Source organism: Microbacterium sp. CFSPD4_SD4, from assembly GCF_057364585.1.
The window spans coordinates 111,594-165,888 of sequence record NZ_JBNFOC010000002.1 but is presented as its reverse complement, the minus strand read 5'-3'; the positions used below and the strand labels follow the sequence as shown (position 1 = coordinate 165,888).

General features: G+C 70.7%; 60 protein-coding genes (2 of these 60 only partly in view). 45 read left to right on the top strand and 15 right to left on the bottom strand.

The genetic code is table 11. The annotated features are described in order from the left end of the window. Window positions 1-385, bottom strand: the beginning of a protein-coding gene (locus tag AC2W7E_RS04800; RefSeq protein WP_025102759.1) for a hypothetical protein. 542 nt of this gene lie to the left of the window's left edge; the window shows 385 of its 927 coding nt (coding positions 1-385); it begins with the start codon at window positions 383-385; the stop codon falls past the left edge of the window. Window positions 386-675: 290 nt separating this feature from the next. On the opposite strand from AC2W7E_RS04800, the gene AC2W7E_RS04795 reads away from it, so the two are divergent. The 3 genes from AC2W7E_RS04795 to AC2W7E_RS04785 are packed head-to-tail and all read left to right on the top strand — an operon-like array spanning window position 676 to window position 3,165. Then, window positions 676-1,326, top strand: coding sequence for a hypothetical protein (locus tag AC2W7E_RS04795; protein ID WP_025102758.1), 651 nt, complete (start codon window positions 676-678; stop codon window positions 1,324-1,326). Continuing rightward, window positions 1,323-1,682 (top strand): hypothetical protein, encoded by a 360-nt coding sequence (locus AC2W7E_RS04790; RefSeq protein ID WP_025102757.1) that lies wholly within the window; start codon window positions 1,323-1,325, stop codon window positions 1,680-1,682. Before AC2W7E_RS04795 ends, AC2W7E_RS04790 begins: the two co-directional genes overlap by 4 nt. 49 nt (window positions 1,683-1,731) lie before the next feature. Next, the gene (locus tag AC2W7E_RS04785; protein ID WP_485988649.1) at window positions 1,732-3,165 is read left to right on the top strand and encodes an MFS transporter; all 1,434 of its coding nucleotides are present in this window, start codon (window positions 1,732-1,734) and stop codon (window positions 3,163-3,165) included. Window positions 3,166-3,169: 4 nt separating this feature from the next. Here AC2W7E_RS04785 and purB read toward each other — a convergent pair whose 3' ends face one another. Beyond that, complete coding sequence (gene purB, locus AC2W7E_RS04780) at window positions 3,170-4,552, bottom strand: adenylosuccinate lyase (RefSeq protein WP_051582177.1); 1,383 nt, start codon at window positions 4,550-4,552, stop codon at window positions 3,170-3,172. Then, a complete protein-coding gene (locus AC2W7E_RS04775; RefSeq protein WP_025102754.1) occupies window positions 4,549-5,088 on the bottom strand; it encodes a low molecular weight protein-tyrosine-phosphatase in 540 nt (179 codons plus the stop codon). The genes purB and AC2W7E_RS04775 overlap by 4 nt, the downstream gene beginning before the upstream one ends. 163 nt (window positions 5,089-5,251) lie before the next feature. On the opposite strand from AC2W7E_RS04775, the gene AC2W7E_RS04770 reads away from it, so the two are divergent. Together AC2W7E_RS04770 and AC2W7E_RS04765 are read left to right on the top strand one after the other, a co-directional pair. Further along, complete coding sequence (locus tag AC2W7E_RS04770; RefSeq protein ID WP_025102753.1) at window positions 5,252-5,506, top strand: hypothetical protein; 255 nt, start codon at window positions 5,252-5,254, stop codon at window positions 5,504-5,506. Beyond that, complete coding sequence (locus tag AC2W7E_RS04765; RefSeq protein ID WP_025102752.1) at window positions 5,503-6,798, top strand: hypothetical protein; 1,296 nt, start codon at window positions 5,503-5,505, stop codon at window positions 6,796-6,798. The genes AC2W7E_RS04770 and AC2W7E_RS04765 overlap by 4 nt, the downstream gene beginning before the upstream one ends. A gap of 25 nt (window positions 6,799-6,823) precedes the next feature. Here AC2W7E_RS04765 and AC2W7E_RS04760 read toward each other — a convergent pair whose 3' ends face one another. Genes AC2W7E_RS04760 through AC2W7E_RS04750 form a run of 3 tightly spaced genes read right to left on the bottom strand, consistent with a single transcriptional unit; the run spans window position 6,824 to window position 7,856 of the window. After that, window positions 6,824-7,228, bottom strand: coding sequence for a phage holin family protein (locus AC2W7E_RS04760; protein WP_025102751.1), 405 nt, complete (start codon window positions 7,226-7,228; stop codon window positions 6,824-6,826). 34 nt (window positions 7,229-7,262) lie between these two features. Then, window positions 7,263-7,646, bottom strand: coding sequence for a type II toxin-antitoxin system death-on-curing family toxin (locus AC2W7E_RS04755; RefSeq protein ID WP_025102750.1), 384 nt, complete (start codon window positions 7,644-7,646; stop codon window positions 7,263-7,265). 3 nt (window positions 7,647-7,649) lie between these two features. Continuing rightward, window positions 7,650-7,856 (bottom strand): ribbon-helix-helix protein, CopG family, encoded by a 207-nt coding sequence (locus AC2W7E_RS04750; RefSeq protein ID WP_029989149.1) that lies wholly within the window; start codon window positions 7,854-7,856, stop codon window positions 7,650-7,652. A 67-nt stretch (window positions 7,857-7,923) separates the two neighbouring features. On the opposite strand from AC2W7E_RS04750, the gene AC2W7E_RS04745 reads away from it, so the two are divergent. From AC2W7E_RS04745 to AC2W7E_RS04720, 6 genes are all read left to right on the top strand, one after another. Further along, on the top strand, window positions 7,924-8,991 hold the full coding sequence (locus AC2W7E_RS04745) for a histidinol-phosphate transaminase (protein WP_062765724.1): 1,068 nt from the start codon (window positions 7,924-7,926) through the stop codon (window positions 8,989-8,991). Between the two features lie 105 nt (window positions 8,992-9,096). Further along, window positions 9,097-10,224, top strand: a complete 1,128-nt coding sequence (locus tag AC2W7E_RS04740) for a thiamine pyrophosphate-dependent dehydrogenase E1 component subunit alpha (protein ID WP_025102747.1) — start codon at window positions 9,097-9,099, stop codon at window positions 10,222-10,224. 11 nt (window positions 10,225-10,235) lie between these two features. Further along, window positions 10,236-11,201: an alpha-ketoacid dehydrogenase subunit beta gene (locus tag AC2W7E_RS04735; RefSeq protein WP_029989147.1), complete on the top strand. Its 966-nt coding sequence runs from the start codon at window positions 10,236-10,238 to the stop codon at window positions 11,199-11,201. Window positions 11,202-11,229: 28 nt separating this feature from the next. Next, complete coding sequence (locus AC2W7E_RS04730; protein ID WP_025102745.1) at window positions 11,230-12,594, top strand: dihydrolipoamide acetyltransferase family protein; 1,365 nt, start codon at window positions 11,230-11,232, stop codon at window positions 12,592-12,594. A gap of 52 nt (window positions 12,595-12,646) precedes the next feature. Continuing rightward, on the top strand, window positions 12,647-13,270 hold the full coding sequence (locus AC2W7E_RS04725) for a flavin reductase family protein (RefSeq protein ID WP_378868484.1): 624 nt from the start codon (window positions 12,647-12,649) through the stop codon (window positions 13,268-13,270). A gap of 17 nt (window positions 13,271-13,287) precedes the next feature. After that, window positions 13,288-13,959, top strand: a complete 672-nt coding sequence (locus tag AC2W7E_RS04720; RefSeq protein WP_197426471.1) for an ArsR/SmtB family transcription factor — start codon at window positions 13,288-13,290, stop codon at window positions 13,957-13,959. A gap of 219 nt (window positions 13,960-14,178) precedes the next feature. Here AC2W7E_RS04720 and AC2W7E_RS04715 read toward each other — a convergent pair whose 3' ends face one another. Next, window positions 14,179-15,393, bottom strand: a complete 1,215-nt coding sequence (locus AC2W7E_RS04715) for an ROK family protein (RefSeq protein ID WP_025102742.1) — start codon at window positions 15,391-15,393, stop codon at window positions 14,179-14,181. Between the two features lie 96 nt (window positions 15,394-15,489). On the opposite strand from AC2W7E_RS04715, the gene AC2W7E_RS04710 reads away from it, so the two are divergent. From AC2W7E_RS04710 to AC2W7E_RS04630, 17 genes are all read left to right on the top strand, one after another. Next, complete coding sequence (locus AC2W7E_RS04710; RefSeq protein WP_303709288.1) at window positions 15,490-16,815, top strand: ABC transporter substrate-binding protein; 1,326 nt, start codon at window positions 15,490-15,492, stop codon at window positions 16,813-16,815. Then, the gene (locus tag AC2W7E_RS04705; RefSeq protein ID WP_172400071.1) at window positions 16,812-17,756 is read left to right on the top strand and encodes a carbohydrate ABC transporter permease; all 945 of its coding nucleotides are present in this window, start codon (window positions 16,812-16,814) and stop codon (window positions 17,754-17,756) included. The genes AC2W7E_RS04710 and AC2W7E_RS04705 overlap by 4 nt, the downstream gene beginning before the upstream one ends. Further along, window positions 17,756-18,634, top strand: a complete 879-nt coding sequence (locus AC2W7E_RS04700; RefSeq protein ID WP_062765712.1) for a carbohydrate ABC transporter permease — start codon at window positions 17,756-17,758, stop codon at window positions 18,632-18,634. The genes AC2W7E_RS04705 and AC2W7E_RS04700 overlap by 1 nt, the downstream gene beginning before the upstream one ends. Window positions 18,635-18,671: 37 nt before the next feature. Continuing rightward, a complete protein-coding gene (locus AC2W7E_RS04695) occupies window positions 18,672-20,363 on the top strand; it encodes a glycoside hydrolase family 13 protein (RefSeq protein WP_126894410.1) in 1,692 nt (563 codons plus the stop codon). Window positions 20,364-20,426: 63 nt separating this feature from the next. Then, a complete protein-coding gene (locus AC2W7E_RS04690) occupies window positions 20,427-21,425 on the top strand; it encodes a metal ABC transporter substrate-binding protein (protein ID WP_126894409.1) in 999 nt (332 codons plus the stop codon). Next, window positions 21,422-22,267: a metal ABC transporter ATP-binding protein gene (locus AC2W7E_RS04685; protein WP_378868476.1), complete on the top strand. Its 846-nt coding sequence runs from the start codon at window positions 21,422-21,424 to the stop codon at window positions 22,265-22,267. The genes AC2W7E_RS04690 and AC2W7E_RS04685 overlap by 4 nt, the downstream gene beginning before the upstream one ends. Beyond that, window positions 22,264-23,136, top strand: a complete 873-nt coding sequence (locus tag AC2W7E_RS04680; RefSeq protein ID WP_370670668.1) for a metal ABC transporter permease — start codon at window positions 22,264-22,266, stop codon at window positions 23,134-23,136. Before AC2W7E_RS04685 ends, AC2W7E_RS04680 begins: the two co-directional genes overlap by 4 nt. 119 nt (window positions 23,137-23,255) lie before the next feature. Next, window positions 23,256-23,672: a Fur family transcriptional regulator gene (locus AC2W7E_RS04675; protein WP_025102734.1), complete on the top strand. Its 417-nt coding sequence runs from the start codon at window positions 23,256-23,258 to the stop codon at window positions 23,670-23,672. Continuing rightward, window positions 23,669-24,709 carry a permease gene (locus AC2W7E_RS04670; protein WP_085605183.1) on the top strand — a complete coding sequence of 347 codons (1,041 nt, stop codon included), beginning with the start codon at window positions 23,669-23,671 and terminating at the stop codon, window positions 24,707-24,709. The genes AC2W7E_RS04675 and AC2W7E_RS04670 overlap by 4 nt, the downstream gene beginning before the upstream one ends. Further along, window positions 24,702-25,514 (top strand): TIGR03943 family putative permease subunit, encoded by an 813-nt coding sequence (locus AC2W7E_RS04665; RefSeq protein ID WP_062765693.1) that lies wholly within the window; start codon window positions 24,702-24,704, stop codon window positions 25,512-25,514. Before AC2W7E_RS04670 ends, AC2W7E_RS04665 begins: the two co-directional genes overlap by 8 nt. Next, window positions 25,504-27,330 carry a TolB-like translocation protein gene (locus AC2W7E_RS04660; RefSeq protein ID WP_378868468.1) on the top strand — a complete coding sequence of 609 codons (1,827 nt, stop codon included), beginning with the start codon at window positions 25,504-25,506 and terminating at the stop codon, window positions 27,328-27,330. The genes AC2W7E_RS04665 and AC2W7E_RS04660 overlap by 11 nt, the downstream gene beginning before the upstream one ends. Before the next feature lies 1 nt (window position 27,331). Then, on the top strand, window positions 27,332-28,054 hold the full coding sequence (locus AC2W7E_RS04655) for a DNA-3-methyladenine glycosylase (protein ID WP_303709291.1): 723 nt from the start codon (window positions 27,332-27,334) through the stop codon (window positions 28,052-28,054). 191 nt (window positions 28,055-28,245) lie between these two features. Then, entirely contained in the window at window positions 28,246-28,482 is a 237-nt protein-coding gene (gene rpmB, locus AC2W7E_RS04650) for a 50S ribosomal protein L28 (RefSeq protein ID WP_025102729.1), read from the top strand. Further along, complete coding sequence (gene rpmG, locus AC2W7E_RS04645; RefSeq protein ID WP_017203558.1) at window positions 28,482-28,652, top strand: 50S ribosomal protein L33; 171 nt, start codon at window positions 28,482-28,484, stop codon at window positions 28,650-28,652. Before rpmB ends, rpmG begins: the two co-directional genes overlap by 1 nt. Window positions 28,653-28,655: 3 nt before the next feature. Further along, window positions 28,656-28,961, top strand: coding sequence for a 30S ribosomal protein S14 (rpsN, locus tag AC2W7E_RS04640; protein ID WP_017829734.1), 306 nt, complete (start codon window positions 28,656-28,658; stop codon window positions 28,959-28,961). A 322-nt stretch (window positions 28,962-29,283) separates the two neighbouring features. After that, on the top strand, window positions 29,284-29,571 hold the full coding sequence (locus AC2W7E_RS04635) for an HU family DNA-binding protein (protein WP_017203554.1): 288 nt from the start codon (window positions 29,284-29,286) through the stop codon (window positions 29,569-29,571). An 82-nt stretch (window positions 29,572-29,653) separates the two neighbouring features. Further along, complete coding sequence (locus AC2W7E_RS04630; RefSeq protein ID WP_378868464.1) at window positions 29,654-31,666, top strand: bifunctional copper resistance protein CopD/cytochrome c oxidase assembly protein; 2,013 nt, start codon at window positions 29,654-29,656, stop codon at window positions 31,664-31,666. Window positions 31,667-31,676: 10 nt separating this feature from the next. Here the strand turns inward: AC2W7E_RS04630 and AC2W7E_RS04625 are convergent, their stop codons facing one another. Further along, window positions 31,677-32,747: a hypothetical protein gene (locus AC2W7E_RS04625; RefSeq protein ID WP_025102727.1), complete on the bottom strand. Its 1,071-nt coding sequence runs from the start codon at window positions 32,745-32,747 to the stop codon at window positions 31,677-31,679. Between the two features lie 117 nt (window positions 32,748-32,864). On the opposite strand from AC2W7E_RS04625, the gene AC2W7E_RS04620 reads away from it, so the two are divergent. After that, window positions 32,865-34,298, top strand: coding sequence for an ATP-dependent DNA helicase (locus AC2W7E_RS04620; RefSeq protein WP_485988648.1), 1,434 nt, complete (start codon window positions 32,865-32,867; stop codon window positions 34,296-34,298). Window positions 34,299-34,312: 14 nt separating this feature from the next. Here AC2W7E_RS04620 and AC2W7E_RS04615 read toward each other — a convergent pair whose 3' ends face one another. Next, window positions 34,313-34,960 (bottom strand): biliverdin-producing heme oxygenase, encoded by a 648-nt coding sequence (locus AC2W7E_RS04615; protein ID WP_315105426.1) that lies wholly within the window; start codon window positions 34,958-34,960, stop codon window positions 34,313-34,315. Window positions 34,961-35,016: 56 nt separating this feature from the next. Next, window positions 35,017-35,331 (bottom strand): DUF2470 domain-containing protein, encoded by a 315-nt coding sequence (locus AC2W7E_RS04610; RefSeq protein WP_249521208.1) that lies wholly within the window; start codon window positions 35,329-35,331, stop codon window positions 35,017-35,019. An 85-nt stretch (window positions 35,332-35,416) separates the two neighbouring features. Between AC2W7E_RS04610 and AC2W7E_RS04605 the strand changes: the two genes are divergently transcribed. The 3 genes from AC2W7E_RS04605 (at window position 35,417) to AC2W7E_RS04595 (ending at window position 39,125) form a co-directional block, all read left to right on the top strand. Continuing rightward, complete coding sequence (locus tag AC2W7E_RS04605; protein ID WP_485988647.1) at window positions 35,417-36,697, top strand: serine hydrolase domain-containing protein; 1,281 nt, start codon at window positions 35,417-35,419, stop codon at window positions 36,695-36,697. A gap of 28 nt (window positions 36,698-36,725) precedes the next feature. Continuing rightward, entirely contained in the window at window positions 36,726-37,742 is a 1,017-nt protein-coding gene (gene corA / locus AC2W7E_RS04600) for a magnesium/cobalt transporter CorA (protein ID WP_485988646.1), read from the top strand. A 72-nt stretch (window positions 37,743-37,814) separates the two neighbouring features. After that, the gene (locus tag AC2W7E_RS04595; RefSeq protein WP_485988645.1) at window positions 37,815-39,125 is read left to right on the top strand and encodes a xylulokinase; all 1,311 of its coding nucleotides are present in this window, start codon (window positions 37,815-37,817) and stop codon (window positions 39,123-39,125) included. A gap of 6 nt (window positions 39,126-39,131) precedes the next feature. On the opposite strand, the gene AC2W7E_RS04590 is transcribed toward AC2W7E_RS04595, so the two are convergent. Both AC2W7E_RS04590 and AC2W7E_RS04585 read right to left on the bottom strand, forming a co-directional pair. Continuing rightward, the gene (locus AC2W7E_RS04590; protein WP_485988644.1) at window positions 39,132-39,740 is read right to left on the bottom strand and encodes a beta/alpha barrel domain-containing protein; all 609 of its coding nucleotides are present in this window, start codon (window positions 39,738-39,740) and stop codon (window positions 39,132-39,134) included. Continuing rightward, window positions 39,737-40,678 (bottom strand): sugar-binding transcriptional regulator, encoded by a 942-nt coding sequence (locus tag AC2W7E_RS04585; protein WP_485988643.1) that lies wholly within the window; start codon window positions 40,676-40,678, stop codon window positions 39,737-39,739. Before AC2W7E_RS04585 ends, AC2W7E_RS04590 begins: the two co-directional genes overlap by 4 nt. A gap of 144 nt (window positions 40,679-40,822) precedes the next feature. On the opposite strand from AC2W7E_RS04585, the gene AC2W7E_RS04580 reads away from it, so the two are divergent. From AC2W7E_RS04580 to AC2W7E_RS04540, 9 genes are all read left to right on the top strand, one after another. Beyond that, on the top strand, window positions 40,823-41,476 hold the full coding sequence (locus AC2W7E_RS04580) for an SIS domain-containing protein (RefSeq protein ID WP_485988642.1): 654 nt from the start codon (window positions 40,823-40,825) through the stop codon (window positions 41,474-41,476). After that, window positions 41,473-42,930 (top strand): FGGY family carbohydrate kinase, encoded by a 1,458-nt coding sequence (locus tag AC2W7E_RS04575; protein ID WP_062765661.1) that lies wholly within the window; start codon window positions 41,473-41,475, stop codon window positions 42,928-42,930. The genes AC2W7E_RS04580 and AC2W7E_RS04575 overlap by 4 nt, the downstream gene beginning before the upstream one ends. A 40-nt stretch (window positions 42,931-42,970) precedes the next feature. Beyond that, window positions 42,971-44,026 (top strand): NAD(P)-dependent alcohol dehydrogenase, encoded by a 1,056-nt coding sequence (locus AC2W7E_RS04570; protein ID WP_025102716.1) that lies wholly within the window; start codon window positions 42,971-42,973, stop codon window positions 44,024-44,026. Continuing rightward, complete coding sequence (locus AC2W7E_RS04565; protein ID WP_485988641.1) at window positions 44,023-45,522, top strand: sugar ABC transporter ATP-binding protein; 1,500 nt, start codon at window positions 44,023-44,025, stop codon at window positions 45,520-45,522. Before AC2W7E_RS04570 ends, AC2W7E_RS04565 begins: the two co-directional genes overlap by 4 nt. Then, a complete protein-coding gene (locus tag AC2W7E_RS04560; RefSeq protein ID WP_485988640.1) occupies window positions 45,519-46,574 on the top strand; it encodes an ABC transporter permease in 1,056 nt (351 codons plus the stop codon). The genes AC2W7E_RS04565 and AC2W7E_RS04560 overlap by 4 nt, the downstream gene beginning before the upstream one ends. A gap of 49 nt (window positions 46,575-46,623) precedes the next feature. Then, entirely contained in the window at window positions 46,624-47,523 is a 900-nt protein-coding gene (locus AC2W7E_RS04555; protein WP_485988639.1) for a sugar ABC transporter substrate-binding protein, read from the top strand. Further along, entirely contained in the window at window positions 47,508-47,633 is a 126-nt protein-coding gene (locus tag AC2W7E_RS04550; RefSeq protein ID WP_485988638.1) for a hypothetical protein, read from the top strand. Before AC2W7E_RS04555 ends, AC2W7E_RS04550 begins: the two co-directional genes overlap by 16 nt. A 66-nt stretch (window positions 47,634-47,699) precedes the next feature. Further along, window positions 47,700-48,314 carry a nucleoside/nucleotide kinase family protein gene (locus AC2W7E_RS04545; RefSeq protein ID WP_485988637.1) on the top strand — a complete coding sequence of 205 codons (615 nt, stop codon included), beginning with the start codon at window positions 47,700-47,702 and terminating at the stop codon, window positions 48,312-48,314. Further along, a complete protein-coding gene (locus AC2W7E_RS04540; protein ID WP_485988636.1) occupies window positions 48,311-49,081 on the top strand; it encodes an SDR family NAD(P)-dependent oxidoreductase in 771 nt (256 codons plus the stop codon). Before AC2W7E_RS04545 ends, AC2W7E_RS04540 begins: the two co-directional genes overlap by 4 nt. Before the next feature lie 60 nt (window positions 49,082-49,141). Here the strand turns inward: AC2W7E_RS04540 and AC2W7E_RS04535 are convergent, their stop codons facing one another. After that, window positions 49,142-49,351, bottom strand: coding sequence for a multidrug transporter (locus tag AC2W7E_RS04535; RefSeq protein WP_126893929.1), 210 nt, complete (start codon window positions 49,349-49,351; stop codon window positions 49,142-49,144). Beyond that, complete coding sequence (locus AC2W7E_RS04530; protein ID WP_485988635.1) at window positions 49,338-50,693, bottom strand: APC family permease; 1,356 nt, start codon at window positions 50,691-50,693, stop codon at window positions 49,338-49,340. The genes AC2W7E_RS04535 and AC2W7E_RS04530 overlap by 14 nt, the downstream gene beginning before the upstream one ends. A 171-nt stretch (window positions 50,694-50,864) precedes the next feature. Between AC2W7E_RS04530 and AC2W7E_RS04525 the strand changes: the two genes are divergently transcribed. After that, a complete protein-coding gene (locus AC2W7E_RS04525) occupies window positions 50,865-51,518 on the top strand; it encodes an MIP/aquaporin family protein (protein WP_485988634.1) in 654 nt (217 codons plus the stop codon). A 56-nt stretch (window positions 51,519-51,574) separates the two neighbouring features. On the opposite strand, the gene AC2W7E_RS04520 is transcribed toward AC2W7E_RS04525, so the two are convergent. Next, the gene (locus tag AC2W7E_RS04520) at window positions 51,575-52,600 is read right to left on the bottom strand and encodes an FUSC family protein (protein ID WP_485988633.1); all 1,026 of its coding nucleotides are present in this window, start codon (window positions 52,598-52,600) and stop codon (window positions 51,575-51,577) included. 50 nt (window positions 52,601-52,650) lie between these two features. Between AC2W7E_RS04520 and AC2W7E_RS04515 the strand changes: the two genes are divergently transcribed. The 3 genes in view from AC2W7E_RS04515 to AC2W7E_RS04505 are tightly spaced (at most 40 nt apart) and all read left to right on the top strand, a layout consistent with a single transcriptional unit that may run on beyond the window. After that, complete coding sequence (locus AC2W7E_RS04515) at window positions 52,651-53,460, top strand: sugar nucleotide-binding protein (RefSeq protein ID WP_485988632.1); 810 nt, start codon at window positions 52,651-52,653, stop codon at window positions 53,458-53,460. A 40-nt stretch (window positions 53,461-53,500) separates the two neighbouring features. Beyond that, window positions 53,501-54,115, top strand: a complete 615-nt coding sequence (locus AC2W7E_RS04510) for a DUF1684 domain-containing protein (protein ID WP_485988631.1) — start codon at window positions 53,501-53,503, stop codon at window positions 54,113-54,115. Then, a protein-coding gene (locus tag AC2W7E_RS04505) for a dihydrofolate reductase family protein (RefSeq protein ID WP_485988630.1) crosses the window boundary here: on the top strand, window positions 54,112-54,295 show its 5' portion. The gene runs 377 nt beyond the window's last position; 184 of the gene's 561 nt are visible here — the first part of the coding sequence; its start codon is at window positions 54,112-54,114; the stop codon falls past the right edge of the window. Before AC2W7E_RS04510 ends, AC2W7E_RS04505 begins: the two co-directional genes overlap by 4 nt.

Genomic DNA, 54,295 nt, shown 5'->3' with positions numbered 1-54,295 from the left:
GCTCCCGCGACGGGTCCGGGTACGTGGCGCCGAGGGCCGCGTAGACCTCGCGGACCGCCCGCTCCATGTCGACCTGCTCCAGCGGGAACCCCTGCGGCCCCAGGGGCCCGGTGCGGTGCGGACGCAGGAGCCTGCTCAACGCACCGGACTCGAGGCACAGCAGGTCCTCGATGTCGGCGAGGGCGGCGAGCGACTGCGGTCCTTCCGGGCGGCGGGCTCCCGACCGCCAGTAGCTCAGCGTGGCCATCGAGACGCGGTTGCCCCGGTCGCGGAGCTGTCGCTGCAACCACGACAGCGTCACCGGTCTCGCGTTGATCGCATCCCGCAGCGCCGCCGCGAACGCGTCCGGCGTCGCGGCCCTCTTCTCGTCGTCCCCAAAACCCATCACAGCCCCCACCCGGTATGTGAAGAACACACCTCTAGAGTGAGCATACGACCGCACGCGCACACCTCAGGGGACCAGGTGGGCAAGTGGGTCACGGGGCTGTGATGTCGCGGGGAGGGTGCCCGACCCTGCGGCAGCGGCCCGACGCAGTGATGCCCCCCTTGCTGCGTATGTCGTGAAGCCCGGCAATCGATCTGGGGAGATCCGCCGGGCTTCACGAGCATCCCCCGGCGCGTGCGGCTCGCGGCCCCGCGTAGACTGGTGGGGAAACCCCGGAGGATCTGGCCGTTATGTCTGCCCCTGCTCGCGCGTTCACCATGCGCCACGTGCAATTGCTGCGCGCGCTGTTCGCGGCCGTCGCCGCCCTGATGATCACCTTCTCCTCGGATCACTCCGCCGCGGTCGGTCTCGCCGTCTTCAGCGGCTTCGCGCTGGTCACCGCCCTGGTGCACATCCTCGCGGCCTGGCTCGTCCTCCCGTCGGGGTCGCGCTGGTCGGCGATCCTCCTGGCGGTCGTGAGCGCGATCGCCGGAATGGCCGGGGGCGTGCCGGCCTGGCGCACGGACGACATGTTCTTCATCGTGCTCATCACCTGGGGCGTGCTCAGCGGCGGCCTCGAGCTGCTCGCCGGCTTCCGCGCCCGCCGCGTCGGGGGAGCGCTCGCCACCGACGCGATCACGGTCGGGGCGCTGGGCGTGCTCCTCGCGGTCGTCCTGCTGCTGATCCCGTCGGGCTTCGTCCAGGAGTACACGATCGAGAAGGCGGGCACGTTCGAGCTGTCCGGCATCATCCTCGGCGTGGGGATGTTCGGCGGGTATGCGGCCATCGTCGCCGTCTTCCTCGGCATCGCCGGCCTCACCCCGAAGCGCGCGGACGCCGATGACGTCGCTGCCGCCCCCGAGAACGATGCGGCTCCTGTGGAGCACGGAGGAGAGCGATGAGCGACGACAAGCCCACCCGACGGGACATCCTCCGGCCCCTCCACCTGCTCGGCATCGCCCTGGGCTGCGGCGTGTTCGCCATGGTGGTCACCCTCGTCTCCACCGGCGCCTTCACCCTCCGCGTGAACACCGCCATCGCGAACGGCACCTATGAGGGTCTCACCCCGGTGGCGCTGAGCCTCGTCGTGGGCGGCGGCGCCTTCATCGCGACCCTCCTGATCCTCGCGATGCTCATGCTCGCGGTCGATCCCGCCGACGTCACGAAGACCGTCGACCGCCCCGTGCTGTACGACGCGGAGGACGAGGGCGCGAGCGACGGCCCCACCGACGAGCCGGGACGCCCCGCCTCCTCGTGACGCGGAGATCGGGCGGAATATCGGTGAGGTCGTTCCGCTTGTCTCTGGAGTGACTGCCTCCGTCGACCGCGCCTCCATCGGACTCCGGTCGGAGCGGGGACCCATCCTCGGCGCGCTCATGCTCGCCACCGGCCTCATCGCGATCGACGCGACGATCCTCGCCACCGCGGTGCCGAGCATCGTGCGCGACCTCGGCAGCTACCAGCAGTTCCCCTGGCTGTTCTCGGTGTACCTCCTGGCGCAGGCCGTGAGCGTGCCCATCTACTCCCGCTTCGCGGACACCGTGGGTCGCAAGCCGATCATCCTGCTCGGCATCGCCCTCTTCCTGCTCGGATCCGTCCTCTGCGGGTTCGCCTGGAGCATGCCGGCGCTGATCGTCTTCCGCATCATCCAGGGCATCGGTGCCGGTGCCGTCGCGCCGATGTCGATGACCATCGTCGGCGACATCTACACGGTCGCCGAGCGCGCGAAGGTGCAGGGATACGTCGCCAGCGTCTGGGCCATCTCCTCGGTGGTGGGCCCCGCACTCGGCGGCATCTTCGCCCAGCTCGACGCCTGGCGATGGATCTTCTGGATCAACGTGCCCCTGTGCCTGATCGCCGGATGGATGCTGCTGCGCACGTACAAGGATCAGAAGCAGACCCAGCGGCACAGCATCGACTACGGGGGCGCGGTGCTGCTCACGATCGGGTTGACCGCGCTCATCCTCGGCATGCTGGAGGGCGGGAACGCCTGGGCGTGGCTGTCCGTGCCGAGTGCCCTCTGCTTCGGGATCGGGGCGGTCGCGCTCGGGGCCTTCGGGTTCGTCGAGCGCCGGGTGGCGGAGCCGATCGTCGATCTGCGCCTCGTGACCCGTCGGCTCATCCTCACGACCACGGTGGTCTCGCTCGGCATCGGGGCGCTCATGCTCGGCGTGACCAGCTTCGCCCCGGCCTACCTCGAGGGGTCCATCGGCATCGCTCCGCTGCTGTCGGGTCTGGCGGTGGCCGCTCTGACCCTCGGCTGGCCGCTCGCCGCCGCGAACGCCGGACGGCTGTACCTGCGCATCGGCTTCCGTCGCACCACGCTCATCGGCATGAGCATCACGACCGTCGCAGCCGTCGCGCTCGCCGCCGTCGCCTCCTGGCCGAACCCGTTCATCGTCGCCGGCATCGCGTTCCTCCTCGGCTTCGGGCTCGGGTGGAGCGCGGCCCCGACCCTCATCGCCGCACAGGCCTCGGTCGGCTGGGGGGAGCGGGGCGCGGTGACCGGGATGAACGCGTTCGCACGGTCAGCGGGAAGCGCCGTGGGCGTGGCGGTGTTCGGGGCGATCTCGAACGCGGTCATCGCGCAGGGTGCGGGACCCGATGACCCCGACACGATCGTCCGCGCGTCGGTGTGGGTGTTCGTCGCGGTCGCCGTGACCGCGGTTCTCACCCTCCTGGCGGCGTCGTTCATGCCGAAGGACAGGGTCGAGGAGCACTCCGGGGAGTCGGGCTCCTAGCTCCTCAGCGGGCGAGGCGCTCCGCGATGCCGGTGTAGGTCGCGGGGGTCAGCGCGAGGAGCCGCTGCTTGGCCGCGTCCCCGATCTCCAGACCCTCCACGAACGACGCGAGGTCGGCGGCGCCGACGCGGTGCCCACGGGTGAGCTCCTTGAGCAGCGCATACGGGTCCTGGATGCTCGACCGGCCGGCGACGACCTCGGCGCGGATCACCGTCTGGATCGCCTCGGCGAGCACCTCCCAGTTCACGTCGAGGTCGGCGAGCAGCACATCACGCGAGAGCGAGATCGCGTTCAGGCCGCGGCGCAGGTTGTCGAGAGCGAGCAGCGAGTGCCCGAACGCGACGCCGATGTTGCGCTGAGTCGTGGAGTCGGTGAGGTCGCGCTGCAGCCGGCTCGTGACCAGCGTCTGGCCCAGCGACGCGAGCAGGGCTCCCGAGATCTCGAGGTTGGCCTCGGCGTTCTCGAAGCGGATCGGGTTGATCTTGTGCGGCATGGTCGAGGAGCCGGTGGCGCCGGCGACCGGGATCTGCGCGAAGTAGCCGAGCGAGATGTAGGTCCAGATGTCCGTCGCGAGGTTGTGCAGGATCCCGCCGGCGTGACGCACGCGGTCGTAGAGCTCGACCTGCCAGTCGTGCGACTCGATCTGCGTCGTGAGCGGGTTGAAGCCCAGGCCCAGTCCCTCGATGTACTCGCGGGCGATGGTCGGCCAGTCGGCGTCCGGGTCGGCTGCGAGGTGAGCGGACCAGGTGCCGGTCGCCCCGGAGAACTTCGCGAGGTACTCGGAGCCGGCGATCTGGCTGCGCACGCGCTCGAGACGCCAGGCGAAGACCGCGAGCTCCTTGCCCATCGTCGAGGGGGTGGCGGGCTGCCCGTGCGTGCGGGACAGCATGGCGGCGTCGGCGTGCTCGACCGCGAGCTCGCGCAGCTTCGCGATCACGGTGTCGAGGGCCGGGAGCCAGACCTCCTCGACCGCGCGCTTGACGGTGAGGGCGTAGGACGCGGAGTTGATGTCCTCGCTCGTGCAGGCGAAGTGCGTCAGCTCGGCGATGCGGTCGAGGCCGAGCGTGGAGAGCCGGTCGCGGACGAGGTACTCGATGGCCTTCACATCGTGCTGCGTGACGGCCTCCTTCTCGGCGAGCCAGTCGATCTCGGCCTGCCCGAAGTCGCGGTACAGGGCGCGCAGGCGCTCCTTGTCGTCGTCCGACAGCGGGGTCGTCTCGAACAGCGAACGGTCGGTGAGGGCGATCAGCCATTCCACCTCCACCTCGACCCTGGCGCGGTTGAGTCCGGCCTCGGAGAGGAAGTCGGCGAGCCCGGTGACGGCACCGCGATAGCGGCCGTCGAGGGGGCTGAGGGGCTGCGGCGGGAGTGAAGGCTGGAAAGTCAGGGGAGTCCTCCTGATGAGGCCCCGAAGGTTCGGGGCGTGCGGGGCAGGCGCAGGGCGGGTTCGAGCTGGCGGAACAAGCCGCGAGTCGCCGTCTCGATCATACCGAGCACCGAATCGAACATCTCCGGGCCGGCGTAGTACGGGTCGGGGACGTCGTGCGTCGAGGCATCGGGATCGAAGGCGAGGAGGAGGGTCACCTTGCCGTCCTCGTCTTCGTCCCCGGCCCATTCGCGGAGGATGCGCTCGTGCGTGCGGTCCAGGGCCACCACGAGGTCGTTCTCGGCGAAGGAGGCGGCGGTGAACTGGCGGGCGCGGTGCAGCGAGCCGTCATAGCCACGGCGGGCGAGGGCGTCGATGGTGCGGTGGTCGGCGCGCTCTCCGAGGTGCCAGTCCCCGGTGCCCGCGCTGCGCGAGACGATCTGGGAGCCGAGACCCTGCCGCTCCGCGAGGTCCCGGAACACGACCTCCGCCATGGGGGAGCGGCAAATGTTGCCGGTGCAGACGAAGATCACGCGGAAGGGATCTCGGGCTGTCACGGATCCATTCTGCCGGTCGATGCCGTTCCTGCACAGCGGGCATCGGATCGCGGGGTGCTCGAGCCTCCTGCACGGTGCTGGGGGAGAACGGGCTCTCCACTGGTCGTGGCCGTCTGACGGGGCCCTGGCCGTAACGGACGCGGTCCGGCGGAAGGCTGGGTCCATGTCGTCCTTCGTCCTCACCGCGCCCTCTGCCGACGTCGATCCTGCGCTGCGGGCCGGAGTGCTGTCCGAGCTGGACGCCGCCATCGCGGGGCTCGACGATCTCGCTTCCACGCTGACGGCGCTGCGTGACGCGTGCGCCTGGGAGTCCGACGGCGTCGAGGCGCTGCGATGGGCCCTCTGGCGGCTGTCGGACGACACGGCGACGGTGCGCCGGACGCTGCAGGCGTGCCGCGGGGAGGTCGAGGGTGCATGAGCGGGCTCGACATCGACCACGGCGGCGCGATCGCGGTGGACACGGCGCAGCTCCGCGAGCTCGCGGTGCGCGTGCGGGCCGCCGAGCCGGTGTGCGCGGAGGTGCAGGACGCGGTGGGGCGTGCCGAGGCGCTGCTCGGCTCCGCCGCATGGACCGCGCTCGCCTCGGCGGCGTGGTCCCTGCGGTCCGCAGTGACGGCGCTGGAGGCGCTCGCGGCGCGTGTCCAGGAGACGGCCGCCGATCTCGACCTCATGGCCGAGGTCTACGAGGTGGTCGAGCTGCGGGCGCAGGCGGAGGCGCTGGCGCGGACGGATACGGTTGCGGCCGCTGCGGTGGAGGGGCGCCTGCGGCTGCTCCTCGCCGGCGACGAGCGTCTGGCCGCGCTGGCCGACGCGCGGGAGCGGATGGCGGACGACCGACGCTTCCGTGGCTTGGGCGACCAGTTCGACGCCGGGGGACTGCTTCCACCGGTGTTCCTGGGCGGCGCTGTCGTCGGCGTGACGTCGGGGCTGGGGCGGGTGCGACCGGGGATGGCACTCGGCGCGACGGCGGATCCGGTGCGGGTATCGGTCACCTCGCGTTCCCGCCCGGCCGGGGCTCCGAACGGACTGGCCAGCGCCTTCGGGCGCCTGCCCTCCGCTTCCGGGGCGCAGGTGGCGATCGAGAAGTACACGGTTCCGGGCGAGTCTCCGCGCTACGTCGCCTACGTCTCGGGCAGCCGCTCGATGTCCCTCCGGGAGGGCGGGGGTGTCGAGGCCTGGGACATGAAGTCGAACATCGAGCTCTACACCGGGGGCCGGTCCGCGTCGTATCAGGCGACCCTCGACGCGCTGGCCGCGGCGGGCGCGAGACCCGGGGATCGGGTGGACGTCGTCGCCCACTCGCAGGGTGGCATGATCGCGGCGCACCTGTCGATGGAGAGCGCGTTCACGGTGACGACCCAGATCACCGCCGGGAGCCCGGTCGAGCCGACGCTGCCCGCCGACCAGACGCTCGTGCAGCTCCGGCACACCGACGACGCGGTGTCCGCGCTCGCCGCAGGAGGGGCGAGGGAGGGCACGGGGTCCGCCGACAGCTTCACCGCGAGCCGGGTGGGCGACACGGATGCCGGTCGCCAGGACCTCGCGCTCGAGACCCACTCCCTGGAGAACTACATCGATACCGCGGCGATGGTCGACGCCTCCGCCGACCCGCGGGCGGTGGCTCTCGACGCCTACTGGGCCGACCTCGACCGCGCCGTCACCGTCGAACGCACCGAGTACCGCGCGGAGCGGGTGCTCCCCGATCCGTGAGCCGTACGCGCCCTCCGCAGACGGGTCAGTCGCGGCGGGAGCGCTTGTTCTGCGGACGCAGGATGAAGCCGAAGATGCCGTTGATGATCGAGATGATCAGCGCGGCGAGCACTCCCCACCAGAACGACTCGACCGACAGGCCCCACCCGAAGCTGCTGGTGATCCACGCGGTCAGCCAGAGCAGGAAGCCGTTGATGAGGAAGCCGATGAGGCCGAACGTGAGGATGTACAGCGGGAAGGCGACGATCTTCACGATCGTGCCGATGATGGTGTTCACCAGCGCGAAGAGGGCGCCGACCGCGAGGAGCGTCAGGACGAGCTGCAGCGTCTCGCCCGGCGGGAAGGCGCGCACCGTGACCTGGAGCACGGGGATGAGCGTGACGACCCAGATGGCGAACGCGTTGACGACGACCCGGATGATGAAGCGCATGATGCGTTCAGTCTCCCACGCGGGGCCCGCGGTGTCAGCCGCGGTCGTCCACGGGACGGATGTGGGCGGCGAGAACCTGGGCGATCTCCCCGAGATCCATCCGGCTCTGCGCGACATCGATGACGAACTCGAAGGCTTCGTCGTTCGTGAAGGTGATGTCGTAGCCGTTCAGCCGGATGAAGATGAAGGTGAGATAGAGCGCTGTGCGCTTGTTCCCGTCGAACAGTGCGTGATTCTGGGCGACGGAGCTCATCAGGGCCGCCGCCTTCTCCGCGAACGTCGGATACGCATCGACGCCGAACATGCCGGCGGCGGGTCGCGCCAGGGCGGAGAAGAGCAGCCCCTCGTCGCGCACATGCAGGCCGAGCTTCGCGATCAGCGCGAGGGCCTGCTCGGGCTCGACGTACTCGGTGGCCATCGATCAGGCGTCTTCGAGGCGCGTGATGGCGTCGCCGTAGCGTTCGGTCACCTCGTCCGCGAGCGCCAGAACTCGATCCGTCTTGGACTCGCTGTTCGCGAACCGGGTGGCCGCCTCGATGATCACGGCGTGCTTGGAGACGTGCCGGGCTCGTGCGATGTCTTCGAGCCGGGCATCGAGTTCCTCAGGGAGTCGCACCGTCATAGCCATACCAGAATGGTATCACCGCACCCTCGGCCTCGAAAGGGTGGCGGGCCGCACGTCCTAGACTCGACGCGTGACCGAGCCGACCCTGCCCCGCATCCGTCCCGCCATCGCCTCCCTCGCGCCGTATCGACAGGGCAAGCAGGCCGGTCCCGAGGCCTTCAAGCTCTCCAGCAACGAGAACCCGTTCGATCCGCTGCCCTCGGTCCTCGACGCGCTGCAGCACACGACGCCGATGAACCGGTATCCCGATGCCACCGCCGGCCGCCTGCGTGCGCGGCTCGGGGCCCGCTACGGGGTCGAGCCCGAGCAGGTCCATGTCGCCTCCGGCAGTGTCGCGATCCTGCATCAGCTCGTCCTCGCCACTGCCTCGGTCGGCGACGAGGTCGTCTACGCCTGGCGGTCGTTCGAGGCGTACCCGAGCCTGCCGCTGGTCGCGGGCGCGACCGGGGTGCAGGTGCCGCTGACGGCCGACTCCCGCCACGACCTCGACGCGATGGCCGACGCCGTGACCGACCGCACACGCGCGATCATCGTCTGCACGCCGAACAACCCGACCGGTCCCATCGTCACGTCTGCCGAGTTCGCGGCGTTCGTGGACCGCGTGCCGTCCGACGTGCTCATCATCCTCGACGAGGCCTACGCCGAGTTCGTCACCGCCCCCGATGCCGTCGACGGCCTGGCCGAGCGCGTCTTCGAGGCGCACCCGAACGTGGTCGTCCTCCGCACGTTCTCCAAGGCCTACGGTCTGGCCGGGCTCCGGGTCGGCTATGCGGTCGGCCACGAGAAGGTGCTCGACGCGGCACGGACGACCGGCATCCCGCTGTCTGTCACGTCCGCGGCCGAGAACGCCGCCATCGCGAGCCTCGACGCCGAAGCCGAGCTCCTGGAGCGCGTCGCCGTGATCGTCGAACGCCGCGCTCGTCTCGTCGAGGGGCTCCGCGCGCAGGGCTGGGAGGTGCCGGACGCCCAGGGCAACTTCGTCTGGCTGCCGACCGGCGCGCGCACCGACGAGGTCGCAGCGGCGTTCATCGACGCCGACCTGATCGTGCGTCCGTTCTCCGGCGACGGCATCCGGATCTCCGTCGGCGAGGAGGCGGCCGTCGCCCGCGTGCTCGAGGTCGCGGCGACCCTCCGCTGAGCGCGGCACCGCCCTGCGAACCGCGGAATCTCGGGGTTCCGGGGAGATACGAGGGCGTCCTAGGTATGCGTGACCCGGCATGCCGACGCGGGTAGCGTGGGGGCCGTGAGCACCTCTGAGACCCCCCTCGTGCGCGTTCTGGACGAGACCGGAAAGGTCGCCCCGACGCCGGCTGCGGAGCAGTACCTGCCGCTCATCGAGGCCATCCCCGACGACGAGCTCGCGCAGTTCTACCGCGACATGGTGGGCATCCGCGCGATCGACACCCAGGCCACCAACCTGCAGCGCCAGGGCCAGCTCGCCCTGTGGCCGCCGAGCCGCGGACAGGAGGCGGCGCAGGTCGGCTCCGGTCGGGCCGCCCGCGCGCAGGACACGATCTTCCCCTCGTACCGCGAGCACGCGGTCACCCGGATCCGCGGCGTGGATCCGTTGGACATCATCAAGCTCATGCGCGGCGTCTCCCACGGCGGCTGGGATCCGACCGACCCGAAGAACGGCAACACCCGGCTCTACACGCTCGTGCTCGGCTCCCAGGTGCTGCACGCCGCCGGCTATGCGATGGGCCTCACGTTCGACGGCCGCACCGGCACCGGCGACCCCGAGCGCGACGAGGCGGTCGTCGTCTACTACGGCGACGGCGCCTCCAGCCAGGGCGACGTGCACGAGGCCATGGTGTTCGCGGCCAGCTACCAGGCCCCGACGCTCTTCTTCCTGCAGAACAACCACTGGGCCATCTCGGTCCCCGTCACCACGCAGTCCCGGGTGCCGCTCGTGCAGCGCAGCGCCGGGTACGGCATCCCGAGCGTCCGCGTGGACGGCAACGACGTACTCGCCAGCTACGCGGTGTCCCGCGTGGCCCTCGACGAGGCGCGCGCCGGCGGCGGACCCCGTGCCATCGAGGCCGTGACGTACCGGCTCGGCGCGCACACGACCAGCGACGATCCCACGAAGTATCGCGGCGACGACGAGGAGCTCGCGTGGGCCGGGCGTGACCCGATCGTCCGTATGCGCGCCTTCCTGGAGAACCGCGGCGCCGAGGAGAGCTTCTTCGCCGAGGTCGACGCCGAGGCCGCCGATGCCGCGGAAGACCTCCGCGCCCGCACCGTGCAGCTCGGCCCGCCCCGCGCCGACCTCATGTTCGACCACGTGTACAGCGAGCCGCATCCGCTGATCGAGGAGCAGAAAGCGTGGCGCGCCCGCTACGAGGCGTCGTTCGAAGGAGAGGGCCAGTGACCCGGGAGACCATGCCGCTGGGCAAGGCGCTGAACGCCGGAATGCGCAAGGCGATGGAGGACGACCCCAAGGTCCTCCTCATGGGCGAGGACATCGGCAAGCTCGGCGGCGTGTTCCGCATCACCGAGCACCTGCAGCGCGACTTCGGGGAGCAGCGCGTGCTGGACACTCCGCTCGCGGAGTCGGCCCTGGTGGGCACCGCGATCGGCCTCGCGATGGCCGGGTTCCGTCCTGTCGTCGAGATCCAGTTCGACGGCTTCGTCTTCCCCGCGTTCGACCAGATCACCACCCAGCTCGCCAAGCTCACCAACCGGCACGAGGGGTCGCTGCGGCTGCCCGTCGTGATCCGCATCCCGTACGGCGGGCACATCGGGGCGGTCGAGCACCACCAGGAGAGCCCGGAGGCCTACTTCACGCACACCCCCGGTCTGCGGGTGGTGTCGCCGTCGACCGCGAACGATGCCTACTGGATGATCCAGGAGGCCATCGCGTCGGACGATCCGGTGATCTTCCTGGAGCCGAAGAGCCGGTACTGGCCGAAGGGCGAGGTCGAGCTCGACGCCCCCGCCGTCCCGCTGCACTCCTCGCGGGTGGTGCGGACCGGGACCGACGTGACGCTCGTCGGACACGGCGCCATGGTCACTACGCTGCTCCAGGCCGCCGCGCTCGCCGAGGCCGAGGGCACGAGCTGCGAGGTCGTCGACGTGCGCTCGCTGTCGCCGGTGGACTACGAGCCGATCCTCGGGTCGGTGCGCAAGACCGGTCGCATGGTCTACGCGCAGGAGGCTCCGGGATTCACGAGCCTCGGCAGCGAGATCGCCGCGACCGTGATGGAGCGCGCGTTCTACGCCCTCGAGGCTCCCGTGTTGCGGGTATCGGGGTACGACACCCCGTTCCCGCCCGCGAAGCTCGAGGGCGCCTACCTGCCGGATGCCGACCGCATCCTCGAAGCCGTCGACCGCTCCCTGGCCTACTGACACCCGGCATCCGCCGAAAGGACCCGTCATGAGCACGCAGAACTTCCCCCTTCCGGACGTCGGCGAAGGGCTGACCGAGGCCGAGATCGTCGCGTGGAAGGTGGCCCCGGGTGACCGGGTGGCCATCAACGACGTCATCTGCGAGATCGAGACCGCGAAGTCCCTGGTCGAGCTGCCCTCCCCGCACGCGGGCGTGGTCGGTGAGCTGCTCGTCGACGAGGGGGCGACGGTCGAGGTCGGCACCCCGATCATCACCTTCGTGACCGACCCCGCGGCCGGCTCGGGGACCGGTTCGGTCGCACCCGGGACCGTCGCCACGGCGGAGGCGCCCGCACCCGAGGAGGGCGGCGGGTCGGTCCTCGTCGGCTACGGCTCCGGAAGCGGTGCGACCTCGCGGCGGAAGCGCCCGGCCGAGCGCCCCGTCCGGTCGTCGGTCGGCGTGATCGCGAAGCCGCCGATCCGCAAGCTCGCCCGCGACCTCGGCGTCGACCTCACGAGCGTGACGCCCACGGGTGCCGACGGCGAGGTCACCCGCGACGACGTGATGAAGCACGCCTCCCAGGCCAGCGTTTTCCGCAACATCGAGACCCCGGAGTGGGGGAGCGTGCGCGAGGAGACCGTCCCGGCACCGCAGGCCCCGTCCGGCCTGGCGCGCGGCCTCGCGCCGGTGCGCCCGTCGGCGGCCGGCGACGACCGCACCGAGTCCATCCCCGTCAAGGGCGTGCGCAAGGCGACGTCGTCGGCGATGGTGCAGAGCGCGTACTCCGCCCCGCACGTGACGGTGTGGAAGGAGATCGACGCCACCCGCACGATGGAGCTCGTCAAGCGCCTCAAGGCCTCGCCCGACTACGCCGACATCAAGGTCTCGCCGCTGCTCATCATGGCCCGCGCGGTGATCTGGGCGGTCCGCCGGACGCCGATGGTTAACGCGGCCTGGATCGACACGGAGGCCGGGGCCGAGATCGCCGTGCGTCACTATGTGAACCTCGGCATCGCCGCCGCCACGCCCCGGGGTCTGCTCGTGCCGAACATCAAGGACGCGCAGGACCTCAGCATGAAGGACCTCGCCCGCGCCTTGAACCGGCTCACGCTCACGGCACGCGAGGGCAAGACGCCGCCGGCGGACCAGCAGAACGGCACGATCACCATCACGAACATCGGCGTGTTCGGGATGGACGCGGGCACTCCGATCATCAACCCGGGCGAGGCCGGCATCGTCGCCATGGGCACGATCAGCCAGAAGCCCTGGGTCGTCGACGGCGAGGTGCGCCCGCGCTGGGTGACCACGGTCGCCGGCTCGTTCGACCACCGCGTGATCGACGGCGACGGCATGAGCCGCTTCATCGCCGACGTCGCCTCCATCCTCGAGGAGCCCGCGCTCCTGGTGGACTGAGGGAGTCCACACTTCGGCGTGGCCCGAACGATCGGGTGGCGAGAATGGATGGATGAGAACCACGCGGAGCGTCGACCTGCCGGTGTTGTACTTCGGGACTCCCGTCGCGCTGATCACCACGGTCAACCCGGACGGGTCTTCGAACATCAGCCCGATCTCGTCCGCATGGGCGCTGGGGACGCGGTACATGCTTGGGCTCGGTGCCGAAGGACAGGCGGCCGCGAATATCGAACGGGTCAGGGACCTCGTCATCAACCTCCCCTCCGCCGACCTCGTGCACGCCGTGGAGGCGATCGCGCCGACCACCGGCCGCTCGCCGGTTCCCGCCGAGAAGGTTCCCGCGTACCGGCATGAACCGGACAAATGGAGTCTCGGGGGCTTCACCCCTGTCCCGTCGGACGCGGTGATCCCGCTCCGGATCGCGGAATGCCCGGTGCAGATCGAAGCGCGCGTGGCGCAGATCATCCCGATCGACGGCGGCGACGCGCTGGCGGTCGAAGCCGAGGCCCTGCAGGTCCACGTGCACGAGGACATCCTGAAGGCGCACGGACCGGACCGCATCGACACGGACAAGTGGGACCCTCTCTCCTACGCCTTCCGCCACTACTTCGCCCAGGGGCCTCGGGTCGGCTCCAACTTCCGCGCGCCGCTCCTCGACGACCCCGTCGTGGCGTGATCGTCGACCCCTCTTCCGTGTCCCAGCTGGGACACGCGCTCAGCAGCCCGACGCGGGTGCAGATGTGTCTGGCGCTCCTCGACGGCCGGGCATGGACGTCCGGCGAGCTCGCGCGTGCCGCCGGGGTGTCGAGGTCGACGGCGTCGGAGCACCTGACGACGCTCCTCGACGTCCGGCTCGTCGCACTCCGCCGACAGGGGCGGCACTCCTACGTCACCCTCGCGTCTTCTGACGCCGCGCACATCATCGAGGCCGCGACGGCATACGCCGGGAAGGCGGCTCCCGTCTCGAGCCTTCGTTCGGCGACGGCGCGAGACGGCATGGCCCTGGCCCGCACCTGCTACGACCACCTCGCCGGTCGCCTGGGGGTCGCCCTCTTCGACGCGCTCGTCGAGCGGGGGCACCTCACGCCGGACCTCGCGGTGACCGCGACGGGGCGCGACCTGTTCGAGAGCATCGCGGGGCCGGACGCGTTGGTGCCGTCGTCTCGTCGTCCTCTTGTGCGGAGCTGCCTCGACTGGACCGAACGGCGCTCGCATCTCTCGGGTCACCTCGGAGCCGTCCTCCTCCGCGCCGCGCGCGACAGGGGTTGGATCCACGCTCAGCAGACCTCGCGCGCCGTGACGATCTCTCCCGCCGGCACGGCCGCCTTCCACAGCCTCTTCGGTATTCCGCCGACACTGTCCTGACCGCGACCACCCCGTCCGTGCGACGCGCGACACAGGCGTTCGCGCGGGAACAGGCTGCTAGGGGTGGGAGAGCCTGAACTCCCGCGTTCGCCTGAGTCCGCGCGGGGGCCTGTTCTCGCGACAGGCTGGCGGGACAGGCGTTCGCGCGGAAACAGGCTGCCAGGGGTGGGAGATCCTGAACCCCCGTGCTTGCCTGTTCTGGCGGGGGGAGGGAGAGGGTCAGGCGGTGAGACGCTGTTCCGCGAGGCGGGGGACGGCCCGTTCCCTGGCGGCCTTCCGGGCGGTCGCGATCGCGCCGGCCGACACGACCTCCGCGCCGAGCGTCGAGGCGAGGATCTCCGGCGCGGGCAGGTGCAGCTCGTCGGGGAGGATGCGGCGGGCGGCGGCCAGCACGGGTTCGATGCTCTCCGCCACGGCGCCGCAGATGATCACGCGCGCGGGGTCGTACATGCTGCCGAGCACGCCGACGACGCGGGCGAGGGTCGCGCCCACGCGCTCGGCGACGTGGAGGGCGTCGGGGTCTCCGGAGGCGGCGAGCGTCAGCACCAGTCGGGGGTCGACCGGCCCGTCCGCCACGAGCCGGCCGAGGGCTCCATCGGCGGGGGCCTCGCCCTCCGCGACGGCGGCCCGGGCCTGCTCCTCCAGCGCGTACCGCAACCCGACCGCCGAGCCGACGCCGATGATGTGGTCGAACACCACGCCCTCGCCGACGCCGCCGTGGGCGCCGTGCAGCACATGCCCGTCGACGACGACGCCGCCGCCGAAGCGCTCGCTGGCGAGCAGGGCCACATAGTCGCGGCAGCCGACGGCGACCCCGAGCGTCCCCTCGGCGATCGCGGCCAGCTGGGCGTCGTTCTTGACCTCGACCACCGGGGCCCAGTCGCGCAGAGCCTCCGCGAGGCCGGGGTTCGTGCGCTCCCAGAAGCCGTCGGGGTGCGGGGGTGAGATGCCGTCGCGGTTCACGGGGGCGGCGACGCCGGCGCACACCGCGAGCACGCGCTCCGGGGGCACCCCGGCCTCGTCGCGCGCGGCGGCGAGATGCCGCAGGATCGTCGCCCGGCGGTCGTCGACGCTCTGCGCGGGGTCGACCTCCACGCGATGATGCACGAGCGTGCGGTCGAGCAGATCCGCGACGGTGACCGCGAGGTGGGTGTCCCCGGCGTCGATGCCCATCACCACACCGAGATCCGCCGCGAGGGCGAAGCGGCGCGCGGGGCGTCCGGAGCGGTAGTCGCCGATGGCGCGAGCGTTCGGAAGCTCGCGCAGCACCTCGGCGGTGACGAGCGTGTCGATGGCGTCGATGGCTGTGGAGCGGGTGAGCGAGGTGCCGGCCATCGCCTCGGTGGCGGTGAACTCGCCGGCCGTCCAGGCGAAGTCGAGCACCGCGCTCACACTCGCGCGGCCGGTGCCGAGTCCTGTCGAGACCTCTGCCACTCCCCTTGACCTTTCTGTCGCCCAGATGAGACAGTACCTCTAGACGGACTAAATTCGCTCACTAGATTTACTCCGCGGATCTACGAAAGGACGACGGTGTCTGCCACACGATCACGGGCGGTGCGCTGGGCCGCCGGAGCGCTCGGTCTCGTGCTGACCGGCACGGCGCTCACGAGCTGCGCCGCCGGCGGGGGAGCGGAGACCATCCGATTCACGTTCAGCAAGCGCGAGGCCATCCCGTTCATGACGGAGCTCGTCGCGGAGTACAACGCGTCGCAGGACGACGTGCGGGTGGAGATCGACACGTCCGGCGTCGACGTCGTCTCCGCGAGCTTCGTCCGGGGCAATCCGCCCGACATCATGCTCGCCAACTACAACTACGAGGTCGCCCGGTTCGTGCAGCGCTGCGCGCTCACCGATCTCTCCGACACCGAGGCCGCCGCCGGGATCCGCGAGGACCTGCAGCCGCTCATGGACCAGTACGGCTCCTGCGCGGGCCGCACCAGCGCCCTGCCCTACTCGGTCATGGCCGCCTCGGTCATCTACAACAAGCAGATCTTCGCGGAGCAGGGCCTGGAGGTGCCGCAGACCTGGGACGAGCTCCTCGCCGTCAGCGACAGCCTCCGTGAGGCCGGGATCGATCCGTTCTACGCCACCTTCAAGGACGACTGGACGGTCGGACAGGGGTGGTACGACTACGCCGTCGGCGGCTCGCTCGACGTGCTGGCGTTCTTCGACGCGCTCGCCGCCGAGGGCACCGATGTCGGGCCGGACTCGGAGGTCTCCTTCGAGAAGGACTTCGCGGAGCCGATGGACAGGATGATGGTGCTCGCGGACGAATACACGAACGAGGACGCCGCGAGCCGGGCGTACGGAGACGGGAACCTCGCCTTCGCGAAGGGCGAGGCCGCGATGTACCTGCAGGGGCCGTGGGCGTTCAGCGAGATCGCCAAGACCGACCCCGACCTCGACCTCGGCACCTTCCCGCTGCCCATGACCGACGACCCGGACGACCTCGCGGTCCGCGTGAACATGGACCTCGCGGTCATGATCCCCGAGGAGTCCCGGCACCAGGAGGCCGCGCGCGACTTCCTGGAGTACCTCTACCTCCCCGAGAACATCGAGGAGTACAACGCCTCGCAGCTGGGGTTCACCCCGACGACCGACGCGGCGCCGCCGGACGACCCGCGCATCGAGGGCATGATCCCGTACTACGACGAGGGCCGCATCTACCAGGGCCCCTCGGTGCTCGTCCCGAAGACCCTGCCGATCTTCAACTACGCGCAGGCCATGGTCCTCGGCGCCGCCCCGTCGTCCATCCTCCCGACCATGGACGCCGACTGGGCCCGCATCGCCTTCCGCGCCCCCATCCCGAGCTCCGAGGATTCCGCATCGGGCGAGACAGAGGAGTCCGCGCCATGAGCACCACCACGACCACCGGCGCCGACGCCGGGACGAGCACCACCGCCATCCTCACCGGCGGGCCGCGGAAGATCCGCCGCCACACCCGCCGCGTCGAGCCGATCTACTACCTGTTCCTCCTGCCGACCCTCGTGATCTTCACGCTCGCGATCACCGTCCCCGGTGTCATCGGCATCTTCTTCAGCTTCACCGACTCCATCGGCATCGGCGAGTGGAGCTTCAACGGGCTGACGAACTACATCGCGCTGTTCAGCGACCCGGCGATCCTGCAGAGCTACCTCTTCACCTTCGGGTTCTCGATCGCGACCGTGATCGTCGTCAACGTCATCGCGTTCCTGCTGGCGGTCGGCCTCACCTCCCGCATCCGGTTCAAGACGGGGCTGCGGACGATCTTCGTGATCCCGATGGTGATCTCGGGCATCATCATCGCCTACGTCTTCAACTTCCTGTTCTCGAACTCGATCCCCGCGGCGGGCGCGGCCACCGGCATCCCGTGGCTGGAGACGAGCCTGCTCGCCAACCCCGATCTCGCCTGGGTCGCGATCGTGATCGTCACCGCCTGGCAGGCGGTCCCCGGTACCCTCCTCATCTACATCGCCGGACTCCTGTCGGTGCCGGGCGAGGTGTACGAGGCGGCGAGCATCGACGGCGCCAGCCGCACGCAGCAGCTGACCCGCATCACGATCCCCCTCGTCGCCGGATACGTCGTCATCAACGTGATCCTCGGCTTCAAGGGCTTCCTCAACGCCTACGACATCATCGTCGGCCTCACCAACGGCGGCCCGGGCACCGCCACCCGCAGCGTCGCGATGACGATCATCGCGGGCTTCAACGGCGGCGACTACGCCTACCAGATGGCCAACGCCACGATCTTCTTCATCGTGGCCGTGCTCATCTCCGTCCTCCAGCTCTCGCTGACCCGCGGAAGGAACACGTTCTGATGTCGACGGAGACCCTCACCACCATCCCCGCGGACGGACGCCGGAAGCGGCAGAAGATGGAGCGCGTCAACTGGTCGGGCACCATCATCCTGATCCTGTGCACGGCGACGATCCTCATCCCGCTGTACGTGACGATCTCGATGGCGTTCAAGACCACCGGCCAGGCCGTCGACGGCAACGCGTTCTCGCTGCCGGCGCCGTTCAGCGTCGACGGCTTCGTGCAGGCGTGGACGCTCACGAAGTTCCCGGTGGGCGCCGCGATCTCGCTGCTCGTCACGGCCGGCACGGTCATCGCGACGATCGTGCTCGCGGCCTTCGCGTCATACGCGATCGTGCGCAACTGGGACCGACGGCTGTTCCGCTACTCGTTCTTCTACCTGCTCGCGGCGATGTTCATTCCGTTCCCCGTCGTGGCCCTTCCGCAGATCCAGCTCACCGGACGCGTCGGCCTCGACAACCCGTTCGGCGTGATCATCCTCGCCACGATGTTCCAGCTCAGCTTCAGCGTGCTGCTGTTCACGGCGTTCCTGCGCTCGATCCCGATCGAACTGGAGGAGAGCGCGCGGATCGACGGCGCCACGACCTGGCAGACGTTCTGGCGGCTCATCTTCCCGCTGCTCGCGCCGATGAGCGCCACGGTCGGCATCTTCGCCTTCCTCTACGCCTGGAACGACTTCATGATGCCGTCCTTGATCATCTCCGACCCGGCGCTGCAGACGCTCCCGGTGCGGCAGAACCTCTTCCAGAACCAGTTCAGCAACAACTACAACGTCGCCTTCGCCTCGTACCTGATGGCCATGGCTCCCGCGATCGTCGCCTATCTCTTCACTCAGCGCTGGGTGATGGAGGGCGTCACGCAGGGTGCCGTCAAGGGCTGACCCGACCCCCGCAAGAAACAAGGAGAGCCTCTTCCTCATGACCGATTCGCTGCTCACCGCGACCCGCGAAGACGACAAGACCGCGACCTGGTGGCGTCAGGCCGCCGTGTACCAGATCTATCCGCGGAGCTTCGCGGACGCCGACGGCGACGGCCTGGGTGACATCCCCGGGATCGTGTCGCGCGCCGACTACCTCGCCGAGCTCGGCATCGACGCGGTGTGGCTGAGCCCGTTCTACCCGTCGGAGCTCGCCGACGGCGGGTACGACGTGGCGGACTACCGGAACGTCGACCCCCGCCTCGGCACCCTCGACGACTTCGACGCCATGGTCGAGGCGCTGCACGCGCGGGGCATCCGCGTCGTCGTCGACATCGTCCCCAACCACACCTCCGACCAGCACGCCTGGTTCCAGGAGGCGCTCGCCGCCGGCCGCGGCTCGGCCGCCAGGGAGCGCTACATCTTCCGGGAGGGCACCGGCCCCGACGGTGCGGAGCCGCCCACCGACTGGGTCTCGGTCTTCGGCGGCAGCGCCTGGGAGCGCGTCGCGGACGGTCAGTGGTACCTGCACAACTTCGCGGTCGAGCAGCCCGACCTGAACTGGGACCACCCGGAGGTGCGCGAGGACTTCCTCACGACGCTCCGCTTCTGGTCGGACCGCGGCGTGGACGGCTTCCGCATCGATGTGGCCCACATGCTGACGAAGGACCTCACCGAGCCGCTGCCGTCCCGCGCGGAGCTCGACGCGATGGACCGCACCTCCGGCACGCATCCGATGATCGACCGCGACGACGTGCACGAGATCTACGCCCAGTGGCGGGCGGTCTTCAACGAGTACGACCCGCCGCGCACCGCGGTCGCCGAGGCGTGGGTGGAGACCCCGGAGCGCCGCGCGAAGTACGCCTCCGCGGAGGGGCTCGGGCAGGCGTTCAACTTCGACCTGCTCGTCGCCGACTTCGACGCCGCCGACTTCCAGCGCATCATCGCCGACAACCTCGCTCAGGCGCAGGCCGCAGGCTCGTCGACCACCTGGGTGCTCTCGAACCACGACGTGACGCGGCACGCCACCCGTTACGGCCTGCCGCCGCTGCGCGGCCGCGCGGTCAAGCAGGGCACCGAGTGGGTGCGCGCCGGCGGCCCGGAGGAGGGCCTCGACCGCGAGGGCGGCCTGCGCCGGGCGCACGCCGCGACGCTGCTGCTGCTCGGCCTGCCCGGCAGCGCCTACCTCTATCAGGGCGAGGAGCTGGGCCTGCACGAGGTCGCGGAGATCGCGCCCGACCAGCGTCAGGACCCCGGGTTCTTCCGCGGCGCGGACTTCGACGGCCTGGGCCGCGACGGCTGCCGCGTGCCTCTGCCATGGACGGCGTCCGGCAGCTCGTACGGCTTCGGCGCCGCCGGCGCGCACCTGCCGCAGCCCGCCTGGTTCGCGGAGCATGCGGTGGAGGTGGAGGACGCCGACCCCGGCTCGACCCTCAACCTGTACCGCGAGGCGCTGCGGCTGCGACGACTGCTGCAGACCGGGGAGACGCTCGAGTGGGTCGACACGGGTCGGGAGGACGTGCTGCGGTTCCGCCGCCCGAACGGGTGGGAGGTCGTGACCAACTTCGGTACCGTGCCGTTCGATCTGGGCGCTGCGGCCGACGACGCCGTGCTGTCGACCGTCGCCGTGGACGGGTCCGAGCTGCCGGGCGAGGCCACGGTGTGGGTCGCCCCGGGGGCGCTCACGAGCTGAGGCGGCACCGACGGGCGAGGGCCGGTTTGATAATGGTTCTCATTAGCGTTTAGAGTGGGATGCATGAAGAAGCCCGCCCTCGCCCTCACGCTCGCCTCCGTCGCCGCCCTCTCCCTGGCCGGATGCTCGTCGACCTCCGGCGCGGCGGAGGACGACGGCGCGGTGACGGTCGTCGCCAGCACCAACGTCTACGGCGACATCGCCGCGCAGGTCGGCGGAGACCGGGTCGACGTCACCTCGATCATCGACTCGGTCACCCAGGACCCGCACTCCTACGAGGCGAGCGCTCGCGACCGCCTCACGCTGCAGAAGGCCGACCTCGTGGTGGAGAACGGCGGCGGCTACGATGCGTTCATCGACAGCCTCCTGCAGGATGCGCAGGACCCGCACGTCGTCACCGCGGTGGAGTTCTCGCACGACTACCCGGGCAACGAGGGTCACGACGATCACGCCGACCACGAGGCCGCGACCGAGGAGCCGCACGATCACGAGCACGCCGAGGGCGAGGACGAGCACGCCGGCCACGACCACATCGAGGGCTTCAACGAGCACGTCTGGTTCGACCCGCACACGATGATCCACGTCGTCGAGGCGATCGCCGACGAGCTCACCGAGATCGACCCCGACGGCGCCGACACGTTCCGCACGAACGCGGACGAGCTCGTCGCGGAGCTGGAGGGCTTCGAGGGCGACCTCGAGGCGATCAAGGCGGACGCCGCCGGTGCGACGGTGTTCATGACCGAGCCGTTGCCCGGATACCTGGCCACGGCCGCCGGGCTCACCGACGTCACCCCCGAGGGCTTCGCGGAGTCGGTGGAGGAGGGCAGCGATGTCGCGCCCGCCGTGCTGCTCGAGGCGCTGCAGGTCGTCGGGTCCGGCGATGTGACCGCCGTGCTCACCAACGCCCAGACCGGCGGCGCGGAGACGGAGCGCGTGGAGAAGGCCGCGGAGGACGCCGGGGTGCCCGTGGTCGCGTTCACGGAGCTGCTCGAGGACGGATCGTCGTACTCTGAGTGGATGAGTGACGCGATCCAGAGCCTCGCCGCCGCCGTCCAGTCGTGAGCGGAGCCCGTTCACAGGCTCAGCGACCCGCGAGGGAGACCGGTCCGGTCCTCGAGATCGCCGACGGCGCCCTGCAGCGGGGCGACCGCGAGCTCTGGTCAGGACTCGACCTCACGGTGCAGCCCGGCGAGTTCATCGCGGTGCTCGGTCCGTCGGGCTCCGGGAAGACGACGCTCCTGCGCAGCATCCTGGGACTCCAGCCCCTGTCCCGCGGCAGCATCCGCGTGGCCGGCGAGCCCGTGCACCGCGGCAACGCCCGCATCGGGTACATCCCGCAGCAGCGTGCGCTCGCGCCCGACACGAGCATGCGGGCCCGTGACCTCGTCGCCCTCGGCGTGCAGGGCAGCCGCTTCGGCTTTCCGGTCCCGCACCGCGGCGACCGGGCGAAGGTCGACGCGCTGCTGGCCGCGGTCGGGGCGACCTCCTACGCGGACCGCCGCGTGGGCCTGCTCTCCGGCGGGGAGCAGCAGCGCCTCCGGGTCGGACAGGCGCTGGCCGACGAGCCCGCGCTGCTGCTCTGCGACGAGCCGCTGTCGAACCTCGACCTCGCCAACCAGGTCGCCGTCACCGACATCATCGACCGCCAGCGTCGGGAGCGCGGGGCCGCGGTGCTCTTCGTCACGCACGACGTCAACCCGATCCTGAACCGCGTCGACCGCATCCTCTACATCGCCGGGGGCCGGTTCCTCCTCGGGACCCCGGAGGAGGTGCTGCAGACCCGCGTGCTGACGGATCTCTACGGCACCCCGGTGTTCGTGCTCCGGGCCGGCGACCGCCTCGTCGTGGTCGGCGTCCCCGATGCGGAGCCGCACCACGACCACGAGCACGGGGGCGCCGCATGACCGCCGCGTCCGCCCTCGTCCCGATGGTCGGCTGGGACGACATCTTCTCCTTCCAGGACTACGGCGAGCTCGTCGCCCTGCTCTCGAACTCGATCATCGCGGGTGCCGTGCTCGGCCTCGTCGGCGGCCTCATCGGGGTCTTCGTCATGCAGCGCGATCTCGCCTTCGCGGTGCACGGGGTGAGCGAGCTCTCCTTCGCGGGAGCGGCGGCGGCGCTGCTGTTCGGCGGCAGCGTCGTGCTCGGCTCCCTCGGCGGAGCCCTCGTGGCGGCGATCCTCATCGGGGTCCTCGGCGCCAAGGCCAGGGACCGCAACTCGATCGTGGGCGTGCTCATGCCGTTCGGGCTCGGTCTCGGCATCCTGTTCCTGTCGCTGTACGACGGCCGGAGCGCCAACCGGTTCAGCCTCCTGACGGGGCAGATCGTGTCGGTCTCGAGCCCCGACCTCGGCTGGCTCATCGGCATCAGCCTCGTGGTGCTGCTCGGCCTGCTCGTGATGTGGAATCCGCTGCGTTTCGACTCGCTCGACCCGGAGTCGGCGGCCGCCCGCGGGGTGCCCACCCGCACCGTGAGCCTGCTGTTCATGGTGCTGCTGGGGCTCATCGTCGCGGTGAGCGTGCACATCATCGGCGCGCTGCTGGTGATGGCGCTGCTGGTGACACCGGCGGCCGCCGCCATGCGAATCACGGCGGGCCCTGTCGCGGTGCCGGTGCTGGCGGCTGTGTTCGGGTTCGTGTCGGCCGTCGGCGGGATCCTCCTCGCGCTCGCCGGAACCCTCCCGGTGAGCCCCTACATCACGACCCTGTCCTTCACGATCTACGTCGTGTGCTGGATCGTGCAGCGCGTCCGTTCCCGGGTCACCCGCGTCTGACCCTGCTTCACGTCGCGCACCTGGCTCCATTTCGGCCGGAGATGCCGCCAATCGGGCGATTCGAAGCGGGGAAGGCCGCTCCCAGCCCTCGCCAACCGTCCCGGCCTAGAATCGATGGCATGGCTCAGCGGAACACCTGGCAGCGCGAACGTGTGCGCGAAGCGCTCGCCGACGCGCGCGGTTTCGTGAGCGCGCAGAGCCTGCACGCGACGCTCCGCGACGACAACACCGGGATCGGCCTCGCCACCGTCTACCGCGCTCTCGCCGGGCTCGCGGCCGCCGGCGACGCCGACTCGCTGCAGAGCCCCGAAGGAGAGGCGCTCTACCGGGCGTGCACCACCCAGGGCCACCACCACCACCTCATCTGCCGATCCTGCGGCCTCACGGTCGAGATCGAGGCGAAGGACGTGGAGCAGTGGGCGCATCGCACCGCCGCCCTGCACGGCTTCACCGAGGCCGCCCACGTCGTCGACATCTTCGGGCTCTGCACCCCCTGCGCCAACAAGCGCGACGCCGAGAGGGCTGCGACAGCGTGACCGCCCCGGCACGAACGGCCACCCGTCCGGGCCACACGCACCGTCGAGCGCCCTCGCCGCGCTCGACGTGGATCGCCGTCGGCATCGGTGTCGTGATCATCGCGGCCCTGTTCCTCATCGACGCCTTCCTCCCCACCCTCTTCCCGGCCTCGCTGCCCACCCGAGCGCAGGACGGCCTGACGCTCGCCCTCAGTGTGCTCATCGAGGCGCTGCCGTTCGTGGTGCTCGGCGTGCTCCTGTCGATCGTCGTGCAGGTCTGGCTCCCGGCGGACGTCATCCACCGCTGGCTCCCGCGCCGCGCCTGGGCCCGTCGCGCGGTGCTCTCCCTGCTCGGCATGCTCATCCCGGTCTGCGAGTGCGGCAACGTCCCGTTCGCCCGCGGGCTCATGATGCGCGGCCTCGCCCCCGCGGAGGCGCTGACCTTCCTCATCGCGGCGCCGATCGTCAATCCGATCGTGATCCTCACGACGCACGCCGCCTTCGGGTGGGACGGCGGCATCCTCGTCGCCCGCCTCGTCGGCGGCTACCTCATCGCGAACCTGATCGGCTGGATCTACAGCCGCCACCCCTCGCCGGAGTCGCTGCTCACCCAGCGCTTCGTCGATACGTGCGAGCGCGTCACGCACGAACCGGGAACCCCGGTGCGCCGCAGCCTCACGCAGTTCCTCGTGGAGCTGCGGGCCGTGATGCCGGCGCTCGTGATCGGCTCCGCGCTCGCCGGGGCCGTCCAGGTGCTCATCCCGCGCGACGTCCTGCTCACGATCGGCGCCAACCCCGTGCTGTCGATCGTCGCGATGATGCTGCTCGCGATCGTCGTGGCGATCTGCTCCAACGTCGACGCCTTCTTCGCGCTGTCGTTCGCGTCGACCTTCTCCTCGGGTGCGCTCGTGGCGTTCCTCCTGGTCGGCCCGCTCGTCGACATCAAGATGCTCGCGCTGATGCGCACGACCTTCACCACCCGCACGCTCGTGGGCATCACCGCTGTCGTGCTGGCATCGGCCTTCGCGATCGGGATCGGGGTGAACGTCCTTGCCTGAGCTCTCCGCCCGCTCCCGCGCCCTCGCCACCCGGTGGCTGGGGATCGGCCTGGCATCCGTCGTCGCGGTCGTCACCCTCGGCCTCGCGGTGACCGACCGTCTCAGCCTCTACATCAGCCCGGAGTCGGTGTGGTTCGCGTGCGCGGCCGCCGTCGTGACGCTCGCCGGGGCGATCTGGTCGTGCGCGCTGCCGCTGGGGGCCGAGGAGGACCACGGACACGACCACGGTCCCGCGGCCTCGCGCTCCGACGAGCCGGCGGCGTCCGTGGACGACGAAGCCGACCGCCCGTCCGGGCTGTCGCGCCGGCGTCTCGCGGGCGTCGGTGCGCTGGCCGGCGGCGTGGTCGCGACCGGGGTCGTCGTCTCCGCGCTCGTCCTCCCGCCCGCCTCGCTCTCGGTGGAGCTCGCGATGTCCCGCGCCGGCGAGGAGACCGCGCTGTTCGCCGGGGCCGACACCGTCGCCCTCGGGGTCGCGGACACCTCGACCTTCGGTGTGGGCGACTGGGCGAGCGTCTTCGCCGCCGCGACGAACACCGCGGCCTACGACGGGGCCGACGTCACGCTGCAGGGCTTCGTCACGCCCGGTGAGGGAGACGGCGTCAACCTCACCCGTCTCGTCATCACGCACTGCGTCATCGACGCCCAGACCGCCGCCTTGCCGGTGAGCGTCGACGCCGACGCCTACAAGACCGGACAATGGGTCGAGATCACGGGGAAGGTCCGCGCCGACGACGACGGTTCCCTGCACATCGAGCCGACCGATGTGGTGGCGATCGACGAGCCGAAGGACCCGTATGAGTACTGACGACGAGCGGCCGGAGCCGCCCGCCGTCCCGCGGACCCGCGCCGAGCTGCGCGCCGCCCGGGAAGCGGAGGAGCGCGCCGCGGAGGAGCAGACCGCGGCCGAGCGCGCCGCCGTCGAGCAGGCCGAGGCGGAGCAGGTCGCCGAGGAGCGTGCGGCCGTGGAGCGCATGGCGGCGGAGGTCGCGGCCGAGCAGGCAGCCGTCGACCGGGAAGCCGCGGAGCGTGCTGCGGCGGAGCGTGCCGCGGAGCGCGAAGCCGCGGAGCAGGCGGCAGAGGAGTCGGCCGCTGGCATCCCCGCGATCCCGCAGGCACCCGAACCGGTGTTCACCCCCGCGGGCCCGACGTCCACCTCCCGAGCAGACGGTGCCCCGGACGACGCGGCGGAGCCGGGCTGGACGCCCACGACCGACCTCCCCGCCGACGATGAGGCGCCGCGGAGCGCCCCGTGGTCCCGCCGCCGGTTCCTCGTCACGATCGGCGCCGTCGTCGGAGTGCTCGTACTCGTCGGCACGGGGCTCGGAATCGTGAGCCTCCTCCAGGGCCCGCGGGTCACCGACGTGCAGGTCGACGCCGCGCAGGCCATCGAATCGTCCGGAAGCCGCGTCATCCTCACCGCGAACCAGCCCCTCTCCGCCATCGACCCCGAGCAGGTCACCGTCGAGCCCTCCGTGCCTTTCACGGTCGATGCCGCCGGCCGCGGGGTGGGCGTGCGTTTCACCGTGCCCCTCGACGACGACACGACCTACACGGTCACCGTCGCCGGGGTGACCGGCGCCGGGGGCGGCCCCGCCGCGGACCTCACGACGTCCTTCGAGACCCCGCCGTCGTCGATCTTCCTGCTGCGGCGTGACCCCGACGGCGACGACATCATCTTCCGCACCGATCTGAGCGGGGAGAACGCGCAGCCGGTGTTCTCCCACCCGCGCATCGACGACTTCCGGGCCACGTCCACGCAGCTCGTGGCCGCCGTCGAGGACGACGACCAGTCGCGGCTGCTCGTGATGGACAGGGACGGCTCTGATCAGCGCGAACTCCCGCTGCCCGGCGAGGGCTACGTGGGCGCGATCCAGGTGTCCGAGCGCGGCAACCTCGTCGGCTACAGCTACTCCGATCGCGAGCTCAGCGACACCGAGGGGCGCGCGAGCGTGCTCGTCACCCAGTCGCTGAGCGGCGACGACGAGCCCCGCATCATCGAGGTCGGCGACGAGGAGGTGAGCGTCTTCGTGTGGCAGTTCGTGCCCGACAGCGCCGCCGTGCTGTTCATCGACTTCGACGGGGCGCTCTCGCTCGTCGATCAGTCGGCCGACACCGGCGTGCAGTCCCTCGGGCTCGCGACGACCATCCAGGGCATCTCCCGCGGCACGTACACCGCCATCGTCGAGCGGTTGGACGGGTCGGTCGTCGAGCTCGACCTCGCGGACGGCTCCGAGGAGCCGCTGGCCCCCTCCGAGCCGGACTACGGCAGCGCCACCTCCATCACCCCGTTCCCCGGAGGGACCCTGCGACACGTCGTCGCCCGGGACGAGGGCGGTCTCCCGGTGGGCCAGGCCGTGATCCGCGTCGACGACTCCGGTGCGGCCACCCCGCTCGTGGAGGTGAGTGCCGCCGATTCGATCCTCCAGGCCTGCGCGTCGCCGAGCGGCCAGTACGCCGCCGTCGTGATCGCCCCCGACATGGCCGACAACGCCTATGACGGGATGCTGCTGCCCCTCCCCGAGGAGCTCGAGACGCACCTGATCGACATGAAGTCAGGGGATGAGCTCGTGGCGCTGACCGGCTTCGACGCGTCCTGGTGCCAGACGGCGCCGCGGTTCTGACGTGACGGAGCCGGAGGCCCTGCGCCGCGCCACCCGTGAGGACGTGATGCGTTCCGCCGTGGACGTCGCGCCGACGCTGCTCGGCGCGGAGCTGCGGACCGTCGTCATCGAGGGCGGCCTCCCCGTCGAGGTGCGCGTGCGCATCACCGAGGTCGAGGCGTATCACGGGCAGGGCACGGGGGCGGTGGCCGACCCCGGGTCGCACGCCCGCATGGGGCGCACGGCCCGGAACGCCACGATGTGGGGCGAGCCCGGGCATCTGTACGTGTACCTGAGTCACGGCATCCACTCCTGCGTCAATGTGGCCTGTGGTCCCGAGGGGCAGGGTGACGGCGTCCTGCTGCGTGCCGGGGAGATCGTGTCCGGCGTGGAGGCGGCGGCCCGACGACGACGGGCGGTCCCGCCGCTCGGCCGCACCGCTCTCCGTGACCTCGCGCGCGGACCAGGGCGGCTCGGACAGGCCGCGGGCCTGCGGCACTCCCTGCACGACGGCATCGACGCCATCACGGGCGACGAGCAGAACGGCGCCAGGGCGGAGCTGTGGCTCGGCCTTCCCGTGGTCGACGTGGCTCAGGGTCCGCGGGTGGGCGTGGCGGGTGTCGCCGGGACGGACGCGTTCCCCTGGCGCTTCTGGATCCCCGGCGACCCCACGGTCTCCCCGTTCCGCTGGGGGCGGGGTGCCGCCGACGCTTCGAATCGCGCGAATGGCGGCTTTTCGGCCTGAGATGGGGCCATTCAGGCGATTCGAACGGCCGACCGAAGCCGTGCTAGACTGACTCTTCGTCTGCGCACGCTCCTGTGCGCAGTTCGTGTGCTCCCCCTTCTTCCGCCGAGAGATCGGCATGCGGGGCGGCGTGCAGACAAGGGATCTTGGGTGAGGCCGTCCGGTCTCACGGTAATGAAGGAGTCATCATCATGGCAGCAGTGTGCCAGGTGACCGGAGCTGTTCCCGGCTTCGGTCACAACGTCTCGCACTCGCACCGCCGGACGAAGCGTCGCTTCGACCCGAACGTGCAGAAGAAGACCTATTTCGTGCCCTCGCTCGGTCGTAAGATCACGCTCAACGTGTCCGCCAAGGGCATCAAGGTGATCGACGCGCGCGGCATCGAGAACGTCGTCAAGGACCTCCAGGCGAAGGGTGTGAAGCTCTAATGGCCAAGAAGGCTCAGGACGTCCGTCCGATCATCAAGCTGCGTTCGACGGCGGGTACGGGTTACACGTACGTGACCAAGAAGAACCGCCGCAACACCCCCGACCGCCTCGTTCTCAAGAAGTACGACCCGGTCATCCGTCAGCACGTCGAATTCCGAGAGGAGCGTTGATCCATGGCTAAGAAGAGCAAGATCGCGCGCAACGAGCAGCGCAAGGTCATCGTCGAGCGCTACGCCGAGCGTCGTGCCGAGCTGAAGAAGACCCTGGTCGACCCGAACGCCACCGACGAGGCCCGCGAGGCCGCCCGCGTCGGCCTGCAGAAGCTGCCGCGCAACGCGTCGCCGGCTCGCGTGCGTTCGCGCGACGTCATCGACGGCCGCCCCCGTGGTGTCCTCACGAAGTTCGGCATCTCGCGTGTCCGCTTCCGTGACATGGCGCACCGTGGCGAGCTGCCCGGCGTGACCAAGTCGAGCTGGTAAGCACCAGCGAAGAAGGGCGAGGATCTCGGATCCTCGCCCTTTTTGCATGCCCGGCGGCGCAGGCGATCGCGCGGGATCAGGCGCGTACGCGGGGGAGCGCCTGTTGTCGCGTGGGGGCCTGGACCGGCGAGAGGGCGACCGAAAACCTGTGACGCGAGTGGCCAATGTGACGCGACACGCCGGGAAATCGGTCGAAACCCGCGAAATGACGCGGAAATCCGGGTGGCCGTTGGTACATTCGAGGCGGTCACACGACCAACGGGGAGCACCCGCTCCTCGCACCCACACACGATGCGACGGTCCTTCGTCGCTGGAGGATGACATGGCTGACAAGTCCATCACCAAGACCGAGCTCGTCGCGAGCATCGCTTCCGCCACCGGCCAGAGCCAGGCCACCGTCTCCGGTGTCCTCGACTCGCTGTTCGCCACGGTCTCCGACGCTGTCGCCAAGGGCAGCAAGGTCTCCATCCCGGGCTGGATCTCGTTCGAGCAGGTCGACACGGCCGCCCGCACGGGCCGCAACCCGCAGACCGGCGCCGAGATCAAGATCCCGGCCGGCAAGCGCGTCAAGGTGACCGCCGGTTCCAAGCTCAAGGCTGCCGTCAAGTAAGACCGCACCCTTTCGAAGGCCGCCCCCGCTCCGGGGGCGGCCTTCGTGCATCCTCCCTGCTGCGCGCGCCTAGGCTGGAGGGGTGAGTTCCCGCACCGAGACGCCGCGCTCGACGTCGGCGTACCGTCTCGCCGGCATCGTCATCCTCCTCGCCGCCGCCGGCGTCGCCCTCGTCTGGGCGCTGCTCGTCGGGGGAGGGGCGAACCCGCCGCTGCTGCAGGACCCCGGACCCGTGGTGCTGTGGGGCACACCGCTCGCGAAGCTCGTCATGAACCTCGCCGGTGCGCTCATGCTCGGATCGCTCGTGCTGGCCCTGTTCGGACTGCGAGCGGGAGAGCGCACGTTCGACACGGCCCTGAACATCGCCTCGGTCGGCGCCGCCGTCTTCACCGTCTCCGCGGGTCTCGCCGGCTTCTTCTCCTTCATGGCGGCCTTCAACCCGCAGCTCAGCATCGAGCGCGAGTTCGGCTCGCAGCTCGGGCGCTTCCTGCTGGAGCTCCCGCTGGGGCAGTCGTGGTTGATCACGACCATCCTCGGTGCGGTCATCACGGTGCTCGCGTTCGCCTGGCGCACCTGGACGCCCACGCTGCTCACCGCCCTGCTGGCCGCGGTGTCGTTCCTGCCGCTCGCCACGCAGGGACACGCCGGCGACCTCGACGGACACAACATGGCCGTCAACTCCATCCTCCTGCACACGATCGGCGCGGCCGTGTGGCTGGGCGGACTGCTCCTCCTCGTGCTCCTCCGCGGGCAGCAGGGCCTCGATCTGCGCACGCTCGTCGGCCGGTACTCCTCCCTCGCGATCGCGGCCTTCGCGGTCGTCGCCGTCTCCGGCTTCACCCGCTCCATCGTCGCCGTCGGGAGCTGGGAGGCCGTGTGGACCACCCCCTACGGACTCATCGTCGTCGTCAAGGCCGCTCTGCTCGTCGGGATGGGGCTGCTCGGCGCCTGGTACCGCACGCGTCTGATCCCGAAGCTGAGCGGGGACCGCGCGTCCCGGTGGTTCTGGGCGCTCGTCCTCGGTGAGGTGGCGCTGATGGGACTCGCCTCCGGCGCCGCGGCCGCGCTCGCGCGCACGCCCCCGCCCACCGGCGAGGTCGCGGCGTTCGCGCAGACCCCGGCGCAGATCCTCACCGGATCGCTGCTGCCGCCCGAGCTCACCCTGGAGCGCTGGTTCACGGCGTGGGACATCGACGTGCTGTGGCTCGTCGCGGCGGGTTTCGGACTCTTCTTCTATCTCGCGGGCGTGCGCCGGCTCCGGCTCCGCGGCGACCGCTGGCCGATCCACCGCACCGTCTTCTGGGTGCTCGGCCTGCTGCTGCTGGTGTGGGTCACGGGTGGCCCCATCAACGCCTACCAGGAGTACCTCTTCAGCGTGCACATGCTCGGGCACATGATGCTCTCGATGGCGATCCCGCTGCTGCTGGTCTCCGGGGCGCCGATCACCCTCGCCCTGCGCGCCATCCACAAGCGCGACGACGGCACGCGCGGCGGCAGGGAGTGGATCATGTGGGCCGTGCACTCGCCGTTCGCGCGGGTCGTCACGCACCCCATCGTGGCGGCGGCGATCTTCATCCTGTCGCTCTGGGCGTTCTACTTCACCGACCTCGTGCGCTGGTCGATGTACGAGCACCTCGGGCACGAGTGGATGGTCATCCACTTCCTGATCTCGGGCTACCTGTTCGTGATGAGCCTGATCGGCGCCGACCCCGTGCCGTACCGCCTGCCGTACCCCGGCCGGCTCATCACCCTCATCGCGGTGATGGCGATGCACGCGTTCTTCGGCATGGCGATCATGATGCAGGAAGGGCTGATGGTCGCGGACTGGTTCGGCGCGATGGGCCGCGACTGGGGCGCCGACCCGATGACCGACCAGTACGTGGGCGGCGGCATCGCGTGGTCGATCGGGGAGATCCCCACGCTCATCCTCGCCATCACGGTCGCGATCCAGTGGAGCCGGAGCGACACCAAGCTCCAGCGCCGTCGCGATCGGCATGCCGACCGCACGGGCGACGCCGAGCTGGAGGAGTACAACGCCCGGCTGGCCGACCTCGCGGCCCGCGACCAGCGCGCCGCGGAGCGTCAGCGCCGCTGACGCGACGGCCTCACTGCCCGAGGTCGTCCGGCGACCCGACGCGGATCGAGGCGGAGCCGTCGGGGAGGATGGCGATCGATCCGTTCACGCGGAACGGCACGTCTTCGGAGACCGGCTCGACGGAGCCGTCGAACAGCGACTGGATCTCGACCTCGACGTGCGCCACGGCGGTCGTGGGCGGGATCTGCCAGTGGCCGTCGTCGGAGGGCGCGACCATGATCTCGGGCTGCTGGGCGATCGACCACTTCGGGGGCGACGCGATCCGGTTCTCGACGCGGAGCCCGAACGGGCAGGCCGTGGGCTGGAGCACCTCCTGCGTGGTGCAGCCGGTGAGGAACTCCTCGACGCGCTCCTGGACGACCTCGACGAACTCCTCCGTCGGCTCCGACTGCACGTCCAACGGGGTCACGGCGAGCGGCTTGTCGGCGAGGACGCCGTGGCCGGACGACTCCGAGATCGCGGTGTCCACGGTGACGGAGTAGACACCGGGGGTGAAGACCAGCAGGGGCAGCGGCTCGAGCGGAGCGGCGGCGGCGCCGGCGGCGGAGACCTGGCGACGGTCGACCTCGAAGCCGTTCACGGCGAAGCTGTCGGAGCCGCGCACGGTGAGCTCGACCACCGCCAGGGGGCTCGTCGTGAAGCGCCAGTTCGGGGTGACCCCCGCCCAGCCGTCCTGCGTGACGTGGAAGGTGGTCGTCCCGGAATGGCCGCCCGCCCGGTAGCTGACCGTGACCGCGGTGTCGTCGCCGGAGGTCTCCTCCGACTCGACCTCGATGTCGGTGAGCGGGCCGAGGGCGGAGCGGCGCAGCATCGCCTCGGATGCGGCGGGGTCGATCCCGGCCTCGTCGAGGGTCTCACGATCGATCGCGACGCCGGGGACCCGGAGGGCGTCGGCCGCGCGCCCCTCGGCGAGCAGATCGAGATAGCGGACCACGAAGGCCGACGGACCGTAGAACTGCCGGTAGAGGGTCGCACCCCCGGCGCCGATCGCGGCCAGCAGGAGGACGCCGATGAGCCCGAGGATCGCCAGGTCGGCGCCCAGGCGCGACCGCCGGGGCGCGCGCGTCCCGGCCCGCTCCATGCCGGTCAGTCTAGGAGGGCGTCCTGAGGGGACGCCGAGCGTCGGCGAGCCCCCACCGGACGGGGCACGTACCATGGGGGAGCGTCCCGTGTCCGACCCGCCAGCCCTGTGAGAACCGTGTCCCTTCCCGCCCTGTCCGAGGAGCAGCAGGAGTTGTTCCGGCTCATCGAGGACACCAGGGAGCACGTCTTCATCACGGGACGCGCGGGCACCGGCAAGTCCACGCTGCTGCAGCACTTCGCCTGGAACACGAAGAAGCAGATCGCGATCTGCGCCCCCACCGGCGTCGCGGCCCTGAACGTCGAGGGGCAGACGATCCACTCTCTCTTCCGGCTGCCGATCGGGCTGATCGGGGACGGGGACATCGACCAGAACGATGCGACCCGCCGCATCCTCAACGCGATCGAGACCCTCGTCATCGACGAGATCTCCATGGTCAACGCCGACCTCATGGACGCCATCGACCGCTCCCTTCGGCAGGCCAGGGGCCGACGGGGCGAGCCCTTCGGCGGCGTGCAGATCGTCATGTTCGGCGACCCGTACCAGCTCGCTCCGGTCCCTCCGCGCGGGGACGAGGCACGGTACGTCAAGGATCACTACCGGTCGTTCTGGTTCTTCGACGCGAAGGTGTGGGCGGGCCCTTCGACAGGCCTAGGGACCCACTCTTCGACAGGCCCTTCAGCAGGCTCAGGGACCCAGGGGTCCCAGGGGGCACTGTTCGAGGTGGACACCCGCGCGGAGCTGCACGTGCGGGAGCTCGTGCAGATCCACCGCCAGTCCGACGACGGGTTCAAGTCCATGCTCAACGCGGTTCGCTATGGACGGGTGACGGCGGAGATCGCCGGGATCCTCAACGCTCAGGGCGCGCGCACCCCTCCGGACCCCGAGCCGGGCGAGGTGCCGATGATCACCCTCGCCACCCGCAACGACATCGTCAACAACATCAACAGCCGGCATCTCGCCGCGCTTCCGGGCAAGGAGCAGACGGCACGCGCGGAGGTCAACGGCGACTTCGGCCGCGGCGAGGCGTCCCTTCCGGCCGAGTCCGAGCTGAAGCTCAAGGTGGGTGCGCAGGTGATGTTCCTGCGCAACGACACCGCGATGACCGGAGAGCCGCCGCGGTGGGTGAACGGCACCATCGGCACGGTGACCCGCATCCTCGGCGGGACAGTCCGGGTGGAGATCGACGGCGAGGAGGTGGACGTCGAGCCGGCCGTGTGGGAACGGTTCCGGTACGCCTACGACCCGAACACGAAGAAGCTCTCCCGCGACGTCGTGGCTGAGTTCACGCAGTTCCCACTGCGGCTCGCGTGGGCCGTGACGATCCACAAGTCGCAGGGCAAGACCTACGACCGCGCCGTGATCGACCTGGGCTCCGGGGCGTTCGCGCCGGGGCAGACCTACGTCGCGTTGAGCCGCCTCACATCGCTGGACGGCTTGTACCTCTCGCGTCCGCTGCGGCCGAGCGACATCCGCGTGGACGAGGATGTGCGGCGGTTCATGCGCGATGCGTGGCTCGCTGCCTCGACGCCCGAGCTGCCGCGGACCTGACGGCGACCGCCGGATCAGGCGGCGGCGCGGGCGCGGTCGAGGTCTTCAAAGAGCTCGGTGTTGAAGCGGTACGCGAGGAGTACCTCGTCGATGACGCGCTCGCGCTCGGCCTCGTCCCACGGGGCGGCGTCGAGCTGCTCGCGATAGACGTCCTTGAAGGCGGAGGGGTCGGCGATGTCGTCGAAGAGGTAGAAGCCGATGCCGTTCGTCTCGAAGCCGAAGCGCCGCGCCATCACCCGACCGATGAAGATGCCGCCGGAGAGGTCGCCGAGGTAGCGGGTGTAGTGGTGCGCGACGAAGCCGCCCGCCCAGGTCGCGCCGACCTGACGGATGCGGTCCACATAGCGCTGCGTGGTGGGCAGTGGGGCGATCCGCTCGCGCCAGTCGGGCCCGAGGAGGAAGGCGAGATCGGCCTCGAGAGCAGGGAGGCGCGTGAGCTTGTCGCTGAGGAACACGGAGGCCACCGGGTCCTGGCGCATGCGCTCGCCGGCGCCTTCGAGCGCGTCGTAGATGAAGTAGTGCTGGGCGACCAGCGCGATGTAGTCCTCGCGCGACCCCTCGCCCTTGAGGAGATCGGACATGAAACCCGCCGTCTCGCTGCGGGAGTGCGAACCGGAGGAGCGCTCGCGGAGGGCGGCGGAGAAGGACAGGATCTCGGGCATGGCTTCAGTGTAAGGGCAGCCTAACCTTGGAGGGAAGCCCGGGGCGCCGCCGGCGGTCAGTCGTGAGGTCGGGGCTCCACGCCGAGGCGGGCGCAGGCGTCGTCGTACAGCGCCACGATCTCCCGGCGGACCTCCCGGCGCTCGGTGATGGGACCGCCCGGCCACGGCACCCGGAGCTCCGACGCCGCGCCGCCACGCGAGACCTCCCACACTCCGGCCTCCCCGTCGAAGCCCGTCATCACGGCGCCGTCGACGTCGTCCACGGGCGGTGCGGAGAAGGCGCGGGCGATGAGCAGGTTGTCGTCGGTGTGGTCATCGTTCATGTGGCGGAGGACGGCGGCGATCACGTCGGCAGTGAAGTCATGGGGCACAGGGACACCCTACGATGCCGCGCGGGGCCGACTTTCAGCATCCGCGTTCTAGACTCAGGAGACACGTCTTCGGGGGTTCCCACACATGCAGCTTCTCTCGTCGCGCCGGTGGCGCGCCGCAGCGGCCACGGCGGCCGTTCTCGGTCTCGTCCTCACCGGATGCTCCTCCGAGGGCTCCTTCAGCTATACGCCGCCCGCGCAGGTCGACGCCACGCTTCCCGACGACACGGTCGCGGCGCTGCAGGGCGCGGTCGACAACGCGCTCGCGGCCTCCGGGGCCAGCGGGGCGATCGTCGGGGTCTGGGTGCCGTGGAGCGGCACCTGGGTCGCGGCCACGGGCACGCAGGACAAGGCGGAGGGTGGCGAGCTCTCGACCGATATGTCCTTCCGCATCGCGGACATCACGCGACTGATGACCTGCGACGTCCTCTACGCGCTCGCGGATGAGGGCACCGTCGAGCTCGACGCGACGGTGCCGGAGTACGTCTCGGGCGTCGCCGACATGTCCGACGTCACCCTCGTCGACCTGTGCAACGGCACCAGTGGCGCCGGCTCGTCCGAGGCGACGGTCAAGAGCGCGTGGCTGAACACCCCGGAGCGGGTCTGGGCGCCCCTCGAACTCGCGGGTTACGGTCTCGGCCGCGCGCGCATCGCTCCGCAGACCACGTTCCGCGACTCCGACGCCGGTTACCTTCTCCTCGGCCTCGCGTTGGAACGTGCTTCGGGCATGAGTGCGCGCGAACTGATCGCCGAGTACGTCACCGAGCCGCTGGAGCTCGCCGACACCTCGCTGCCGTCGCCCGCCGCGGCGCCGCCGTCGGAGGGGTCGTCGCTCAGCGGGCACTACATGGGAGCGGTCGAGGGCGGTTTCAACTGCGCAGCGCCTGTCGATATCACGACGATGTCCTCCAGCACCGGGTTCACCGACTCGGGAGTGGTGTCGACGATCACCGACCTCGGCCGGTATATGCAGGCCGAGGCCAAGCAGGTGCTGCGCACCAAGGACGAGCCGGACCGCTTCGGGGCGCCGCTGCCGGCATACGACAAGGCGCCGTCGTGGTACCAGGCGACCGGTGGCGCCTACATCGTCGGCTCCATGATCGGTCAGCATGGCTGGACTCCCGGCTATGCGACGGCGGCGTACTCCGACCCGACGACCGGCTTCACCGTGGCCGTCGTGCTGAACGATTCCACCGGCGGTGCACGCTTCGCCCAGCAGCTCTCCTGGGAGCTGGCGGCGATCGCTTCCAAGGCTCCGGCGGCATCCGGCGAGACGGCCCCGGAGTTCGGTCTGCCCTACACGGCCGAGCAGTATCACAAGGCCAACACGGACGCCGCGCTCGTGTGCGTCCCTCCGGCCGGCTGAGCGGAGACCGGACGAGCAGGAGGGCCGCATGGCGATCGTGGACAATGCCGTCTACGTCGACGGCGTGCGCGCCGAAGATCCCGAAAGCCTGAACGACACGTTCGAGCGGATCCGGGAGCGACAGGGCATGGGGTGGATCGGCCTCTACCGGCCGAGCGCCGAGGAGGTCAGGGCCGTGGCCGACGAGTTCGGCATCCACGAGCTTGTCGTGGAGGATGCGCTCTCCGGGCATCAGCGCGCCAAGCTGGAGCGGTACGGCGACATCCTGTTCATGGTCCTCCGGCCCGCCCGCTACCTCGACGAGCGCGAGGAGGTCGAGTTCGGTGAAGTGCACGTGCTGGTCGGGCCGGACTTCGTCGTGACGATCCGTCATGCGGAGTCGCCCGACCTCGGCCGCGTGCGGCGGCGGCTCGAGGCCGACCCGGCGCTGCTCGCCCATGGTCCCGAGGCGGTGCTCTACGCGATCCTCGACGAGGTGGTCGACGAGTACTCCCCGGTCCTGGCCGGTCTCGAGAACGACATCGACGAGACCGAGGGTCAGCTCTTCGAGGAGGACGCCGACGCGACCCAGCGGATCTACGACCTCGGCCGCGAGGTGATCGACTTCCAACGGGCGACCCAGCCGCTGGCCGGCATGCTGGAGGCGTTGCTGCGCGGCTCCGAGAAGTACCGCGTGAGCGAGGAGCTCCAACGGTACCTGCGCGACGTGCTCGACCACACGCTGCGCGTGAGCGACAAGGCGGCCACCTTCCGCTCCGTGCTCGACAACGCCCTCACGGTCGAGTCGACCATCGTTGCGCGGCGGCAGAACGACGAGATGCGCCGGATGACGGAGCTGAGCATCCGCCAGAACGACGAGGTGAAGAAGATCTCCGGCTGGGCGGCGATCCTGTTCGCCCCGACGCTCGTCGGCACGGTCTACGGCATGAACTTCGACCACATGCCCGAGCTGCACTGGGTGTTCGGGTACCCGATGGCGGTGCTGCTCATGGTCGCGATGGGGGTCGGGCTCTACGCGGCCTTCAAACGCAAGGGCTGGCTGTAAGCCGGTCCGCAGCGGGATCCGGGTCGCGGCCGTCGCGACGGGCGGTGAGGTCGGGCATGGGATGATCGCACCATGGAACTCGTGGCGGGAATCGACTCCTCGACGCAGTCCTGCAAGGTCGTCATCGTCGATGCGGTCTCCGGCCGGGTGATCCGGGAGGGTCGCGCTCCCCACCCGCCGGGGACCGAGGTCGATCCCGAGGAGTGGTGGCGTGCTCTGCAGGCGGCGATCGCAGTCGCAGGCGGCTTCGACGACGTGGAGGCCTGGGCGATCAGCGGTCAGCAGCACGGAATGGTCGCGCTGGACGCACAGGGCCGGGTCGTCCGGCCTGCTTTGCTGTGGAATGACCTGCGCTCGGCCGACGCCGCCGCCGCGCTCATCGCCGAGCACGGTGCCGCGGTTCTCGCCGCGCGTACGGGACTCGTGCCCGTGCCCTCCTTCACGCTCACCAAGGTGCGCTGGCTGCGGGAGCACGAGCCCGCGAACGCGCGCCGGGTGGCCTCGGTGGCGCTCCCGCACGACTGGCTCACGTGGCGCCTGCGCGGCTTCGGACCGGAGAGCGAGCGCGGCGCCGTGCTGGAAGAGCTCGTCACCGATCGCTCGGAGGCGTCCGGCACCGGGTATTGGACCGATGCCGGGTACGACCGCGAACTGTTCTGCGCGGCGCTCGGACAGGATGCGATCCTGCCGCGGGTGCTCGCGCACGACGCAGCCGTCGACGACGCCCGGGGGCGCCCGGTCGGTCCCGGGTCCGGGGACAACGCCGGCGCGGCGCTCGGTCTGGGCGCGGGCGTCGGCGACGTGGTGCTCTCGCTCGGCACGAGCGGCACCGTCTTCGCCACGAGTGCGCACCGCACGGTCGATCCCACCGGAACCGTGGCGGGCTTCGCGGATGCGGCCGGCGGCCATCTGCCCCTCGTCGCCACGGTGAACGCCGCCCGGGTGCTCGACGCGGTCGCGGCCCTTCTCGGCGTCGACCACGATGGGCTCGGCCGACTCGCCCTCGCCGCGGAGCCCGGCGCGGGCGGACTGGTGCTCGAACCGTACTTCGAGGGAGAGCGCACGCCGAACCTCCCGGATGCGACCGGGACGCTCTTCGGCATGACACTCGGGTCGACGACGCGGGAGAACCTCGCCCGCGCGGCGTTCGAAGGGGTGCTCGGCGGTCTGCGCTACGGCCTCGACGCCATCCGGGACCTCCGGGTGCCGGCGGAGCGCGGGATCCTCATCGGCGGCGGTGCGCGGTCGGCGGCGGTGCGGGCGATCGCGCCGCTGATCCTCGACATCCCGATCGACGCGCCGCCGCCCGGCGAGTACGTGGCGTGGGGCATGGCCCGTCAGGCGGCGCGGACGCTGGGGCGGGATCTGCCTCCGGCCGCCTGACCGCGATCAGGCGAGGACGTCGGCCCAGGCCGCGGTCCGGTCGCCGACGAGATCGGTGCCGACGACGACCCAGTCCGCCCCCGCCGCGGCGAGGGCTGCGGCGTCGGCCCGGCGCACGCCGCCGTCGACGCCGATGCGACGCGACGGCGAGGATTCCCGCAGGGCGGTGATCTTGGCGAGGACGGCGCGGTCGAAGGCACTGCCGGCCTGACCCGGCACGATCGACATGCAGAGCACCGCCATGTCCGCCGGCACGCTCGTCGCCGGCGTCTGCGGTGACACTGCCAGGCCGGGCGTGCCGCCGCGCCGCGCGATGCGATCGACGGCGGCCTCCCAGTCGTCGCTCTCGACGTGCACGATCACGAGGTCGCAGAAATCGGTCCACGGGTCGACCTCCACCGCCGAACGCCGCGCCATGACGTGTGCCTCCGCCGTCAGACCGGTCTCAGCGGCGAGGGTCGCCGCCTCCTCGGGGCGAAAGCCGCCTGCCGCGGCGAACCGTCCGTCGGTCGTGTCCCAGTGCAGGCGGCGCAGTCCGGCCGCCCGCAGCCGCTCGGCGGTCGCCCGTCGTTCGGTCGCCGGCACCGACCACAGCGACCCGGCGACCTGGATCACGCCTCCTCCGCGAGCACGGCCTGGGCGAGCGCGTGATCGGTGAACAGCTCGGTTATGAGGCCTACCCGGGAGACCGTGCGGATCGCGTCGGCTTTGGCGGCGCCGCCCGCCACCGCGACGACGCGGGGCACCTTCTGCAGCTCGGCGTAGGAGATGTTCACGCAGCGGTCCTGGAACTCCTCGTCGACCGGGGTGCCGTCGCTGCCGATGAGGATCCCTGCGATATCGGCCACGCATCCCTTCTTCAGGGCATTCGCCAGATCGTCGATGGGGAGCACGTCCCGCACCTGCGACACGGGCGGGTCCCACGCGCCGACCGAGAGCAGGGCTGTCGTGACGGAGGGGAACAGGTCCATCGCGGAGCGGATGTCGGGGTGATTGCGCAGGCTCGCCGCGGTCTCGCGATCCCCGACGATGAGCGGCGAGAAGATCGGGTAGACCGCGCCGCCCGCGCGCCGCGAGGTCTGTCGGACGACCTCGATGGGGGAGGAGGCGAGATCGCCGGCGACCACGCCGGTGAGCTGCACGATCGACAGGCGCGGCAGATGGGCGAACTGGCTCGCGGTGGCCGTGAGCGTGCGCCCCCAGGTGACGCCCAGCACCTCGTCCTCATGGAGGGTGTCGCTGAGAGCGCGAGCCGCGGCAGCGCCGATCTGGCGGCGGACGTCGTCGTCGTCGCCATGGGAACGGACGACGAGGCAGTTCTCGAGGCCGAGCTTGTCCTGCAGGCGCTGACTGAGCTCGACGTCCGGCAGGCCCCAGTCGTGGATCTCGATCGTGACCACGCCCTCCTCCTTGGCGCGAGCGAGCAGCCGGGCCACCTTGAAGCGGGAGATACCGAGGGCATCGGAGATCTCGACCCGGGATCGATCCTCCAGATAGTGCGCCCTGGCCACCGACGCCATCAGTGCGCGCTCGTGTTCCAGGCCCTTCGGCACATCGCTCGTTTGAGCGCTGAAATCACGAAATTGTGACATATGTGATTCTGCCTTCCTCCGGCTCCGACCGCTTTCCTATGCTCAAACGTACATCCAAGCATCACAGATGAGCGAAGTGAATCTTCACGCGCGATCAAAGGAGACGTGTTGACGGTCAATGACGACATCCTGGCGGTGGCGCGCGAGCGCTTGCGGGCCGAGGCCGATGCCGTGACGGCGCTCATCGACACGCTCGACGACACCCTCGTGACCGCCGCGTCGCTGATCCTCGCCGGTACGGGCAAGCTCTTCGTCGGCGGCTCGGGGACGTCCGGCACCGTGGCCCGTCGCATGGCGCACATCCTGTCCGTCACCGGCACTCCCGCACTGCCGTTCTCCCCGATGGACGGCCTTCACGGCGCGTCTGGAGCGATCACGGCCGACGACATCGTCCTGCTCATCTCGAACGGCGGGGCCTCCGACGAGGTCGTGCAGCTCGCCCGCATCACCCGCGGTCGCGGTGCCCGTGTCATCGCGCTCACCCGGAGCCACACGACCCCGCTGGCACAGCTCGCCGACCACAGCGTGGCCGTCGCGGTGTCGCCCTCCGCCGACATCGGCGGCATCGTGGCCACCGGCATCACCATCGCTCAGTCCGCCTGGGGCGACGCGCTCGCCGAGGTGCTCATGCGCGGCCGCGGGTACACGTGGGCGGAGTTCATGACCACGCACCCCGCCGGTGCGGTCGGTCGCCTCGAGGACCTGCCGTCGGACCCGGCGCGCATCGTCATCCCCGCTCCCGGCGGAGGTGCGCGATGATCGACGTCGTCGCCGGAGTCGACAGCTCGACGCAGTCCTGCACCGTCGAGCTCAGGGACGCCACGACCGGAGCCCTCATCGGCACCGGTCGGGCGCCGCACCCGATCACCCACCCGCCCGTGAGCGCGCAGGACCCCCAGGCGTGGTGGGAGGCGCTCGTCCTCGCCATGGCCGAGGCGCGGGCCGACCACGACGTCCGCATCGTCGGCGTCGGCGTCGGGGCGCAGTGCCACGGGCTCGTCGTCTCCGGCGCCGACGGAGGCGTGCTGCGCCCTGCGCGCCTGTGGAACGACACGACCTCCGCCGGTCAGGCGGCCGCGCTGGTCCAGGCCCGCCCCGCGGCGTGGTGGGCCGAGCAGATCGGCGTCGTGCCGTCGGCGGCGCTCACCCTGCCCAAGCTCGTCCAGCTCGCCGAGACGGATGCCGAGACGTGGGGCCGTACCCGCCACCTCGCCGTGCCGCACGACTGGCTGACCTTCCGCCTCACCGGCCGTCACGTCACGGACCGCTCCGATGCGTCGGGCACCGGCTACTACGCGGCCGCCGCAGGGCAGTGGCGCACCGACATCCTGGACGAGTTCGTAGGACCCCGCGACTGGGCGGCCCTGCTGCCCGAGGTCCTGGGACCCGACGAGGCCGCCGGACGCATCCTCCCCGAGGCCGCCGCGGCGCTGGGCATCGATCCTGCGGCCGTCGTCAGCGCGGGCGGAGGCGACCAGCACCTCGCGGCGCAGGGCATCGGTCTCGGCACCGGCGACATCGCCTACAGCCTCGGCACCTCCGGCGTGGTGTTCGCCACCACGCCCGACCCGGTCGTCGACCCCCGCGGAGCCGTCGACGGCGTGGCCAACGTCACCGGCGGGTACCTGCCGCTCGTCTGCACGCTCAACGCCACCAAGGTCACCGACACGATGGCGCGGCTGCTCGCCGTCGACCACGCGACGCTGACGGCCCTCGCCCTCGACGCGCCGCTCGCCCCCGACCGTCCTGTGCTCGCCGCCTACCTCGACGGGGAGCGCTCGCCGCGGCTCCCCGCCGCGCGGGGCATGCTCGCCGGACTCACCACCGCGACGAGCCGCGAGCAGCTCGCCCTCGCCGCCTTCGAGGGCGTCGTGCTCGGCCTGGTCCGCGGGGAGCGGGCCCTCGCCGACCTCGGCATCCCGGTGACGGGGAACACCATCGCCATCGGTGGCGGCGCGCGGTCGCTCGCCTACCGGCAGGTGATCGCCGACCTCACGGGTCGCCCGGTGCACACCGTCGACGCGCCCGAGGGCACCGCGCGCGGCGCCGCCGTGCAGGCCGCGGCCGTGTGGCGCGGGACCACGGTCGCCGCCGTGACCGCGGAGTGGCGGCCGGAGATCACCTCCGTCACCGCCCCCGCCGCCGATCGCACCGACATCGCGGACCGCTACCTCGAGCTCGCCGAGCTCCAGGCCGACGGCCGACGGTTCTAGGCGGACGCATGCCCGCTTCCACAGGAGAGAGAGGACACCCATGACGGAGATCCCCACCACCATGACCGCCAGTGTGCTGCGGGGGGTGAAGGACCTGGCGCTCGAGGAGCGCCCCGTCCCGGTCCCCGCGGCCGACGAGGTGCTGATCGAGGTCGCCAGCGTCGGCGTCTGCGGCTCCGACGTGCACTACTACGAGCACGGCCGCATCGGCCCGTACGTCGTCGACAGCCCGCTCATCCTCGGCCACGAGGTGAGCGGACGCATCGTCGCGGTGGGTGCGGACGTCGACCCGGCGCGGATCGGTCGGCGCGTCGCCATCGAGCCGCAGCGGCCCTGCCGCCGCTGCGACTTCTGCCGGGCGGGCGACTACAACCTCTGCCCGCAGATGGCCTTCTACGCCACCCCGCCCGTGGACGGCGCGTTCTGCGACTACGTGCTCATCCAGGACGACTTCGCCTACGACGTCCCCGACTCGATCAGCGATCACGCCGCCGCCCTCATGGAGCCGCTGTCGGTCGGGATCGCGGCCGCGCAGAAGGGCGGCATCAAGGTCGGCGACACCGTGCTGATCGCCGGAGGCGGTCCCATCGGCATCATCACGGCGCAGGTCGCGAAAGCATTCGGTGCGGTCGACGTCGTGATCGCCGACATCAACCCGGCCCGCCGCGAGCTCGCCGCGTCGTACGGTGCGCGCACGATCGATCCGGCCGCCGACTCCACGGTGGAGCTGGAGGCGAACGTGTTCATCGACGCCTCCGGCGCGACGCCCGCCATCGTCAACGGCATCCGCTCCACCCGGGCCGGCGGCACGGTCGTGCTCGTGGGCAGCGCCGACGAGTTCCCGCTGTCGGTGCCCGAGGTCGCCATGCGCGAGCTCAACGTCACCGGCATCTTCCGGTACACCGGCACGTGGCCCATCGCCCGCGCGCTCCTCGAATCCGGTCAGGTGGAGCTCGACTCGCTCGTGACCCACGTCTACGGCATCGAGCAGGTGGAGGAGGCGCTGTCGGGCGAGGGATCGATCGACTCCCTCAAGCGCATCGTCCTGCCCCGCGTCCGGCGCGTCGACGAGCCCGCCGTGAAGGCGGCGTCATGACCGAGGCCCTGCTCTCGGTCGAGGGCGTCTCGAAGTCGTTCCCCGGGGTGAAGGCCCTGGACGATGTCTCGTTCGACGTGCGTCCCGGCACCGTCCACGCCCTGTGCGGAGAGAACGGCGCCGGCAAGTCGACGCTGATGAAGATCATCAACGGCATCTACCAGCCCGACGCCGGGACCATCCGGGTGCGCGGCGAGGAGGTGCGGATCAAGAACCCCATCGACGCCCGCGCCCGCGGCATCGCGATGATCTCGCAGGAGCTCAACTACGTGCCCGGCATGACCATCGCCGAGAGCTTCTTCCTGGGCCGCTTGCCGATGAAGTTCGGCAAGGTCGACTGGCGGTTCATCCGCAGCGAGGCCCGGCGCATCCTCGCCGAGGAGGGGCTCGACTTCTCCATCAACCGCCGTCTCGGCACCCTCACCGTGTCGGAGATCCAGACGCTCGAGATCCTCCGCGCCGTGTACCACAGCGCGGACGTGCTGATCATGGACGAGCCGACCTCGGCGATCGCGCACAAGGAGGTCGAGTCGCTGTTCGCGAAGATCCGCGACCTGCGCGCCCAGGGCAAGTCGATCATCTACATCTCGCACAAGATGGACGAGGTCTTCGAGCTGGCCGACGACATCAGCGTGCTGCGGGACGGCACGGTGGTGAGCTCGCAGCCGGCCTCCGAGATCACGTCGAGCCAGGTGATCGCGCAGATGGTGGGCCGCGACCTCGACCACCAGTCCTACCCGAAGGAGCAGGTCGCGATCGGCGACACGGTCTTCCGGGCCACCGGGCTGTCCGCCGAGCACATGTTCGAGGACATCGACCTGCACATCCGCGCCGGCGAGATCGTCGGGCTTGCCGGGCTCATCGGCGCCGGGCGCAGCGAGGTCATCCGTGCCGTATTCGGTCTCGACAAGCTGGACGCCGGGGAGATCGAGGTCGACACGCAGACCGTGAAGATCAAGAACCCGACCCAGGCGATCAAGGCGGGCGTCGCGATGCTGTCCGAGGACCGCCGGCTGGTGGGGATCGTCCCGCAGCTGAGCATCATGAAGAACGCCACCCTCGCCAGCCTCCGCAAGGTGATTCACGGCGGCTTCGCCCGGCGTCGGGAGGAGGAGGAGCTCGTCACCGAGTACTTCCGGAAGATGAACGTCAAGGCGCCGAGCCTGCAGACGCGCATCGCGAACCTCAGCGGCGGCAACCAGCAGAAGGTGCTCCTGGCCCGCTGGCTGATCGCCGATCCGAAGGTGCTCCTCCTCGACGAGCCCACGCGCGGCATCGATGTGGGCGCGAAGTTCGAGATCTACAAGATCATGACCGAGCTCGCCCGCCAGGGACGCGGCATCCTCATGATCTCGTCCGAGCTCCCCGAGCTCATCGGCATGTGCGACCGCATCTACGTGATGTCGGCCGGACGCCTCACCGCGGAGCTGACGCCCGATCAGTTCTCGCAGGAAACCATCCTCACCTACGCCATGAATGAAATCGAGGTGGCATGACAATGCTCCAGACACTGAAGAGACTCGAGGTGAACCGCTTCTCGATCTACATCATCCTGCTGGTGGTGATCGTCGCGGCGAGCTTCCTGAGCCCGAACTTCCTGAGTTCGGACAACATCTTCAACGTGCTGCGCCAGGTCGCGGTGATCACGATCCTCGCCTTCGGCGCGATGACGCTGATCATCGGCGGCATGATCGACCTGTCCGCCGGCGCCGTCATGGCGTTCGCGGGTGTCGTGTCGGTGCTGGTCTACAAGTCGACGGGCAACCTGCTGCTCGCGATCCTCGCCGGCATCCTCATCGGCATGCTGTGCAACCTGGTGAACGCCTTCCTCGTCGCGACGTTGAAGACCCCCGCGTTCATCGTGACGCTCGGGATGATGCTGATGGCCCGCGGCGCGGTGCTGGAGCTGACCCAGGGGCAGAACGTCCTCCAGCTGGGCGACTTCATCCTCATCGGCCAGGGCAACCTCGGCTGGCTGCCGATCCCGGTGCTCGTGCTGATCGGCGTGACGATCGTGATCTGGTATCTCATGAACCAGACCAGGTACGGCCGCTCGGTCTACGCGGTGGGCGGCAACGAGGAGGCGGCACGCGCCGCCGGAATCTCCGTGGAGCGCGTGAAGTACCAGGCGTTCCTCGTGAACGGCGCCCTGGTCGGCATCGCCGGTGTCATCTTCATGTCCCGCGTCAACGCCGGTCTCCCCAACGCGGGCGTCGGCTACGAGCTGCAGGCCATCACCGCCCCGATCATCGGTGGCACGAGCTTCTCCGGCGGCGTCGGCACCGTGATGGGCACCCTCGCCGGTGCGCTCATCGTCGGCATCCTCGGCAACATCATGAACCTCATCGGGATCGGCTCGTACATCCAGCAGATCGTGATGGGCGCGATCATCGTCGTCGCCGTCGCCTACGACGTGTTCAGCAAGCGCGGCAAGGCCAAGACCACGATCCTCAAGTCCGACGCGAAGGGCGATCCCTTCCCTGTCGGAGCATCCGCATCCGCATCCGCATCCGCATCCGACCCGGGAGGCGGCAGGACGTCGTCCTGACCGCGCCCACCCGACCGCTTCACCCCACCCAGAGAAACAGGAGAAGACAATGAAGAGTCTTACCCGCAGGATCATCGCGTTCGGCGCCGCTGCCGCCGCGGCGATCAGCCTCGCCGGCTGCGCCGTCACCACCGGGAACCCGACCGGGAACGGCGGAGGCGGTGGCTCCGAGGACAAGGACGAGTACCGCGTCGCGTACATCGCCCGTGCGCAGGCCGACTCGTTCGCCGCCTGGCTCGCGAACGAGATGAAGACGGCCGCCGGCGAGTACGACGACATCACCCTCGAGGTCTTCGACGGCCAGGCCGACGACGAGATCGAGAACAAGATGATCGAGAACGCGATCGCGAACAAGTTCGACGCGATCATCGTCCAGGCCAACAACGCCGACGCACAGCTGCCGTACATCCAGCAGGCCATCGACGCGGGCATCGTGACCATCACGACCAACCCGCGCGTGGAGGGCCTGACCGGTGGCGACTCAGTCGACGCCGACCCCTACAAGCAGGGCGCGGTCGTCGCCGAGCTCGCGGTGGAGCAGATCCCGGACGGGGCCAACGTCGTGGTGCTGAACGGCCCGGCCGGCAACTTCCACAGCACGGCTCGCCGCGACGCCTGGGAGAAGGAGTTCTTCGCCGAGCGTCCCGACGTGACCATCGTCGCCGAGGACATCGCGAACTGGAACAAGGACGAGGCGATGACCCTGATGGAGGACTGGTCGCTGGCCAACTCCGACATCGACGCGATCATCTCGATGAACGACAACATGGCCTCCGGTGCACTGGAGGCGGTGAAGGGCAAGGGCGGCTTCGACGGCATCCTCGCCTACGGCGTCGACGGCACCCCCGAGGCCGTCCTGCTGATCGAGGCCGGCACCATGACCGCCACCTCCTGCAGAACGCCCGCGAGCTGGCGGAGCTCAACCTCAAGGCCGTGCACGATCTCCTGACCGGTGCGGAGGACGAGGTGAACGTCGACATCGGCAACCCGCTCATCACGAAGGACGGCGTCCAGGAGTACATCGACCTGTACAAGGACGCCGGACTGCTCGACCAGTGACATCGGTCGGGGAGCGGGCGCCCGCCCGCTCCCCGATCCGTGCCCGACCACCGCCGAGGATCGCTGATGCACGCACTCACCGCCGCCGATGCCCTGACCCGGGTGGGGGAACTGTCCAGCGACGGGCGGCCGTTCCTGCTCGGCGTCGTCGGGCCGCCCGGGGCCGGCAAGTCCACCCTCGCCGAGCGGCTCGGGATGCCGGTCCTCCCGATGGACGGGTTCCACCTCGCAAACGACGACCTCGATCGCCGCGGACTCCGCGACCGCAAAGGGGCACCGGAGACGTTCGACGTCGCCGGTTTCGCGGCCCTCCTCGGCCGCCTCCGCGCGGGGGAGGACGTGCGCGCCCCACGGTTCGACCGCGACATCGACGCCGCGGTCGCCGAGATGCTGCCGCTCTCCGCCCGGGATCGCGTGATCGTGGTGGAGGGCAACTATCTGCTGCACGACGCCGACGGGTGGGAGCACGTGCGCCCCCTGCTCGACGAGACCTGGTACCTCGACGTGCCCGAGGACCTGCGGCTGCGTCGTCTCGTCGCCCGCCACGAGGCGTACGGGAGGTCGCACACCGACGCCGTCGCCTGGGCGACCGACGTCGACGGCCCCAACGCCGTCCTCATCCGCGCGACCCGGCATCGGGCCGACGCCATCATCACCCTGAACGAAGGAGACGACGCATGAGCGTCATGGATGCATTCGCCCTCACCGGCAAGACCGCGCTGGTCACCGGCGCCACCCGCGGTCTCGGCCGCGAGTTCGCCCGTACCCTCGCCGAGGCCGGCGCCGACGTGGTCGTCCACGGTCGGGACGAGGCCGCAGCGCAGGAGACCGCGGCCGAGATCGAGGCCGTCGGGCGGCGGGCCTGGGTCGTGCTCGGCGACCTCACCGAGCGCTCCTCCGTGGACCGCATCGCGGCGGAGGCGATCGAGGCCGTGGGCGGGCGTCTCGACATCCTCATCAACAACGCGGGCGCCTGCATCCACCGCCCGGCGCTCGAGGTGACGGACGACGAGTGGGCGCACGTCATCGACACGAACCTCACCGCCTTGTGGCGACTGTCGCAGACGGTCGGTGCGCACATGGTCGCGCGCGGCTCCGGGTCGATCGTGAACGTCGGCTCCATCTCGGCCCAGATCGTCAACCGCCCGCAGATGCAGCCCGCCTACAACGCCTCCAAGGCCGCGGTGCACCACCTCACCAAGTCGCTGGCGGCCGAGTGGGCGCCGGCGGGGGTGCGCGTGAACGCCGTGGCGCCCGGCTACATCAAGACCGACATGTCGCCGGTGGACGAGCCGCGCTTCCGACGGTTCTGGATCGAGGACTCCGCGCAGCAGCGCTACGCCACGCCGAGCGAGGTCAGCCCGTCGGTGGTCTTCCTCGCGTCGGATGCCGCGAGCTTCATGTCCGGCACCGTCCTGGTGGTCGACGGCGGGTACACGCTGTTCTGACCCCGCATGTGCGAGCGCCCGCTTCCGGGGAGGAGAGCGGGCGCTCGTGCGTGTACGGACTCAGTCGTCGCCGTCGGCCTCGGGCATGCCAGGCCCGGGCCCCGGACGCACCTCGGCATCGTCCCGGATGTCGATGCGCGTGTTGCCGTCGTGCTCCGAGACGTCCACGCGCGGCGCGGCGTCGGCCTCCGTGGCATCGGGGGCCGAGGTCAGCTGGTCGTGACGGTTCTCCTCGAACGTCTCGTCGGCGGTGTCGTCAGGCGTGCTCATGGCTCTCCTTCGTGTCAGTGGTCTGGGAACGGTTGCGGGTCCATCGGGCGAGAGCATAGAGAACGCCCCCGACGGCGAGGAGGATGGCGCCGAACAGCCACACCTGCGGGCGCTGCTGGGTGAGCAGCAGGATGCACGACGCGACGCCGAGCACCGGGACGAACGTCCACACGCGGAAGTGGTCGTGCTCGACCTTGTCGCGGCGCAGCACCAGCACCGAGATGTTGACGCTGAGGAAGACGACGAGCAGCAGCAGCACGACGGTCTCGGCGAGCGTCGCGAGGTCTCCGACCAGCGTGAGGCCCATCGCCACGAGCGTCGTGGTGAGGATCGCGACCCACGGGGTCTTCCGCTTCGGCAGGACGCGCCCGAGCACCGACGGCAGGAGGTTCTGCTCCGCCATGCCGTAGGTGAGGCGGCTGACCATGATCATCGTCAACAGGGCTCCGTTGGCGACGGCGATGAGCGCGATGAGGCTGAACAGCCAGGACGGGACGCTGACCCCGGTGGCCTCGACGACCGCGAGCAGCGGGCCGCTGGACTCCTGCAGCTCGGAGGCCGGCAGGGCGACGGCGCTGGCGATGCCGACGAGCACGTACACGACACCGGCGGTGAGGAGCGCACCGAACAATGCGCGCGGGTAGGTCCGCCGCGGGTCCTTGACCTCTTCGATCATGTTGGCCGAGGTCTCGAAGCCGACGAACGAGTAGTACGCGATCACCGCGCCGGAGAGCACCGCGAGGGCGACGTTCGCCCCCTCGGGCACCTGCGTCGCCCGGGACAGATCGCCGCCTCCGCCGCCGACGAACACCGCGACGACGACGATCACGATCACGAGGCCGCTGAGTTCGATCGCCGTCATCACGAGGTTCGCGCCCATCGATTCGCGGATGCCGCGGGCGTTGAGCAGGCCGACGATCGCGAGGAAGACGATCGCGACCGGGATCGTCGGCAGGTCGATGAAGGTGCTGAGGTAGTCGCCGGCGAAGGCGATGGCGAGACCGGCCGCGCTCGTCACGCCGGCCGCGAGCATGCTGAAGCCGACGAGGAAGGAGACCAGCGGGCTGCGGAACGCCCGCTCGGCGAACACCGCGGCGCCGCCCGCGCGGGGGTACTTGGTGACGAGCTCGGCATACGACCCTGCGGTGAGCATGGCGAGGAGGAGCGCGAGGACGAGCGGTGCCCAGAGCAGGCCGCCCACGTCCTCCGAGAGCACACCCATCAGCGCGTAGATCCCCGCCCCCAGCACGTCGCCGAGGATGAACGCGAACAACAGGGGGCCGGTGATGGCGCGGCGCAGCCGGGTTGGGTTCTCGGCGCGCGGCTCGGTCTGGACGGTCATCCTTGCACGGTAGGGGCCGGAACCCCGGCAGGCGACGGGCTTGACAGTTCCGCCGCCAATGAGCCACCGAGAGCCGACCGCGCGCTATCCTCGGTGCCGCAAGGCGGGTCGTCGCCCGGGCCGTTCCGGGGGGACGGGGGGCCGCCTGCGATCCCACAGAAGGACACCATCATGACCGGTACACCTCGCAAGGCGCTCGCAGAAGCGGTCGCCACGTTCCTCTTCGTCCTCGCCATCATCGCGGCGGTGAACAGCGGAAGCCCCCTCACCCCGCTCGCGATCGGCTTCACGCTGATGGTGCTCGTGTACTCCACGGGCCACATCTCCGGCGCCCACCTCAACCCGGCGGTCTCGCTGGGTGTGTTCCTGCGCGGCGGGCTCAGCGTCGCCGACTTCGTCTCCTACCTCGTCGCGCAGTTCGCCGGCGGGGCGCTCGCCGCTCTCGTGGCCCTCGCCGTCTGGCCGGCGGGGGAGAAGGCGATGGTCATCGAGGTCGGTCCGGCGTTCCTCGTCGAGGCGCTGTTCACCCTGATCCTCGTCTGGGTCGTGCTGAACTCCGCCACCTCGAAGGACACGGCGGGCAACTCGTTCTACGGGCTCGCGATCGGTGCGACCGTCTTCGTCGGTGCGGCGACGGTCGGCTCCATCTCGGGTGGCGGATTCAACCCGGCGGTGGCACTCGGCCTCTCGGTCAGCGGGCACTTCGCGTGGGGCTCGCTCTGGCTGTACATCGTGGCTCCCGCGGTCGGTGCCGTCATCGCCGCTTTGCTGTTCCGGGTGCTCAACACCGACGATGCGCGGAAGATCGCCGCGGACGCCGAGTAGAAGCCTCGCCTCGGAGCGCCGCATCCCTCAACGGGGTGCGGCGCTCCGTCGTCTCGTCAGCGGCGTCGGCTCCGTCGGCGCATCGCCGCGGACGTGACGGCCACCACCGTTCCGACGACCACGCCGATGATCGTCTCCAGCACGCGGTCGGTCAGCAGGTCGGCGACCGGAGTCGGCGCGGCCAGGTGCACCATCAGGAGCGCGAGCGGGGTGACGAACACCATCGCGATGCCGTAGTTGCGGCCGATGAACAGTTCGGCCGTCCCCTGCAGGACCACCACGACGGCGATCACGGCGAGCGGCGGCATGTCGAGGGCGAGGATCCCGGCGGCGACCAGCACGCCGAGCAGCGTGCCGACGAGGCGCTGGATGCCGCGGATCACGCGGGCGTTGAGCTGCGCGCCGCTGACCGCCGCGACCGCGCCGACCGCCGCCCAGTACCAGTGGGTGCCGCCGAGGAGCAGGCCGACCATGCCCGCTCCGACGATCGCGGCGGCGACCGAGGCGGCCATCTCGGCGGCGACCGGCCCGACGGCCGGGCGTGCCTTCGGTGCCGCCTCCGCCGTGGTCCGGGTGACGACGGCGACCAGGGCGGTGAGCGCGAGGCCGAAGAGCACGCTCGCCCCGCCGACCAGCAGGACCGCGCCGAAGGAGGCGCCGGTGGCGGGGATGGTCGCGCACGCCCCGGTCGCGAAGACCGTGAAGAGCGGACCGGGCGGGTGCCACTGCAGGACGTAGGCGAGCAGCGTCACGGCCGACGCGACGAGGGCGACGACGACGATGCTCAGCACGGCGGGGGCGGCGAGGACCGACAGGGCCGTGCCGATCAGCATCGCGCCGAGCAGCACGCCGCCGGCGCTGGCCTGCATACGGATCCGGTCGCGGAAGACGTCGTGCCGGCCGTAGAGCGCGGCGAAGGCGCCGAAGCTCGCATAGATGCTGAGGTCGAGCCGGCCGACGGCCCACAGCACGAGGAGCGGGACGGCGACACTGACCGCGGCGCGCAGGGCGACCCGGTGATCCCCGCGGTGCGGACCGACGCGGAGGACTCCCGTCCACACCCGTCCCTGCGATTCCGTCACCGATCAAGCCTACGTCCGTCGCCCGGCGGCGATGTGCGAGGGTGGGAGGGATGACCACTCCGCCTCCGCCGCGCCGCACCCTCCTGGTCGGCTTCGGGAAGCTCGGCACCCGGCTCGCTCCGCTGCTCCTCGCGGACGGTGGTGAGGTCCTGGCCCTCCGCCGCAGTGACGGACCCGTGCCGGACGGGGTGACGGCGCTCGCGGCCGATCTGACCGTTCCGCTCACCGCGCCGCTGCCCGAGGTCGACGCGGTTGTGATGACCCTGCCGCCCGGTCCGGACGTGTCGTCGTATCGCACGGCGCTCGCGCATCTCGCGGCGGCGCTGCCGGCCCGGCCGACGCGGACGGTCTTCGTCTCGTCCACCGGGGTGTTCGACGGCGCCGGGAGCTCCGAGCCCGTGACCGAGCGGGTCGAGCCGGCGCCCACCACCGACCGGGGCCGCGGTCTGCGGGACGGCGAGAAGGCGGCCGTCGAGCTCTTCGACGCGGTGGTCGTGCGCCCCGCGGGCATCTACGGTCCCGGACGCGAGTTCCTCCTCCGGAAGGTCAGGGAGGGGGCACCCGTCACGCACCGCCGCCGCACGAACCGGATCCACGAGGCCGATCTCGCACGCATTCTCGACCTGCTGCTGCGGATGCCGGAGCCCCCGACGCTCGTGCACGCCGTCGACCAGGCGCCCGCTCCGCTGGGAGACGTCGTGACCTTCCTCGCCGACCGCCTCGGCGTGCCCGTGCCCCCGGACGACGGCGGTGCGGCGAGCGGCTTCGTCTACGACGGCTCGCTGGCGCATGCGGTCCTCGGCAGGCTCGACTACCCGACCTACGAGGACGGCTACGCGGACATGATCGACCGGGACTGAGGGCATTCCGAGCGTCCGTCGTCCGGCGTACCGTGGGCGCATGACGAATGCGCAGACGGCCGTCGAGGTCGTCGACTGGCGGCGGCGGGTGTTCGCCCTGTACGAAGCGGTGCGACGGGCCGACTCCCCGGAGGAGGCGCACGAGCTGTGGCGGATCGAGCGCGACGAGCTGCTGCTGCGGCACCCGGCGACGCCTCTCCTCCCGCAGGACAGGGCGCTGTTCGAGGGGCTGCCGATCGCCTCGTACGACCCGGCCTGGCGGTTCGAGCTCCCGATCCGCGACACGGAGCCGGCCACGTTCGAGTTCGCCACGGGGACGGACGGCATCGTGCCGTTCGAGCGCGTCGGCGTCGTGGAGATCCCTGACGTCGGGTCCCTCGACGTGTGGCGGCTCGCCTCCTACGGCGGCGGCCTGTTCGTGCCGGTGCGCGATTCCTCCGCCGGGCAGAGCGGGGGGACGTACGGCGGCGGGCGGTACCTCATCGACACGATCAAGGGTGCCGACCTCGGGGCCGACCCGCGCCGCGGCACGCTCGTGCTCGACTTCAACTTCGCGTACAACCCGTCCTGCGCCTACGACCCGGCGTGGGCGTGCCCGCTGGCGCCACCCGGCAACGTGCTGACGGTGCCGATCCCGGTCGGAGAGCTCCGATGAGACCGCTGCGGTACGCGATCAACGTGACGCTCGACGGCTGCTGCCATCACGAAGCGGGACTCCCGCCCGACGAGGAGTCGATGCGCTTCTGGACCGCGGAGCTGCAGCGCGCCGACGCGCTGCTCTACGGCCGGGTGACGTACGACATGATGCGGGCCGCGTGGCGGCGTCCGGAATCCG

Coding starts and splice junctions, on each gene's coding strand:
- AC2W7E_RS04795 (WP_025102758.1), top strand. CDS start 676: ATGTCTGCCCCTGCTCGCGCGTTCACCATGCGCCACGTGCAATTGCTG.
- AC2W7E_RS04790 (WP_025102757.1), top strand. CDS start 1,323: ATGAGCGACGACAAGCCCACCCGACGGGACATCCTCCGGCCCCTCCAC.
- AC2W7E_RS04770 (WP_025102753.1), top strand. CDS start 5,252: ATGTCGTCCTTCGTCCTCACCGCGCCCTCTGCCGACGTCGATCCTGCG.
- AC2W7E_RS04765 (WP_025102752.1), top strand. CDS start 5,503: ATGAGCGGGCTCGACATCGACCACGGCGGCGCGATCGCGGTGGACACG.
- AC2W7E_RS04760 (WP_025102751.1), bottom strand. CDS start 7,228: ATGCGCTTCATCATCCGGGTCGTCGTCAACGCGTTCGCCATCTGGGTC.
- AC2W7E_RS04755 (WP_025102750.1), bottom strand. CDS start 7,646: ATGGCCACCGAGTACGTCGAGCCCGAGCAGGCCCTCGCGCTGATCGCG.
- AC2W7E_RS04750 (WP_029989149.1), bottom strand. CDS start 7,856: ATGGCTATGACGGTGCGACTCCCTGAGGAACTCGATGCCCGGCTCGAA.
- AC2W7E_RS04735 (WP_029989147.1), top strand. CDS start 10,236: ATGCCGCTGGGCAAGGCGCTGAACGCCGGAATGCGCAAGGCGATGGAG.
- AC2W7E_RS04730 (WP_025102745.1), top strand. CDS start 11,230: ATGAGCACGCAGAACTTCCCCCTTCCGGACGTCGGCGAAGGGCTGACC.
- AC2W7E_RS04725 (WP_378868484.1), top strand. CDS start 12,647: ATGAGAACCACGCGGAGCGTCGACCTGCCGGTGTTGTACTTCGGGACT.
- AC2W7E_RS04705 (WP_172400071.1), top strand. CDS start 16,812: ATGAGCACCACCACGACCACCGGCGCCGACGCCGGGACGAGCACCACC.
- AC2W7E_RS04700 (WP_062765712.1), top strand. CDS start 17,756: ATGTCGACGGAGACCCTCACCACCATCCCCGCGGACGGACGCCGGAAG.
- AC2W7E_RS04695 (WP_126894410.1), top strand. CDS start 18,672: ATGACCGATTCGCTGCTCACCGCGACCCGCGAAGACGACAAGACCGCG.
- AC2W7E_RS04690 (WP_126894409.1), top strand. CDS start 20,427: ATGAAGAAGCCCGCCCTCGCCCTCACGCTCGCCTCCGTCGCCGCCCTC.
- AC2W7E_RS04680 (WP_370670668.1), top strand. CDS start 22,264: ATGACCGCCGCGTCCGCCCTCGTCCCGATGGTCGGCTGGGACGACATC.
- AC2W7E_RS04675 (WP_025102734.1), top strand. CDS start 23,256: ATGGCTCAGCGGAACACCTGGCAGCGCGAACGTGTGCGCGAAGCGCTC.
- AC2W7E_RS04660 (WP_378868468.1), top strand. CDS start 25,504: ATGAGTACTGACGACGAGCGGCCGGAGCCGCCCGCCGTCCCGCGGACC.
- rpmB (WP_025102729.1), top strand. CDS start 28,246: ATGGCAGCAGTGTGCCAGGTGACCGGAGCTGTTCCCGGCTTCGGTCAC.
- rpmG (WP_017203558.1), top strand. CDS start 28,482: ATGGCCAAGAAGGCTCAGGACGTCCGTCCGATCATCAAGCTGCGTTCG.
- rpsN (WP_017829734.1), top strand. CDS start 28,656: ATGGCTAAGAAGAGCAAGATCGCGCGCAACGAGCAGCGCAAGGTCATC.
- AC2W7E_RS04635 (WP_017203554.1), top strand. CDS start 29,284: ATGGCTGACAAGTCCATCACCAAGACCGAGCTCGTCGCGAGCATCGCT.
- AC2W7E_RS04625 (WP_025102727.1), bottom strand. CDS start 32,747: ATGGAGCGGGCCGGGACGCGCGCGCCCCGGCGGTCGCGCCTGGGCGCC.
- AC2W7E_RS04615 (WP_315105426.1), bottom strand. CDS start 34,960: ATGCCCGAGATCCTGTCCTTCTCCGCCGCCCTCCGCGAGCGCTCCTCC.
- AC2W7E_RS04605 (WP_485988647.1), top strand. CDS start 35,417: ATGCAGCTTCTCTCGTCGCGCCGGTGGCGCGCCGCAGCGGCCACGGCG.
- corA (WP_485988646.1), top strand. CDS start 36,726: ATGGCGATCGTGGACAATGCCGTCTACGTCGACGGCGTGCGCGCCGAA.
- AC2W7E_RS04595 (WP_485988645.1), top strand. CDS start 37,815: ATGGAACTCGTGGCGGGAATCGACTCCTCGACGCAGTCCTGCAAGGTC.
- AC2W7E_RS04575 (WP_062765661.1), top strand. CDS start 41,473: ATGATCGACGTCGTCGCCGGAGTCGACAGCTCGACGCAGTCCTGCACC.
- AC2W7E_RS04570 (WP_025102716.1), top strand. CDS start 42,971: ATGACGGAGATCCCCACCACCATGACCGCCAGTGTGCTGCGGGGGGTG.
- AC2W7E_RS04565 (WP_485988641.1), top strand. CDS start 44,023: ATGACCGAGGCCCTGCTCTCGGTCGAGGGCGTCTCGAAGTCGTTCCCC.
- AC2W7E_RS04560 (WP_485988640.1), top strand. CDS start 45,519: ATGACAATGCTCCAGACACTGAAGAGACTCGAGGTGAACCGCTTCTCG.
- AC2W7E_RS04555 (WP_485988639.1), top strand. CDS start 46,624: ATGAAGAGTCTTACCCGCAGGATCATCGCGTTCGGCGCCGCTGCCGCC.
- AC2W7E_RS04545 (WP_485988637.1), top strand. CDS start 47,700: ATGCACGCACTCACCGCCGCCGATGCCCTGACCCGGGTGGGGGAACTG.
- AC2W7E_RS04540 (WP_485988636.1), top strand. CDS start 48,311: ATGAGCGTCATGGATGCATTCGCCCTCACCGGCAAGACCGCGCTGGTC.
- AC2W7E_RS04535 (WP_126893929.1), bottom strand. CDS start 49,351: ATGAGCACGCCTGACGACACCGCCGACGAGACGTTCGAGGAGAACCGT.
- AC2W7E_RS04530 (WP_485988635.1), bottom strand. CDS start 50,693: ATGACCGTCCAGACCGAGCCGCGCGCCGAGAACCCAACCCGGCTGCGC.
- AC2W7E_RS04525 (WP_485988634.1), top strand. CDS start 50,865: ATGACCGGTACACCTCGCAAGGCGCTCGCAGAAGCGGTCGCCACGTTC.
- AC2W7E_RS04515 (WP_485988632.1), top strand. CDS start 52,651: ATGACCACTCCGCCTCCGCCGCGCCGCACCCTCCTGGTCGGCTTCGGG.
- AC2W7E_RS04510 (WP_485988631.1), top strand. CDS start 53,501: ATGACGAATGCGCAGACGGCCGTCGAGGTCGTCGACTGGCGGCGGCGG.